General features: G+C 38.1%; 50 protein-coding genes and 3 tRNA genes (1 of these 53 running past the window's edge). 27 read left to right on the plus strand and 26 right to left on the minus strand.

Annotated features, from left to right (window positions below; translation table 11 throughout):
- Nucleotides 1-206: 206 nt before the first annotated feature.
- On the plus strand, nucleotides 207-626 hold the full coding sequence (locus tag HMPREF3182_RS02010; RefSeq protein WP_007392694.1) for a SoxR reducing system RseC family protein: 420 nt from the start codon (nucleotides 207-209) through the stop codon (nucleotides 624-626).
- Between the two features lie 36 nt (nucleotides 627-662).
- On the plus strand, nucleotides 663-1,511 hold the full coding sequence (locus HMPREF3182_RS02015; protein WP_007392695.1) for a DNA/RNA non-specific endonuclease: 849 nt from the start codon (nucleotides 663-665) through the stop codon (nucleotides 1,509-1,511).
- Nucleotides 1,512-1,571: 60 nt separating this feature from the next.
- Here the strand turns inward: HMPREF3182_RS02015 and HMPREF3182_RS02020 are convergent, their stop codons facing one another.
- Nucleotides 1,572-2,474, minus strand: coding sequence for a LysR family transcriptional regulator (locus tag HMPREF3182_RS02020; protein WP_062485243.1), 903 nt, complete (start codon nucleotides 2,472-2,474; stop codon nucleotides 1,572-1,574).
- 201 nt (nucleotides 2,475-2,675) lie between these two features.
- Here HMPREF3182_RS02020 and dinB point away from each other — a divergent pair, with 201 nt between their 5' ends.
- The 3 genes from dinB (at nucleotide 2,676) to HMPREF3182_RS02035 (ending at nucleotide 5,031) form a co-directional block, all read left to right on the plus strand.
- Nucleotides 2,676-3,863, plus strand: a complete 1,188-nt coding sequence (gene dinB, locus HMPREF3182_RS02025; protein WP_007392702.1) for a DNA polymerase IV — start codon at nucleotides 2,676-2,678, stop codon at nucleotides 3,861-3,863.
- Nucleotides 3,864-3,877: 14 nt separating this feature from the next.
- Entirely contained in the window at nucleotides 3,878-4,177 is a 300-nt protein-coding gene (locus HMPREF3182_RS02030) for a hypothetical protein (RefSeq protein ID WP_007392698.1), read from the plus strand.
- A gap of 248 nt (nucleotides 4,178-4,425) precedes the next feature.
- Nucleotides 4,426-5,031: an amidohydrolase family protein gene (locus HMPREF3182_RS02035; protein WP_007392687.1), complete on the plus strand. Its 606-nt coding sequence runs from the start codon at nucleotides 4,426-4,428 to the stop codon at nucleotides 5,029-5,031.
- Between the two features lie 309 nt (nucleotides 5,032-5,340).
- Here HMPREF3182_RS02035 and HMPREF3182_RS02040 read toward each other — a convergent pair whose 3' ends face one another.
- From HMPREF3182_RS02040 to HMPREF3182_RS02085, 10 genes are all read right to left on the minus strand, one after another.
- On the minus strand, nucleotides 5,341-6,183 hold the full coding sequence (locus HMPREF3182_RS02040; RefSeq protein WP_062485245.1) for an Mrp/NBP35 family ATP-binding protein: 843 nt from the start codon (nucleotides 6,181-6,183) through the stop codon (nucleotides 5,341-5,343).
- Nucleotides 6,184-6,201: 18 nt separating this feature from the next.
- On the minus strand, nucleotides 6,202-6,543 hold the full coding sequence (locus HMPREF3182_RS02045; RefSeq protein ID WP_062485246.1) for a DUF134 domain-containing protein: 342 nt from the start codon (nucleotides 6,541-6,543) through the stop codon (nucleotides 6,202-6,204).
- A 49-nt stretch (nucleotides 6,544-6,592) separates the two neighbouring features.
- Nucleotides 6,593-8,056, minus strand: coding sequence for a sigma-54 interaction domain-containing protein (locus HMPREF3182_RS02050; RefSeq protein WP_062485248.1), 1,464 nt, complete (start codon nucleotides 8,054-8,056; stop codon nucleotides 6,593-6,595).
- 84 nt (nucleotides 8,057-8,140) lie between these two features.
- Nucleotides 8,141-9,544: an AMP-binding protein gene (locus tag HMPREF3182_RS02055; RefSeq protein WP_062485250.1), complete on the minus strand. Its 1,404-nt coding sequence runs from the start codon at nucleotides 9,542-9,544 to the stop codon at nucleotides 8,141-8,143.
- A gap of 12 nt (nucleotides 9,545-9,556) precedes the next feature.
- Nucleotides 9,557-10,738: an acyl-CoA reductase gene (locus HMPREF3182_RS02060; protein WP_062485252.1), complete on the minus strand. Its 1,182-nt coding sequence runs from the start codon at nucleotides 10,736-10,738 to the stop codon at nucleotides 9,557-9,559.
- Nucleotides 10,725-11,792, minus strand: coding sequence for a LuxE/PaaK family acyltransferase (locus tag HMPREF3182_RS02065; RefSeq protein ID WP_062485254.1), 1,068 nt, complete (start codon nucleotides 11,790-11,792; stop codon nucleotides 10,725-10,727). The genes HMPREF3182_RS02060 and HMPREF3182_RS02065 overlap by 14 nt, the downstream gene beginning before the upstream one ends.
- Nucleotides 11,776-12,447, minus strand: coding sequence for an MBL fold metallo-hydrolase (locus HMPREF3182_RS02070; protein WP_062485255.1), 672 nt, complete (start codon nucleotides 12,445-12,447; stop codon nucleotides 11,776-11,778). Before HMPREF3182_RS02070 ends, HMPREF3182_RS02065 begins: the two co-directional genes overlap by 17 nt.
- Nucleotides 12,448-12,684 (minus strand): hypothetical protein, encoded by a 237-nt coding sequence (locus HMPREF3182_RS02075; protein ID WP_007392692.1) that lies wholly within the window; start codon nucleotides 12,682-12,684, stop codon nucleotides 12,448-12,450.
- Complete coding sequence (locus HMPREF3182_RS02080; protein WP_062485256.1) at nucleotides 12,681-13,379, minus strand: hypothetical protein; 699 nt, start codon at nucleotides 13,377-13,379, stop codon at nucleotides 12,681-12,683. Before HMPREF3182_RS02080 ends, HMPREF3182_RS02075 begins: the two co-directional genes overlap by 4 nt.
- On the minus strand, nucleotides 13,376-13,675 hold the full coding sequence (locus tag HMPREF3182_RS02085; protein ID WP_062485258.1) for a NifU family protein: 300 nt from the start codon (nucleotides 13,673-13,675) through the stop codon (nucleotides 13,376-13,378). The genes HMPREF3182_RS02080 and HMPREF3182_RS02085 overlap by 4 nt, the downstream gene beginning before the upstream one ends.
- A gap of 391 nt (nucleotides 13,676-14,066) precedes the next feature.
- Here HMPREF3182_RS02085 and HMPREF3182_RS02090 point away from each other — a divergent pair, with 391 nt between their 5' ends.
- The 4 genes from HMPREF3182_RS02090 (at nucleotide 14,067) to HMPREF3182_RS02105 (ending at nucleotide 18,977) form a co-directional block, all read left to right on the plus strand.
- Complete coding sequence (locus tag HMPREF3182_RS02090; RefSeq protein ID WP_007392699.1) at nucleotides 14,067-15,518, plus strand: 4-hydroxyphenylacetate 3-hydroxylase family protein; 1,452 nt, start codon at nucleotides 14,067-14,069, stop codon at nucleotides 15,516-15,518.
- Between the two features lie 95 nt (nucleotides 15,519-15,613).
- Nucleotides 15,614-16,912, plus strand: a complete 1,299-nt coding sequence (locus HMPREF3182_RS02095; RefSeq protein WP_007392686.1) for an acetyl-CoA hydrolase/transferase family protein — start codon at nucleotides 15,614-15,616, stop codon at nucleotides 16,910-16,912.
- 13 nt (nucleotides 16,913-16,925) lie between these two features.
- Complete coding sequence (locus HMPREF3182_RS02100) at nucleotides 16,926-18,359, plus strand: hypothetical protein (protein ID WP_007392690.1); 1,434 nt, start codon at nucleotides 16,926-16,928, stop codon at nucleotides 18,357-18,359.
- Nucleotides 18,360-18,377: 18 nt separating this feature from the next.
- Complete coding sequence (locus HMPREF3182_RS02105) at nucleotides 18,378-18,977, plus strand: hypothetical protein (RefSeq protein WP_062485260.1); 600 nt, start codon at nucleotides 18,378-18,380, stop codon at nucleotides 18,975-18,977.
- 64 nt (nucleotides 18,978-19,041) lie between these two features.
- Here HMPREF3182_RS02105 and HMPREF3182_RS02110 read toward each other — a convergent pair whose 3' ends face one another.
- The 5 genes from HMPREF3182_RS02110 to HMPREF3182_RS02130 all read right to left on the minus strand — a co-directional run bounded on the left by HMPREF3182_RS02110 (nucleotide 19,042) and on the right by HMPREF3182_RS02130 (nucleotide 24,366).
- Nucleotides 19,042-19,638 carry a thiamine phosphate synthase gene (locus HMPREF3182_RS02110; RefSeq protein WP_007393251.1) on the minus strand — a complete coding sequence of 199 codons (597 nt, stop codon included), beginning with the start codon at nucleotides 19,636-19,638 and terminating at the stop codon, nucleotides 19,042-19,044.
- 221 nt (nucleotides 19,639-19,859) lie between these two features.
- Nucleotides 19,860-21,023, minus strand: a complete 1,164-nt coding sequence (gene thiH, locus HMPREF3182_RS02115) for a 2-iminoacetate synthase ThiH (RefSeq protein WP_062485262.1) — start codon at nucleotides 21,021-21,023, stop codon at nucleotides 19,860-19,862.
- A 13-nt stretch (nucleotides 21,024-21,036) separates the two neighbouring features.
- Nucleotides 21,037-21,807, minus strand: a complete 771-nt coding sequence (locus tag HMPREF3182_RS02120) for a thiazole synthase (protein ID WP_062485264.1) — start codon at nucleotides 21,805-21,807, stop codon at nucleotides 21,037-21,039.
- Between the two features lie 43 nt (nucleotides 21,808-21,850).
- Entirely contained in the window at nucleotides 21,851-22,045 is a 195-nt protein-coding gene (gene thiS, locus HMPREF3182_RS02125) for a sulfur carrier protein ThiS (protein ID WP_007393252.1), read from the minus strand.
- A gap of 242 nt (nucleotides 22,046-22,287) precedes the next feature.
- Nucleotides 22,288-24,366 carry an OPT family oligopeptide transporter gene (locus HMPREF3182_RS02130; protein ID WP_062485266.1) on the minus strand — a complete coding sequence of 693 codons (2,079 nt, stop codon included), beginning with the start codon at nucleotides 24,364-24,366 and terminating at the stop codon, nucleotides 22,288-22,290.
- Nucleotides 24,367-24,878: 512 nt separating this feature from the next.
- On the opposite strand from HMPREF3182_RS02130, the gene pepD reads away from it, so the two are divergent.
- Complete coding sequence (gene pepD / locus HMPREF3182_RS02135) at nucleotides 24,879-26,333, plus strand: beta-Ala-His dipeptidase (protein WP_007393254.1); 1,455 nt, start codon at nucleotides 24,879-24,881, stop codon at nucleotides 26,331-26,333.
- A gap of 42 nt (nucleotides 26,334-26,375) precedes the next feature.
- On the opposite strand, the gene HMPREF3182_RS02140 is transcribed toward pepD, so the two are convergent.
- The 3 genes from HMPREF3182_RS02140 to HMPREF3182_RS02150 all read right to left on the minus strand — a co-directional run bounded on the left by HMPREF3182_RS02140 (nucleotide 26,376) and on the right by HMPREF3182_RS02150 (nucleotide 29,027).
- Nucleotides 26,376-26,786: a YbaN family protein gene (locus tag HMPREF3182_RS02140; RefSeq protein WP_007393249.1), complete on the minus strand. Its 411-nt coding sequence runs from the start codon at nucleotides 26,784-26,786 to the stop codon at nucleotides 26,376-26,378.
- Between the two features lie 151 nt (nucleotides 26,787-26,937).
- On the minus strand, nucleotides 26,938-28,302 hold the full coding sequence (locus HMPREF3182_RS02145) for an alanine/glycine:cation symporter family protein (protein WP_007392459.1): 1,365 nt from the start codon (nucleotides 28,300-28,302) through the stop codon (nucleotides 26,938-26,940).
- Nucleotides 28,303-28,307: 5 nt separating this feature from the next.
- Nucleotides 28,308-29,027 (minus strand): glycerophosphodiester phosphodiesterase, encoded by a 720-nt coding sequence (locus tag HMPREF3182_RS02150; RefSeq protein WP_062485268.1) that lies wholly within the window; start codon nucleotides 29,025-29,027, stop codon nucleotides 28,308-28,310.
- Nucleotides 29,028-29,284: 257 nt separating this feature from the next.
- Here HMPREF3182_RS02150 and gyrA point away from each other — a divergent pair, with 257 nt between their 5' ends.
- The gene (gyrA, locus tag HMPREF3182_RS02155) at nucleotides 29,285-31,723 is read left to right on the plus strand and encodes a DNA gyrase subunit A (RefSeq protein ID WP_062485270.1); all 2,439 of its coding nucleotides are present in this window, start codon (nucleotides 29,285-29,287) and stop codon (nucleotides 31,721-31,723) included.
- A 274-nt stretch (nucleotides 31,724-31,997) separates the two neighbouring features.
- Nucleotides 31,998-33,152, plus strand: a complete 1,155-nt coding sequence (gene sfsA, locus HMPREF3182_RS02160; RefSeq protein WP_062485272.1) for a DNA/RNA nuclease SfsA — start codon at nucleotides 31,998-32,000, stop codon at nucleotides 33,150-33,152.
- Nucleotides 33,153-33,220: 68 nt separating this feature from the next.
- On the opposite strand, the gene HMPREF3182_RS02165 is transcribed toward sfsA, so the two are convergent.
- Nucleotides 33,221-33,649, minus strand: a complete 429-nt coding sequence (locus HMPREF3182_RS02165; RefSeq protein ID WP_007392443.1) for a MarR family winged helix-turn-helix transcriptional regulator — start codon at nucleotides 33,647-33,649, stop codon at nucleotides 33,221-33,223.
- A 214-nt stretch (nucleotides 33,650-33,863) separates the two neighbouring features.
- Here HMPREF3182_RS02165 and HMPREF3182_RS02170 point away from each other — a divergent pair, with 214 nt between their 5' ends.
- Entirely contained in the window at nucleotides 33,864-34,313 is a 450-nt protein-coding gene (locus HMPREF3182_RS02170; protein ID WP_007392432.1) for a GtrA family protein, read from the plus strand.
- A 63-nt stretch (nucleotides 34,314-34,376) separates the two neighbouring features.
- On the opposite strand, the gene HMPREF3182_RS02175 is transcribed toward HMPREF3182_RS02170, so the two are convergent.
- Nucleotides 34,377-35,216, minus strand: coding sequence for a pyridoxamine kinase (locus HMPREF3182_RS02175; protein WP_062485274.1), 840 nt, complete (start codon nucleotides 35,214-35,216; stop codon nucleotides 34,377-34,379).
- 257 nt (nucleotides 35,217-35,473) lie between these two features.
- On the opposite strand from HMPREF3182_RS02175, the gene HMPREF3182_RS02180 reads away from it, so the two are divergent.
- The 9 genes from HMPREF3182_RS02180 (at nucleotide 35,474) to HMPREF3182_RS02220 (ending at nucleotide 45,281) form a co-directional block, all read left to right on the plus strand.
- A complete protein-coding gene (locus HMPREF3182_RS02180; RefSeq protein ID WP_036257437.1) occupies nucleotides 35,474-36,817 on the plus strand; it encodes an acetyl-CoA hydrolase/transferase family protein in 1,344 nt (447 codons plus the stop codon).
- Nucleotides 36,818-36,895: 78 nt separating this feature from the next.
- Complete coding sequence (locus tag HMPREF3182_RS02185; RefSeq protein ID WP_062485276.1) at nucleotides 36,896-38,359, plus strand: aminotransferase class I/II-fold pyridoxal phosphate-dependent enzyme; 1,464 nt, start codon at nucleotides 36,896-36,898, stop codon at nucleotides 38,357-38,359.
- Nucleotides 38,356-39,039, plus strand: a complete 684-nt coding sequence (locus HMPREF3182_RS02190) for a dTMP kinase (protein ID WP_007392429.1) — start codon at nucleotides 38,356-38,358, stop codon at nucleotides 39,037-39,039. The genes HMPREF3182_RS02185 and HMPREF3182_RS02190 overlap by 4 nt, the downstream gene beginning before the upstream one ends.
- A gap of 95 nt (nucleotides 39,040-39,134) precedes the next feature.
- Nucleotides 39,135-40,130 (plus strand): DNA polymerase III subunit, encoded by a 996-nt coding sequence (locus tag HMPREF3182_RS02195; protein WP_007392436.1) that lies wholly within the window; start codon nucleotides 39,135-39,137, stop codon nucleotides 40,128-40,130.
- Nucleotides 40,127-40,969, plus strand: a complete 843-nt coding sequence (locus HMPREF3182_RS02200) for a PSP1 domain-containing protein (RefSeq protein ID WP_007392430.1) — start codon at nucleotides 40,127-40,129, stop codon at nucleotides 40,967-40,969. The genes HMPREF3182_RS02195 and HMPREF3182_RS02200 overlap by 4 nt, the downstream gene beginning before the upstream one ends.
- The gene (locus HMPREF3182_RS02205; RefSeq protein WP_007392438.1) at nucleotides 40,959-41,696 is read left to right on the plus strand and encodes a tRNA1(Val) (adenine(37)-N6)-methyltransferase; all 738 of its coding nucleotides are present in this window, start codon (nucleotides 40,959-40,961) and stop codon (nucleotides 41,694-41,696) included. The genes HMPREF3182_RS02200 and HMPREF3182_RS02205 overlap by 11 nt, the downstream gene beginning before the upstream one ends.
- Nucleotides 41,697-42,557, plus strand: coding sequence for a 16S rRNA (cytidine(1402)-2'-O)-methyltransferase (gene rsmI / locus HMPREF3182_RS02210; protein ID WP_007392448.1), 861 nt, complete (start codon nucleotides 41,697-41,699; stop codon nucleotides 42,555-42,557).
- A 17-nt stretch (nucleotides 42,558-42,574) separates the two neighbouring features.
- Nucleotides 42,575-44,512: a methionine--tRNA ligase gene (gene metG, locus HMPREF3182_RS02215; protein WP_062485278.1), complete on the plus strand. Its 1,938-nt coding sequence runs from the start codon at nucleotides 42,575-42,577 to the stop codon at nucleotides 44,510-44,512.
- 1 nt (nucleotide 44,513) lies between these two features.
- Nucleotides 44,514-45,281 (plus strand): TatD family hydrolase, encoded by a 768-nt coding sequence (locus tag HMPREF3182_RS02220; RefSeq protein WP_062485280.1) that lies wholly within the window; start codon nucleotides 44,514-44,516, stop codon nucleotides 45,279-45,281.
- A 55-nt stretch (nucleotides 45,282-45,336) separates the two neighbouring features.
- Here the strand turns inward: HMPREF3182_RS02220 and HMPREF3182_RS02225 are convergent, their stop codons facing one another.
- On the minus strand, nucleotides 45,337-46,290 hold the full coding sequence (locus HMPREF3182_RS02225) for a LysR family transcriptional regulator (protein WP_007392450.1): 954 nt from the start codon (nucleotides 46,288-46,290) through the stop codon (nucleotides 45,337-45,339).
- Nucleotides 46,291-46,856: 566 nt separating this feature from the next.
- Between HMPREF3182_RS02225 and HMPREF3182_RS02230 the strand changes: the two genes are divergently transcribed.
- On the plus strand, nucleotides 46,857-48,152 hold the full coding sequence (locus tag HMPREF3182_RS02230; protein WP_180977871.1) for an SLC5/6 family protein: 1,296 nt from the start codon (nucleotides 46,857-46,859) through the stop codon (nucleotides 48,150-48,152).
- A gap of 47 nt (nucleotides 48,153-48,199) precedes the next feature.
- On the opposite strand, the gene HMPREF3182_RS02235 is transcribed toward HMPREF3182_RS02230, so the two are convergent.
- The 4 genes from HMPREF3182_RS02235 to mgtA (HMPREF3182_RS02250) all read right to left on the minus strand — a co-directional run bounded on the left by HMPREF3182_RS02235 (nucleotide 48,200) and on the right by mgtA (HMPREF3182_RS02250) (nucleotide 56,237).
- A complete protein-coding gene (locus tag HMPREF3182_RS02235) occupies nucleotides 48,200-50,041 on the minus strand; it encodes a phosphoethanolamine transferase family protein (protein ID WP_007392439.1) in 1,842 nt (613 codons plus the stop codon).
- Nucleotides 50,042-50,226: 185 nt separating this feature from the next.
- Nucleotides 50,227-52,974 carry a magnesium-translocating P-type ATPase gene (mgtA, locus tag HMPREF3182_RS02240; protein WP_062485281.1) on the minus strand — a complete coding sequence of 916 codons (2,748 nt, stop codon included), beginning with the start codon at nucleotides 52,972-52,974 and terminating at the stop codon, nucleotides 50,227-50,229.
- Between the two features lie 95 nt (nucleotides 52,975-53,069).
- Entirely contained in the window at nucleotides 53,070-53,576 is a 507-nt protein-coding gene (locus HMPREF3182_RS02245; protein WP_007391008.1) for a winged helix-turn-helix domain-containing protein, read from the minus strand.
- Nucleotides 53,577-53,588: 12 nt separating this feature from the next.
- Nucleotides 53,589-56,237, minus strand: a complete 2,649-nt coding sequence (gene mgtA / locus HMPREF3182_RS02250) for a magnesium-translocating P-type ATPase (protein WP_062485283.1) — start codon at nucleotides 56,235-56,237, stop codon at nucleotides 53,589-53,591.
- Nucleotides 56,238-56,435: 198 nt separating this feature from the next.
- On the opposite strand from mgtA (HMPREF3182_RS02250), the gene HMPREF3182_RS02255 reads away from it, so the two are divergent.
- From HMPREF3182_RS02255 to HMPREF3182_RS02270, 4 genes are all read left to right on the plus strand, one after another.
- Nucleotides 56,436-56,512: transfer RNA gene (locus HMPREF3182_RS02255), tRNA-Asp, on the plus strand.
- 5 nt (nucleotides 56,513-56,517) lie between these two features.
- Nucleotides 56,518-56,593: transfer RNA gene (locus HMPREF3182_RS02260), tRNA-Phe, on the plus strand.
- Between the two features lie 11 nt (nucleotides 56,594-56,604).
- Nucleotides 56,605-56,691: transfer RNA gene (locus HMPREF3182_RS02265), tRNA-Leu, on the plus strand.
- A gap of 455 nt (nucleotides 56,692-57,146) precedes the next feature.
- Nucleotides 57,147-57,671: the 5' portion of a peptidoglycan recognition protein family protein gene (locus HMPREF3182_RS02270; RefSeq protein WP_062485285.1), read on the plus strand. 114 nt of this gene lie beyond the right edge of the window; the window shows 525 of its 639 coding nt (coding positions 1-525); the start codon lies at nucleotides 57,147-57,149; its stop codon lies beyond the right edge, outside the window.

Raw genomic sequence — 57,671 nt, forward strand, 5'->3', positions numbered from 1 at the left:
GATTAAATTAAAAAAGAGTACCGATATATCGGTATTCTTTTTTTTATTTGCTAGTATTTATTTGGAATATATAGGCAGTGTAGATAGTAAATTATCGTATTAAAATTTTATGTATCAGGACATTTTCTCTTGACGTTTTTTTTTATAATTATTACTATAATCTTATACTGTAAACATAGGATTAGATTATAATTTGGAGGATGCATATGAAATTAGGAGAAGGTATAGTTGAAGAGATTATTGACAATAAATATGCTAGTATAAAAGTAAGTAGAGAACAATTATTTAGTGCTTGTAGCTCTTGTATAGGCGTGGAACGAGTGGTTGTCAAAGCACGAAATTTAGTGCAAGCTAAAAAAGGACAAGCTGTACGATATTACATGCCAGAGGGACATTTAATTTTAGGAGCCTTTGTCTGTTTTATTTTACCCTTATGTTTGTTATTTCTAGGAGGATTAGTCGGCTATTATGTTTCGCTTTTGTGGGGAAGCCCCGTATTTGCTTCTATTGTAGTGGGAACGGGGATTAGTTTAGCACTCATATTTATTATTTGGCGAGTTTGCGATCGGCGTATTTCTTTTTTGCTTAATACGGAACCATGTATATGTGAAATTATTCAAGATTAGCGTGTATATGCGTGATGGGAGGGGGGAAAAAAGAAAATGAAAAAATTATTTTTACTATTGATGGCGGCATTTTTAGTAACTTGGGGAAGCTATGGGAGTAAGATAAGCCAGCAGACTGATTCAGCGACACAAGTACATGAATATGTGCAAGCTGTTACGAAAAATGTAGATGAACAAGTTGAACCTTCAGGCACATTAAAAGATGTATATTTGGCTGGAAAGAATGTTCCTGATTATAATGGACATGATTATTACCTTATTAATCGAAATGTTCCCTTTTTTTCAAAGAGTGATTTAAATAAAAAAGCAGGGACAATTAAATTGTCTGAAATGGATGCATACGGTAGATGTCGAAGTAACTTTATGATTGTAGGACCCGAAACATTACCGCATGTGCCGCGAGAAGGTATTGGCATGGTACGACCTTCTGGCTGGAGAACGATTAGATATGATTTTATTGAAAATAGATACTTGTATAATCGCTCGCATTTATTGGGATATCAATTATCTGGATTAAATGCAGAACGGCGCAATTTAATTACGGGTACAGAGTATTTTAATAAACGCTTGATGTTGCCGTATGAAAATCGAGTGGCGGAAACGGCGAAGCGAGGATTCCATATCGCTTATCGCGTAACACCGATTTATAAAGAGCGAGAATTAGTGGCACGAGGAGTTATTATGGAAGGGTACTCGATAGAAGATTCGGGACGTCTACATTTTAATGTTTTTGTGTATAATATAGAGCCGGGTGTAGTTATTAATTATGAAAATGGTGATAGTTATGCTCAAGATGATGCGGCTAGTATCGCAGAGAAAAAGGCTATTGAAAAGTCTATACGACGACATTATAAGCATAAGAAAAAAATAACTAATAGTACCTAATATTGGAAAAATAAAATCACTGCTTTTTATATAAAAAGCAGTGATTTATTTGCCTGAAAATTATTTGTTTGCATTTGTTTTACCATAATATTCTTTAAATGATTGCACCCATGTTTGTGCTGGATGGGATAAAAATCCTTTACTTTTCCAAATCATGGCTAAGGTCCAGGGAATAACGGGCTTTGATAGAGGAATGCAAAGTGCTGTTTCAGGTTTTATTCGTTTGCAAATGCTTTGAGGTAACAATGCAATACCTAATTGCGAATGAACCATTTCAGAAATAAAATCCCAATGGCTACTTTGGCAGACGATCTTTGGTTGAGCTATAATATCTTGGTAAAAAGAGCGTATATAGCCATATAAAGTGAAAGAATTAGGATAATAAATAAGTGGTTCATCTTTTATTTCTTCCAAGGTTAATTCACTTTTTTTAGCTAAAGGATGAGTTGGCCATAAAACAACTTGAAGATTTTCGCGATTAAAAATAAAAAAATTGTAGGGCATATCTGTTTGAATAGGTAATGCTACTATTCCTGCTTGGATTAAGCCGTCATCAATTGCCGAGATAACATCTTTAGAGCCGACTTCTGCTAATGCTAATTCGATACGGGGATAAAGTGACATAAAATGAGTGATAAAAGGAGATATAAATGAAGACCCAACCATAGGAGGTATACCAATGGCTAATTTTCCTGTATTTAATAAATGTGGAGAATCTATTTCTTCTTTTAAACTAGAAAAATTTTTAATAATTTCTTCTATTTTGGGGAGCAAATAAGCACCACGTTCAGTGAGTTCGATTGATTTTCCTTTGCGATTAAATAGTTGCACATCCCAATGTTCTTCTAGTGCTTTGATGCCTTTACTAATAGATGGTTGACTTATATGTAAAGCTTTGGATGCTTTTGTAAAACTTTTTTTGTGGGCCACTTCAACGAAGTAGGTCAATTGGAACAAATCCATGACATATTCACCTCTTTTGTATATTCTTATACTATCATATATTATAGTTTTTTTGAATAAACAAGTATTGAAAATATTAATAAATAAGTATGTAGGAAATTTGCTTGCATTATATGAGAAAGATGGTAGATTAAAATTATTTTATCTATATTGGGAGGTAAAATCGGTGTATAATAAAAATATCCTAATAAGGAGGACGATATGGGCTTACGTTGGGTTATGCATGTAGATATGGATGCTTTTTATGCATCGATTGAGCAACGAGATCATATTCAGTATAGAGGAAAACCAGTTATTGTAGGTGGTCTTTTTGACCGAGGTGTAGTGGCAACGGCATCATATGAAGCACGTGCATTTGGCGTGTATTCGGCAATGAGTATGAAATTAGCTAAACGATATTGTCCTGAGGGAATATTTATAGCACCTAGAATTGATTATTATAAGCTTATATCAGAACAGATATATCAAATTTTTCAGCAATATTCACCGCAAGTAGAGCGATTGTCTTTAGATGAGGCTTTTTTAGACATATCGGGTATGGAACGAAAGTATTCTCAATATACAGATATGGGAAGAGAAATTAAGCAAGATATTTTGAATCATATAGGATTAGTAGCATCGGTAGGTATTGGGCCGAATAAATTTATTGCTAAAATTGCTTCAGATATAGAAAAGCCGAATGGATTGGTTTTTGTTCCTTATGGACAGGAACAAAAATTTTTATATCCTTTATCAGTAAAACGGATTTGGGGCGTGGGAAAGATTACCGCTCAAAAATTAGAAAAATTAGGGCTTAGCCACATTGGCGATGTAGCAAATGCGTCTGTTGCAATATTGCGACAAGCGGTAGGAGAGCAGGCCAAGCATTTGAAAGCATTAGCACAAGGAGTGGATACACGACCTATTATTTCCCAACGAGAGCTTAAATCAATTAGTTATGAACATACTTATACAAAGGATTTAGTTACACGAGAAGAAGTATATCAAAAATTACGCATATTGGCGTATGAAGTGGCAGGTAGACTTCGTAAGCAAGGGGTAATGGGCAGAACGATAACATTAAAGATTAGAAACCATTTGTTTTATACGTTTACTCGTTCATTGACGAGTAAACAAGATGGCTTTTATGATGAAATAGAATTATATAATATAAGTTTGCAGTTATATAATAAGAGTAATATTCCGGGTTCCATACGATTATTAGGGTTAGGCATAAGCCATTTGTGTGTTTATCAACGACAAGCGGTGCTTTTTTCAGATAAGACAGAAAAATTAGAAAATCAAGAAAAATTAAATTATACATTGGATAGATTACACGAACGGTTTGGCAATAAAGTGATAATAAAAGGTTTTTTATTGGATAAGGATATTAATAATAAGAAAGATTAAATAGGGGGACCGACATGTCAATATATAAAGTTGCTGCACATACTGGTGCGAATGATAATGGATACATTGAATATAATACAGAAACAAAGGAAGTAAAAGCACATTTTTCAGCGGATAAAGTGTGTCAACGGGTAGTAGATTATTTGACGAAAGAACAGGAATTTCACTATTTTACAGGATTAACAACTTATAAAATGATTTGTGCTGTACCTACTAGCAATTTAGAAATTTTTAAATTGTCCTTATGTTATATTTGGACACGTGCAAACATATATATTGATTGGAGTAGACCAGTCGATATTGATGAGATATAGTTTATTCATCCACTACATATCCACAATTTGTGAACAATATGTGGATATGTTTTATAAAGGGCAAGGATACCTCATTTTGGTTTTGATAAAAAGTTTATAAAATGTGGATAACTTGGGAAGTTAGTTCTTTTAGGTAAAAAAAATAGCGTAATTAAGCTAAATATACACCATTTAAGTTATGCACATAAAGTGGATAACAGATGAAAATAAGACACCATTATTTGTCGGTTAAGAAAGGATTCGTGCATATGAAAGCAGTTATTGATGGCGTTATATTAACAAAGGGGAAGTTATTGTCGGGTTATGTTTTATTATATGAAGAAGCTATTTGGAAAATTATTCCTCGAAACGAAGTGCGTGTAAGAATGTGTACGGAAATAGTGGATGCAAATGGTGGTTTTGTAGTACCGGGCTGGGTTCATGTCAATGTAGACTGTAAAAAAGAAGGGTGTCGGCATTGGCAGCAAGTATTGCCATCTCAGGGAATTGTGGCATTTGTTCCTAGGTATGCAGAAGCGACTGCGTTTAGTAATAAAGGTGCAAGAGTTATGACTAATGGCTGTCTTGATGCTAGTTCTATGCTTGTGCTTAATAGAGATTCTTCTACGGCAGCATCGTTTATGACGGCTGTATGTGATTTTTTGAAAGAAGGGACATATTCGTTTACCGAGTGTATGCATATGTTATCAACGGTTCCTTTACAATGTTTAGGGTATAAGGATCGCGGTGAATTGCAAGAAGGATATGTAGCTGATTATTTGGTTTTAGATGGGGATACGTTGCAAGTAAAGCAAACAATTATATCTGGGGTAGTTGTATATGATAGTACGGATGGTAAGCGTATTATTCGTTAATCATTGTAGCTATTAAGACTTGAAATTCATGGTGTAAGATTACGTGAAAAATGAGCGGATAGGATAAAATAGAGGTACAGTTGCATAAGAAGTAGGGCTTTTCAGACGAAGCTTTTTTATAGACCGCAAGGGGCGATTAATGGATATATTAATCTTTTTTGAGGAAATATGGGTGATATAGTAAAAATCATACGGTTTATTTTTTTTTGCAATTGGAAGATGATCCGTGATTTAAACGATAAAAAAGCATCATCTCTTTATAGAGATGATGCTTTTTATTATTCCTTAGCCTATGTTTTAGGTATATTTTTAAATACCTACTTTGGCTAAAATATATTCCGCTGTTTCTTTTAGATAATTGGCTTTATATAATTCAATATCGCCTTGATCACAGAGCTGTGCTAGCGTTGGATCTATAGGCAATTTTGCTACATGAGCAATGCCATGTTGGTCGGCATATAATTGGGTTTGCCCTTTGCCAAATATTTCATGGCGTGAATGACAATCGGGACATTCAAAGTAGCTCATATTTTCGATTAATCCGAGAACCGGAATTTTTAGCATGGTAGACATTTTTAATGCTTTTTCTACAATGAGGGAAACTAATTCTTGTGGTGAGGTAATGACTAAAATGCCATCAATGGGTAAAGATTGGAAAACCGTTAAAGGGACATCTCCCGTTCCAGGGGGCATATCTACAAACATATAGTCTATATCACCCCAAGATACATCTGTCCAAAATTGTTTGACGGCACCAGAAATAACTGGACCACGCCAGACAACGGGGACGGCCGGATCTTCTAATAGCACGTTCATAGACATGATTTTTATGCCCGTTTTACTGAGAACGGGAAAAATGTTCTTGTCATCACCTTTTGCATGTTCGGTGATTCCAAATGCTTTAGGAATAGATGGACCGGTAATATCAGCATCTAAAATAGCTGTTTTTAGATGTTGTCGTTGCATTTGGATGGACATGAGCGAGGTAACTAGTGATTTACCTACGCCACCTTTCCCGCTTACAACGGCAATGATGTGCTTTACTTTACTGTTTGGATTGGGTGGAAGGGTAGTTGGTTTTTGTGGGGTACTATGACAACCTCCAACTGATGGACAAGCTGAACAAGCTTCTTTATTACAATTTTCACTCATAAGAGACATCTCCTTTAATTATCTTTTTTTTATTGCACAATATGGATACGTGCAGGTTTGTGCATTTGCACATAGCTTGATTGTTCCTCCTGCAATGCGTAGTTTTTGATTTTCTACGAGGGTACGTGCTAATTTGTATCTCGCTTTTTTATATATTGCGGTGACAGTAGTACGAGACACCTGAATTTGATGGGCACATTCTTCATGTGTTAGTCCTTCTAGATCAATGAGGCGAATTACTTCATATTCATCAATTCCGAGGGTAATGTATCCAGGGTTTTCTGTTGTACTTTTTAAAGGAAAAAATTCTTTTGCTTTGGGTAAGGAACAGATTCTTCTACCATGTTGGGGGCGTGACATCACACATTCCTCCTTGCCTGAGCTGGTTTTATTATAAAAAATATTATTGTCATATGTCAATAATATGGGAAGATAACATCTCTTGACATCGTTTTCGGCGGCGGACAAATTTTGAAGGGGTAATATGTAATAATTTAGCGGCATCTCGCACCGTTCGGCCTTGCTCGTAGGCTTGTTGTAAATACATATACTCAATAGAAGTTAATACTTCAGCAAGATTGAGTGGAAGTTTTTGTGGTGTTACTGCTTGTGTTGCGATATGTTTGCTTGATGGGACGAGTTTATCCGATAAGTCTTTAGTAGATGGAGGACGTAAAATATGTAAATCCTCTGGTTCGATTTTATTTTCAGGACTAATAATTATAGCTCGTTCTACTATATTTTTTAATTCGCGGATATTTCCAGGCCAATTATACTCTTGTAAGACTTGACAGGAATAAGAAGAAAATGATTTATGAAAAGAATATTTTTGATTTAATTTAGCTAAGAATGATTCAGCCAAGGGGATGATATCTTTTTGACGTAAACGAAGTGGGGGAAGGGCAATGGGAAATACACTTAAACGATAGTACAAGTCTTCACGGAACAACTTTTGTTGAACCATTTCTTTAAGATTGCGATTGGTGGCAGCGATGATGCGTGTATCGATTTTTATAGGTTTTGTGCCACCGATGCGCATAATTTCCTGTTCTTGCAATGCTCGTAATAATTTTACTTGCATGTCTTTTGGCAATTCGCCTACTTCATCAAGGAAAAGAGTGCCTTTATTAGCTAATTCAAATAAGCCCATTTTTCCATTGCGGTTAGCACCTGTAAAAGCGCCGCTTTCATAACCAAATAATTCACTTTCTATTAAGTTTTCTGGAATAGCCCCACAATTTACTTTAATAAAACTGTCATGACAGCGGTGACTATGCTGATAAATATAGTGAGCCAACACTTCTTTTCCTACACCCGTTTCACCTAATAATAAAACGGTTGTATCTAAAGGGGCAACACGATTAGCCAGTAATACAGATTGTAAGGCTGATTCATCTTTTATAATTAGCTCATCTTTAATAAGCGTTTCTTGTAAATGCGTTAATTCTAAACGAAGTCGCTCTACTGTTGCATTTTTTCGTTCTACCGCTTCTTTTAAGTTGTAAATTTCACTTAGATCGCGAACATTTGTTACGACCATAATAAGATTACCTTGGGTGTCAAAAATAGGGGAACTTGTCACTAAGGCTTCTTTGCCCGTTTTAAATTTCTGCTGTAAGGTAACGGGTTTTTTTTTGTGAATAACTAGAAGTGATGCCGACTCAGAGATTATTTTTTGTGTTACGAGATCTTTCATGTTTTTACCGATGACATCTTCTTTTTTTAAGCCGGTAATAGATTCATAGGCGGTATTTATTCGTAAGACATAGGCATCTTTGTCAGTAATAAATATACCATCAAAGGAGTGTTCAATAATGGCATTTAGATGGGTGTTAGCATCTTCGATAGTTGAGAAAAATTCTTGTTTAATCATACACTATATCCCCCTGTACACAGAGAACTAATGATAATTTTATTATAGCATAAATATATATTTTTTTTGAAAATTTTATATACTTTATTGTAATGATGTGGGTAATTGAGTATATTGCACTTTTCCTGAAGAGTTAAGAGGAATTTTGGTGATGACATTAATTTTGTACTGTTGAGCATGTAAGCCAAAAGTTTCACTCAGGGTAGTATGAAGTGTGGGAATAGAATCTATTGTTGTAACAAAAATTTGCAGATAATCATCTGTTCCAGTACATGCTATATGGGGAGAGTTTATTTTGGTTTTTAGAATTTGTTCGGCTTCATCTAAATTAAATCTTTTTCCCGCTAATTTTATAAAGCGTTTTTTTCTGCCAACAATATAAAAATATCCATCTTCATCTTTATAGGCGATATCTCCTGTAAATAACTTTCCTTTAAATTCATCTTCCTTTTTTAAATCATCACGAGTTTGGGCATAGCCGAGGGTTACATTTTTTCCTTCATAATATAATTCGCCTGAAATATGATCTTCCGTAATTTCCGTATGATTATTTTCCATGATTTTAAAGGTTCCACCAGGGATGGCTATGCCGATGCTGCCTAGTTTTTTTAAACATTGATCAGAGGGCAAGTAAGACATCCGTGCAGTTGCTTCAGTTTGACCATACATCACGATAAATTGTTTGCCTGACGATTGGGCAAAGGTGCCAAATTTTTCTTGTAGTGGTTTGCCAAGGCGACCACCAGCTTGAATTAATAAGGTTAAATGGGGGAGACTCATTTTTGTAAAGCCGATTTTATCTAGACAGGCGTACGTAAATGGGACCCCAGCTAAAGAGGTTATTTTTTCATGTTGACAAATGTGCCAAAATTCTTTTTCAAATAAGGTGTGCTGAGTTAAGCGAATTGCGGCACCGCAATATACATGACTATGGATAACGGATAAACCAAAGGTATAATGCATGGGTAGGGTTGATATCGGGTATTGGTTAGACGTTAAGTTTAAATAGGTGGCAATAGAAGTAGCATTTGCGTGTAAATTTGTATAACTTTGGCGAACTAATTTGGGACTTCCCGTGCTACCGGAGGTGGTTAATAATAAGGCTAGTTCTTTATATAGTTTACAGGCGGGAGCTGGATTTTTATAAACGCCGTAATCGGCAATAGTATATAAGGGGGGGATTGTGGTGGATTGGCGTGGTTGGAAAATGTATTCGGGTTGATACTGGCATAGTATATGTTGTTGCAATTCTGGTGCAAGTGTTGAATCTATCATAATAGGAACGATACGGTTTTGTAAGCAAGATAAATAAGATAATAAAGAACCAGCCGTATTATTACAGAAAATGGCAACTAAAGTGCGTGAGGGAATATATGTTGCAAGGCATGCCGCATGCGTATACCAATCATTATAGGAATATAAATGATTGGTATCATCTGTACAGAGTGGACGGGTAGAGAGAGGGGTAAATGTATCAAAAAAGTACATAATGAAAACCTCCTAATGAATGTAACGAGATAATGTGTCAATAATATGTATGCCATCCCAAATAATATCCATCGTTAAGGCTTGACCAAAGGGAACAATGCGATCTATACCAGCGAGTTGTTGTTCGATTACTTGTCGACGTAATGATATGATATCTTTGGCGAAAGTTGTAACGGTTTGTATTTTTTTGTTTACATGAGGCCAAAATTCATGGATATCCTCATATTCTATTTCAAAAAAAAGACCACTAATACCACGCAAGGTACTTATGTCTTGAGGTAACGTGGATAAGGTATAGACATATAAGAAATTAGTATAGGTGGAAATACTGCCGGGAATATTCAAGGATAGTGCATATTTCCATAATTGATTATATTTTAATGTTACTTTATCGCTGGTTAATTTATAAGAAGAACTTTTTTGAGCGAGCAAAGACCACCATATTTTTTTTGCTTGATGACAATCTTGGGGAGTACCAACCCAAATGATAATTTGAGGGGAGGCACAACCATTCTGATCAACGTGATAGGTATCCATATAGAAATGGTGTATTGCCGTTTCTTGAGATTCGTGTGATAGTTGTAGTAATGTTTGGGCATAGATAATGGCAATAGAAGAGCGATCCCTAAATACGAGTTCTATAGCATGGGGAGGTAAGGGAATTTGTCGTATATTGGTTAATGTTGTATCACTTCCCCAGAGGATGCGACAGTCACAAAGACGAGAAAAGTATGCCGTTAGAGTTGGGTCTTTATCGTATAAAATAAAGGCATTTTGTTGTTTTAAAGCGGCGTATTGTGGTTGTTGCAATACTGTTTGCAGGATGGCGATGACTTGTTGGGCATGGTTGTATATACGAGGAGAAATACGGATGATATTGCCATTACCACTTAATAAGGATAAGAGAAAGCTATAGGCGAAAACTGTGGGTATATTACTAGGTGGAATATGGAATGATAAGCCGCGTCCCAAGCGATAGTGAGGTTGTTGTAAGTTGGTCTGCCATTTTTTTATTTGTTGAGGGCGTAACCAAAAAGCTAGGCTTTTCCAATCAGGTGATAAAGAAGGATTTTTTAATAATTGGGTTCTGAAGTCAGCAATAAAGGATTGGACGATGGGAGAAAATGGTACAGCAGGAATCGTTTTTTGCGGGATGTGACCAGCTAATAGTTTATAGGCGTTATCGATAGACATCACTACACCCCCTTAGTTCGGTATGTGGAATGCGTCCTAGGACATTAAAATATTTACCTTTTCGGCCACAGGGACAATCATCTATGCCTAGAAGAATTCCTCTATCTTCGGTAAGGATACTATGCCCAGGGTAGGCCGTTGCTAAGGGGGTTAGTACTTGGATTATACCTGTTTCGTTTGTTTTGCAGGGCACAAAGGTTTGAGGATGGCGTATAATGATATCGGAGAATATTGAGGCATGAAGGTGACCATATTCGCACTCTATATAAATACAGCCTGTTTGTTCAGCCATGCCATAATAATTATAAATATGGCGTAGTTGGGTTTGATTTTGTAAATTTGTTTTAAATGTATTAGGAGAAACGGCAATGTGGGACATTTTTTTCCAACCTCCTCCATGGATCAGGATAGCATTAGATAAATCTAACGTATACTGACATTGGTGTAAAGCTTCATAAAAATAACGCCATATCATAAAAGTAAAACCAAAAATAAAGAATGGTTGCGTAGCATATTGTTTTATTTCATTTAATACATCCATATTTAAGGATAAATCTGGATGGAGGGCAAAATATTTTTTTTTGGCGAATAGAGAAAAACCTAAAATGGCAGCACTACGAGCATTAAAGCTTTTTCTGTTTGTTAGTACTTCTGGGGTATCTATAATAAGCGTGGGTAAGCGTTTGCTCCCTAGTATTTGTTGACCTAAAACGCATAGCGCTTGTTGTTGTGTTTGGGCATTTTTTTGATCCAAATAGATATGAGATACCGCTTGTCCTGATGTTCCAGACGAAGTAATTATTTTAAAAATATCTTTTTCAGGAATACTTTTTAGCGTCATATTTTTAAAAATAGATATAGGAATAAAGGGTATTTCTGATAAGGTTGTAGCTTTTTTATAATTAAATATTTGGAGTGCGTGGTTATAAGGGGGGCACTGGTGACGATGATAGTCTGTTAATTCATTTAAATAAGGAAGATAAAGGCTTTCTTTTTCTTGTTGGGAAATGCGATATGGGGAAAAAGAAAGCCAATTTTCATAGTCCGTAAGCATGTTTTTGTTCCTCCGTAAGAATAAAGTGGGAACCATGACCAGGATAGGTGAGTAAAGAGAGTGGTAAGGACTGCAAGCGAGGTTTGCCCTTTTTTTCATATGCCAGGGGATCGCCACCAGGTAGACGAGTAATTACTTGTTCGCCTGGAATCAAATAATCACCAGAAAATAAAATGGAATGATCAAAGATAAAACAAGTGCTACCTAAGGTATGTCCTGGTACTTGGAGGCAGGCACAGTGATAAGAATTCCATGTAAAGGCATGCGTATTGACAAAGGTAATATCCGCAGGGGCACAGGTGAATTCGGGATAAGGGGTGGTACATAATTGATGGGTACGAAAATATAAATACGTTTCCATAATGTGACTCATATTCCGTTTGCTATTTTGAATACCGTTACTACAATCAGTACTGGCTAATACAGGGCAATGATATATTTCGCGGAGACGATTTAAGCCAGAAATATGATCACAGTGTTCATGGGTTAGGAGAATTAACTCAGGATATAAATGATTTGCGGTAAGATGAGATATAATCGCATCGGGAAGATTAGGATCAATAATAAGGGCGTGTTGTTCCATAGAAATGATATAACAATTGCTAGTCGTTAGCGGATCGGTTATACAGGCGATGTGATTTGCTAAGATGTTCATTTATATGTCTACACCGTATTTGCGTAAAATGTCTAATCCTTTTTCAAAGGAACTAAAGGCTAATACATCGGGTGTGTCAATTGAAATATCAAATGCTTCTTCTATATCCTCCATTAATGTCATATGACCTAACGAATCCCATGTTTTGATGCTGCGGTATTTTAAACCAGGTAATTCATTTTCTGTTACTTTTAAAATAGTCATAAAAATTTTTTTATATGTTTCTAAATTTGTCATAATAAAACCTCGCTTTTATAAATAAATATGTTTTTAGGAAAGTGACAACGAATATGTCCACGTAATAGAGGCACATCCGTATTGGTATATCCCGTGCAAGATAACAATCCGCTGTATTGGCGTTCCTTTTCTAGTAGGGACTGTAATTGCAAGGTTATTTTGATGGTTTGCGGAACTTTCATAGATAAGTAAAAAGATAAAGTCTGTTTTACTGTTTGTAATTCTGGATGGGGATATAATGACTGCAATGTTTGTGTTATGAGCATGATAAAGATTGCTTTTGGTATCATGGGATTTTCTCTCATGATGGGGGTAGTTTTTCCAATAAGTGTATTGTTAAAAGCGTGATAATCTTGTAGTTGTTTCCATGTAAGTGGGTAAGATTGTGTATACGTTTGATGTAAGAAAATAGGAATGCTTGTGGGAGGAAGTTTTTTTTCTAGAGAGTCTATAGACAAATCAAGGGTATTTAATTGGTGTGGAGAAGTAATGAATTTAACTTGTTTTGTTAATAACGCAGTTACTTCTGGACATGCGGTAGGACAGCCGCAAATGACCAAACATATATCGCAATATTGCGTTTCCGGATCATAGATATAGGTATAGTGCGGATGATTTTTTATAAAGTTATTTACTGCTTGTGTGCGGTTGTAACGGCAATTACAGCCTCCACAATATTTTATTCCCACATTCATGAGTGTTTCGCACCTTTAGATTTTTGTAACATTTGTTTGGCTGTTTCGATTAACGAAGCACTTACGCCAAAGGCTAATTGTACACGTTTGATTTCTGGAAAATGCTCTTGCACGGTTTGTGTGATTAATTCCTCTGTAGTTATTAACGCGGAAGGACAGCCGCTGCATTGTCCTGTAAGACGAATATGTAGATGGTTGTTTTCATATGAAATAATTTCTACATTTCCTCCATGTGATTGGAGGGATGGTCTAATTTTTTCGTTAAATAAAGATTCCAATTGTGTTAATGTAGGCATCAGAAAACCTCCTTTTAGTATTTAATAAAATATATGCAAGATTTGTGCCAAATAACAGATGAGGTAAAAAACAGTAGTACAAAGAGAGATACATCAGCCTAATAGAAAATAAGTTTCATTACCGTTTCAATTGTGAAAAAAATATCTTGATTGTTTTAAAAATGCAACAAGATAAATCGAATTTTGTTTTAAAAATAGAATTATATACATGAAAAAGTCATATATATATATATATAGGAATTATATATATGACTTTTTAACATGAATAACGTGAAAAAAATGCATGAAAAAGAAAAGAAATAAGCGAGTTGGCACAATTTTTGCATATACATTAGTGACGCACTAATAGAGTGCTATATAAGCCGTTATATTTATAGAGAGGATGATTAATATGGCATTAATGACAGGTGAACAGTATGTAGAAAGTATGAGAAAATTGAACATGCAGGTGTATATGTTTGGAAAGAAAATCGAATGTCCCGTAGATGATCCGATTTTACGTCCATCATTAAATTCTGTGAAAATGACTTATGATTTGGCCCAGTTACCAGAATATCAAGATTTGATGACCGCTGTTTCTCCTTATACGGGAAAACGTGTGAATCGATTCACGCATATTCATCAAAGCACACAGGATTTGATGAATAAAGTGAAAATGCAACGGTTATTGGGACAAAAAACCGCAGCATGTTTTCAACGTTGTGTAGGGATGGATGCATTTAATGCTGTATTTTCCACTACGTATGACATTGATAAGAAATATGGTACTACCTATCATGAAAATTTTAAAAAGTTTTTATTAAATGTACAAGAGCTTGATTATACTGTAGATGGTGCTATGACAGATCCGAAAGGTGATCGTGGGTTGGCACCGCATGCACAAGCGGATCCAGATTTATTTTTACATGTTGTCGAAAGACGTCCCGATGGCATTGTGGTTCGTGGAGCAAAAGCACATCAAACTGGTTTTATTAATTCGCACGAAGTTATTGTTATGCCGACAATGGCTATGGGTGAAGATGATAAAGATTATGCAGTTGCTTTTTCATGTCCAACTGATGCTGAAGGTATCTTCATGATTGTTGGTCGGCAATCTTGCGATACTCGTAAATTAGAAGGGGCTGAAATGGATACAGGCAACCCTACTTTTGGTGGTATGGAAGCATTGGTTATTTTTGATGATGTATTTATTCCGAATGATCGAATTTATTTAAATGGTGAATTTGAATTTGCTGGTGTCTTGGTAGAACGCTTTGCTGGATATCATCGTCAATCTTATGGTGGTTGTAAAGTTGGTGTAGGTGATGTCTTGATTGGTGCTGCGGCAGTAGCAGCTGATTATAACGGATGCCCGAAAGTATCGCACATAAAGGATAAAATTATTGAAATGCAGCATTTAAATGAAACCTTATTTGCTTGTGGCATTGCGTGCTCTGCTTTAGGTACAAAGACGGAATCAGGAAATTATTTGATTGATTTATTGTTAGCGAATGTATGCAAACAGAATGTTACTCGGTTCCCCTATGAAATAGTTCGGTTAGCGGAAGATATTGCAGGTGGATTAATGGTAACAGCACCATCTGAAAAAGATTTGCGTGATCCCAAGATTGGACCGTATGTTGATAAATATTTACGTGGGGTTGCTTCTGTATCTACGGAAAACCGGTTGAAAATTTTACGTTTAATTGAAAACTTGAGCTTGGGAACAGCGGCGGTTGGTTATCGTACAGAATCGATGCATGGAGCTGGTTCACCACAAGCACAACGGATTATGATTTCGCGACAAGGCAATTTACGTATGAAAAAGGCGTTAGCTAAAGAAATTGCACATATTAAAGAATGAGCCTAGACATTTGTTATCAGCATAGTTGACGTAGTCTCAAGCATACTGATGACACAGTATGCTTGAGACTTATTTTTAAAAAGGATGTGAGTAATGTGCAGGATTGGAAAGAAAAATATGCAGGAAAAATAGTATCTCCTGCAGAAGCGGTAAGTCATGTTAAATCTGGAGATAAAATTGTTTTTTCTCACGCTTGTGGAGAATCTCAGGTGTTAACGGAGGCATTGGTTAAACAAGCTGACCGATTGAAAGACGTAGAAATTATTCATATGGTAGCGATGGGTGCGGCGAAATATTGCTTGCCTGAAATGGAAGGCCATTTTCGGCATAATGCGTTATTTGTAGGGGCGACTACACGGGAAGCGGTAGAATCGGGGCGAGCTGATTATACGCCTTGCTTTTTTCATGAAGCACCGCGGTTATTTACAGATGGTACGATTCCCGTTGATGTAGTTATGTTACAAGTAAGTGAACCGGATGAAAATGGCATTTGTTCTTTGGGGATTTCTGTTGATTATACGCAAGCTGCTGCAAGTGTAGCTACATTAAAAATCGCTCAAATTAATAAGAATATGCCTTATACCTATGGCAATGGTATTCATTTAGATGACTTAGATTATTTGGTTATTAAAGATGAGCCGATTATTGAATTACCGCCACCTAAAATAGGGGAAATTGAACAGCGTATTGGTGAACATGTAGCTTCGCTTATTCAAGATGGAGATACACTTCAACTAGGGATTGGTGCGATTCCCGATGCGGTATTATCCTTCTTAGGCGATAAAAAAGATTTAGGTATTCATTCGGAAATGTTTTCGGATGGGGTTGTTGATCTAGCGGAAAAAGGAGTTATTACGAATCGCAAAAAAAGTTTAGATCCAGGAAAATTCCTTTCTTGTTTTTTAATGGGTACGAAAAAGTTATATAACTTTATTGATCATAATCCTGATGTTATTATCAGACCCGTAGATTATACGAATGATCCCTTTGTAATCTCTCAAATTGACAACATTATTTCGATTAATTCAGCGATGCAAGTAGACCTGATGGGGCAAGTAAATGCTGAAATGATTGGATTGCGTCAATTTAGTGGCGTAGGCGGACAAGTTGACTTTGTTCGGGGTGCAGCAAGAGCTAAAGGGGGCAAAGCGATTATTGCAATGCCATCGACAACGGGTAAAACTAAAAAAATATCAAAAATAGTGCCCTTACTTGATCGTGGGGCTGCGGTTACTACTTCACGTAATGATGTGGACTATATTGTGACGGAATTTGGGATTGCTGCATTACATGGAAAAACGTTACGGCAAAGAGCAAAGGCATTAATTGCGATAGCTCATCCTGATTTTAGAGCATCGTTAGAAGAGGAATTTAACGCACGGTTTGGGTTGTAAAGGAGGAATAATTATGTTTGGACCTATGTTTGCACGAAAAGCAGGGGAGATTCAACCAGGTATTAAGTTACCTATATTTAATTTAGTATTTCGGTTACCATTTATACATTATCGGTTTGAATGGCCTGATTATGTTCAAGGACTATTGTTATGTGCGGTTTGTTTAGGGATTATTCCTGTATTACAAGAATATTTAGGGATGCCCTTTGAAATAGCTATTACGATTGTTATTATGAATGGTTTTTTGTATACATGGCACGCCCATTTGGGTGATCCTGTTGTACCTGGTTGGATCACACCGGCTATACCATTGTTACTATTGTGGCTGTCAGGTTTTTCACATGAAACGGCCGATCGGATGCATGCACTTATCGCCTTTGAATTTGAATTAGGGATTTTGACTTTTTTCTTAGGTGCTACAGGTTTAGCAAAACGTGTGGTTGATTTAGTTCCAGATGCTTTAAAATCAGGCATTTTAATTGGAGCGGGTATTGCAGCGGTTCGCTTAGTATTCAATACGGGAGGAAGTTTTGATAAATATCCCTTGACTATTGCCGTAGCGGTAGGTTTTGCTTTTTACTGTTCCTTTAGCAATCATTTTAAAGGAATTATGAATAAAAATCGCATATTTCGTTTGATTTCTGATTTAGGGTTATTGCCAGCGATGGTATTAGCCGTTATTATTGCTCCTTTAGTGGGAGAATTGCCGTGGCCATCGATAGAATGGGGATTTACACATCCGCATTTTATAGAGGTATTCACGCAATGGAGCCCTTTTGCCGAACGCATTGGTTTTCCATCTTTAGATTATTTTATTTCGGCCGCACCGTTGGTTATTGCTACTTATGTGGTGTTGTTTGGTGAACTCATTCAAGCGGATGCTTTAATTGATGAAGCAAGAGAGTTTAGACATGGGGATGAAAATATTCATTTTGATGCCAATCGTAATAATGTTATTGTGGGTGCTAGAAATATGGTTATGGCTTTAGCTGGCCCAGATTTATCCATGTGTGGTCCTTTATGGGCAGCGATGCAAGTGGTTATTTGTGAACGGTATAAGCATGGACGTGAAGCTATGGATAGTTTAATTGGTGGTGTTGCTTCTTTTAGATTAGGCACATTTACCGGTTATTGGCTATCGCCAATTGTTAGCTTTGTTAAACCTGTGTTGCCTATTGCCTTAGCATTGACGATGCTTATTCAAGGATATGTAGCGGTACGAGTTGGCGTGTTGCGTGCAAAAACGTTTAATGATCTAGGGGTAGCAGGTATTATTGGCGGTGTTTTAGTATCGCGAGGTGCAGCTATGGCCTTAGGCGTAGGTATTGTATTGTGTTTGATTATATATGGACGGCATTTTTTTGAACGAAAAATTCATTTGTATAACACGAAAGGAGACCCGCTATTTAATATTGCAGCTCAACATGAGCAAGAGAAAGGCGTTTAGTCGTAAATAGGTGAGCGTATGCAATATTATGGTGATTTATTAAGACGATTACAAAGGGAAAATCATACAGAAATTTGTCGATTTTTTGTTAAGACTTGTTTACAGCAAGTGAAACAGTATAGTCAGTCGGATAATGAAAAGCGGTTTTTTATGATGTGTGCTGTCTCGGCTAATGATAGCATTCATAAATTTTTAGCACAGCAAAAATGGAAAGCGACAGGATTTTGGCAGCATCGTTTGTATTTTTCTTCCGTAAAAAAAGAAATTCCTTATGTAGTAAAAGCCTATTTATCTTGTCTTTTACTAGTGTTAGGAAAACAGAAATCGTTAATTCTACAAAAGACGGGATTGACAGAAACCTTATTTATTCAGAAATGGGAGTTGTTATTCCAATATGATGTGGATGATAAGCACCTATTTAATGAATTTTGTATGATTGTACAAGAATTGAATGGACGAGATATATTATTTAGTCGTTTAAGCAATTTATTGTATGAAAAGCTGAAAGGAAAGCAGATGTTGGCACCTTTGTCTAGTCAACAGAATAATACGTATATACAAGAATTTATAGGGGAAGATGCGTATATTATTACGTGTAGATTACAGGAAATGATATAAATGAAAGGTCTTTTTTGTGGATCTACCTATAAAAAATACCAGGTACATATGTACCTGGTATTTTTTATAGGTTTGATTTTAAAGCTTCTACATACGTAGATGGATTTTTACATGTCAGTAGACTAGACATGAGAGCCACACCAGTAATGGGAACATCACGTAATTGCGTGATTGTTTCTAAATTAATACCTCCTAAGGCATATACTGGAATAGACACGGCTTGACAGATTTCTCGCACAGTATCAACGCCAATAGGTGGCATATCTTTTTTACAACTGGTAGGAAAAACATGACTAGCCATAATATATGTTGCTCCTAATTCTTCAGCACGCTTAGCTTCTGCAACTGTATGAACAGAAACACCTAAGTTAGTCATGTAATATAATAATGATGAATGACTCTCTAAATAAGAGAGGGAACATTGAAAACGAGGAATATGCAAGCGAACGGCTACTTTGCCAAAGTTATGTAAAATACATGTTTTATCATGAATATTACAAATTTTCAATAGTCGTTGAGCATATTCGGCATAGTCATCTTCTGACAAGGTCTTTTCACGCAAAATTATAGAGTCAATTGGAGAAGCAACAATCTTTTCCAGTCGATCCCAATAATTAGTAGAAACTAGGGCATGATTGGTTATTGCTAGTATTTTTAACACAATATATCACCTTGAATCATAAAAGTATAAATGTTCTAGTTATTACTATACATTATTAACATATATACGTCAATAATTATGCGTAAAATAAATTTATGAAATGTAATAAAAAAAATTCATTTATTACATTTTCGTACAAGAATATAGCGAGCAGTGGAGATGATAAAAAAACCCCTATCATAATGAATGACTATGATGGGGGTTTTGGTATACTTATGGAATTATACATAAATGTATTCACTAGTTACCGGTTGTAGACCTAATTTTTTTATGGTCGTATATATTTCTTCAAAAGAACGATTGTCTGAAATTTCAAACTGTTCATCGCCTACTTCTTTATGGTTTTTTTCTAAGTGTCCACCAATACCGACACAAACACCAGCAGATAGTTTCGTTGCCATTATTTTGACGATATTATTGCGATAATGTGCATTTTCACGACTTGATACTACGATGGAGGCAAAGGGGAGAAACAATCGATATGCACACAATATTTGTGTTAATTTTCGTTCATCTACGTCCTTGGGGTTTATTTTGTCATTGTTAATAATAGGACGGAGACGAGGACAGGATAAAGAAATTTCTGCATAAGGATATTTTTTTTGCATTAGCCAAGCATGTATGCCTGTGGCTAATGCGTCTTTTTGGTAGTCATCTAACCCTAATAGAGCGGCAAAGCCAACACCACGCATACCACCTAATATAGCTCTTTCTTGAGCGTAGAAGCGATAAGGAAAAATACGTTTATTGCCAGCTAAGTGCAATGTTTCATATTTATCAGAATTATATGTTTCTTGAAAGACTGTTACATAGTCAACGCCACATTCGTGCAAATACTTATAGTCATTTGTGTTTACTGGATAGATTTCTAATCCTACTTGGCGAAAGTATTGGCGTGCAATTTTTACGGCATTACCGATATATTTTACATCGGATAGATGGGGACTTTCTCCAGTTAGCATTAGTACTTCTTCAAAGCCTTCGTTGGCAATATTTTGGCATTCTCTATGTAATTCTTCATCACTTAAGCGGGCCCGTTTAATTTTATTATGGGAGTTGAATCCGCAATAGATACAAAGATTTTCACAATAATTGGCAAAATAAATAGGGGTAAAGATAGAAATGCTATTGCCAAAATGACGACGGGTTACAGCATGTGCTTTTTGAGCCATTTCTTCTAAAAAGGGGAGAGCCGCCGTGGAAAGCAGTGCCATAAAGTCTCTTGGTTGTAAATGTGTTTTTTGTAGTGCCGCTCGGACATCTTTTTCGGTAAAGTCGGCATCATTAAACGCAGAATGATAGGATAATACATCATCCAACATAGTAGATTCTAAAACTTCCATTTGGGGTAAATATTTCATATGATCAGTTCGTTTGATTGGCATGACTATGACCTCCTTAGTCGCCTAAAAAGCCTGTCAACGGATCGGATGCAGAAGCCGTTTCACGGACTTGTCCTAAGCCAGATAGATAGGCATTTCTACCAGCTTGAATAGCAAGTTTAAATGCTCGTGCCATTTGGTTTAAATTTCCAGCTGTAGCTAGTGCGGTATTTGCCATAACTGCAGCAGCCCCCATTTCCATTGCTTCACATGCTTGGGATGGACGCCCAATTCCGGCATCGACAATGATGGGAAGATCGATCTCATCAATAAGAATTTGTATAAAATCTTTGCTGCATAAGCCTTTATTTGTACCGATAGGAGCAGCTAAAGGCATAACTGCAGCAGCACCTGCATTTACTAAATCACGGGCAATATATAAATCAGGGGTTACATAAGGTAATACCACAAAATTTTCTTTAGCTAGTTGTTCTGTTGCTTTTACGGTTTCTACATTGTCCGGTAAAAGGTATTTGGAATCTTTCATAATTTCAATTTTAATAAAATCACCACAGCCAAGTTCGCGGGAAAGATGAGCAATTCTAACGGCTTCTTCGGCATTTCTTGCACCAGAGGTATTGGGTAAAAGGGTGGTTTCTTTGGGAATAAAATCGAGAATGTTATCTTTTGCTCCTGCTTCAGCTCGACGTAATGCCATGGTTACAATTTGGGCACCTGCTTCTTGGACTGCTGCTTCAATTAAATTCACAGAATATTTTCCTGAACCTAAAATGAAGCGAGAGGTAAATTCATGCCCACCTAATGATAAAGTATCGTTTGTATTCATGATACGGCTCCTTTTTTATAAAATAAATAAATGATTAGGAGGATCAGCCACCTCCGACAAAATGGACGATTTCAATGGAATCACCATCGACGAATGTTACATTTTCATACGTTTTACGTGGAACAATGAATCCGTTGCGTTCAATGGCGATACGTTCTGGACGTAAGTTGTGTTCTTTTAAATAGGTTAGTAAAGAAATTTCTTTTTCAGGGATTGTTGTTCCATTTATTGTAATCATATAAAACCTCCTTTATATAAAATAGACCGCACGAAAGTTATTACACCCAAGGTGGTGTACCCCTTCGTACGGCTTCACGTTCTTTGTATATTTTTATTATATCAGTCATATAATTGTTGTCAAGATTAGAATACAGAAGATAAGGATAATTACTGATTTTGATAATATATAATGGGGTAGTTTGATATAATTAAAAAGCCAAGAGGATTATAAATTCCTCTTGGCTTTTTGTGTTTCTTGTTTTATTTATCATTTGGTGTAAAAGGGGTTGAGAAGATATGGCGAACAAAGATAATAATTGAAATAATAAAGGCAATAAGCCCTAATATTTCAGCTGTATTTCCAAAGCCTTTTCCCACTAATGCTAAGGGGTTTTCACTACCACCAGATGATACAGAAATAACGATGATGAAAGCGATAATAACGCCAATAATACTTTCACCTACAATTAGACCGGAAGCAAATAATACGCCACGATGGGTGCATGATTCTACATCTTCTTCTTCGTGCCCAGGACTACGTTTTGCAGCTCTTGCCTTTAAGGAACGATGTACGATATAACCAATGATAGAACCGATTACTAGCGGAATTTCTAAGGTGGGAGGCAAGTAAATTCCCATACCTACGGCTAGTGGTGGTAACATTAGTGATTTTGTATTGTGTTTTAATAATTGATCGACAATAATTGCGATGATACCTACAATAATACCAAAGATGATATAGTTCCATTCCAAGGTTGAACTAAATATACCTTGGGCAATTGTAGTCATTAATGTTGCTTGAGGAGCAGCTAATGCTTGTGACGGATCCATACTGGCACGAGGTAATGCACCCGTAAAGCCATAGGCTTGGTATAAGAGGTTTAATACAGGTGCGATGGCAAAAGCACCAACAATAGAGCCTAAAATTAAGGCAACCTGTTGTTTCCAGGGGGTTGCACCTACGACGTAGCCTGTCTTTAAGTCTTGTAAATTATCGTTTGAAATAGCAGCAATACTTACAATGACACTTGTAATAAAAATAGCTAATGCCGTTGCAAATTGCGATCCGCCAGGCAGATCAAATACATGAAAAGATGTACTTAAACCGAATACAACGAGCGAAGATACGATAATTCCTAAAATACCGATACCTGAAATAGGACTTGCGGAAGTACCAATTAATCCTGCCATGTAACCACATGCTGCCGCAACGAAAAAGCCCATCAATACAGCAACTAAGATGCCAACTACAATATAGATAAATGTTACGCTTGGAGGTAATTGGAATGCATTTACAAAAGAGAAAAATGCAATGGCGAGTCCAATAATAATTGCTAAGAAAACGAGACCAATGGATTTAGGAGACATATCTAAATCAGTATGATGTAAGGCTTTCTTTTCATCGGTATCATTGGTGCGTAATGCTTGTAATGATGCACGCACGCCTTCGACAACTGGTTTAGCGAGGCAAATTAGTGTCCAAATGGCAGCGATACCAATACATCCAGCCCCGATAAAGCGGACTTTATGGGCCCAAATAGTGCTAGCAAATTCAGCGGCTGCCATACCTTGATCGGGCGTGAAAATACTTGTTAAATAAGGAACAAAAATTGCCCAAGCTAAAATCATACCGACTAAAATAGCTGCCCCACTAGCAATTCCTATTAAATATCCAGCACCGAGTAAGGCCATGGAGAAACCTAAAGGTAATTGCGTTGTGGCTGTTTTTCCTAAAGAAATCCAATAACTGAATTCGGAAGAAAGTACATGAAAACCATTGGAACATAGGCTAAACAGACCAGATAAGGCGGCACCGCCTACGATATCTTTCATCCCAGTAGATTTATTTTTTGTGTTTGCGGGTTCATCGTCATGTTTTTCACTGCCAACTTTTAAAATTTCTGCAGCGGCTAAACCTTCAGGATAAGGTAAATCACTATTTACTACCATTGCACGACGCAGCGGAATGGTGAAGAGTACGCCTAAGGATCCACCACAAGCACAGAGTAATAATGTTTCCCAGAATGGGAACCCTTGCCAATATCCAATCATTAATAAACCAGGAAGAATAAAAATAATAGCTGATAATGTACCTGCAGCGGATGCTTGGGTTTGAACCATGTTATTTTCAAGTACATTTGAGTTTTTGAACATTCTCAAAATTGCCATTGAAATAACAGCGGCAGGTATAGAGGATGAAAAGGTTAGACCTACTTTTAAACCTAGGTATACATTTGATGCTGTAAAGATGATTGTAATTAAAACACCTAACAGCATACCACGGACTGTTAATTCCGGCAAAGACGGATAATTGACAGTCACTTTTCCGGGTGATGCCATACAGTAAAACCTCCTTAATAATAGTAAAATTATGCATTTTTAATTTTATGCATCTCACCATAAAATACATTTGCACACACTTAGTATACACCACTTTAATAATAAAGTCATGTAAAAATTTTATAAATTATTATAAATTATTAAATAGAAAAAAATAGAAAATCTTGGTTGCAAAAAAAAAGAGGGGATGTATTTAAAAAAGTAATGTAGAAATATCGTATACTTGTGTGTGAGAAAAAAGAAAGTTAGCGTATACTATGGCGTTTAGGAGAGATAAAATATTTCTAATGCGTAAAATGCAGGAAGATATTCCGTTTTAGAAGAGTGTTTGTCGGTGATTTAGTAATTAGGGATGAGGAAAAGTGAATTTATAAAAAATAATGTTATCTTTTGTGATTTTTAACATACATATATATCCTACTTTATGGTATACTAATATAATAGTATATCAAAATGGTATTAAAATAAACCGTTGATGTTTATTTCATGTTAGATGTAAGGAGGAAAGATAGATGTTAAAAAATGATGAAATTATTACGGGTTTTTTAAAAGAGTTTGCAGGGTTAGCTAAACATCCGCGCCCATCTCATCATGAAAAGGAAATTAGTGATTATATTGTTAGTAGATTACATGAATTAGGGGTTCAGGATGTTGTTCAAGATGAAGTGTATAATGTCATCGCTAATGTTCCAGCCACGGTAGGTTGTGAAAATTGGCCGTTGACATTATTGCAAGGGCATATGGATATGGTTTGTGTGGCTAAGCCAGGTGTTGATTATAATCCGAAGACAAGTGAAATTAAATTAATTGTAGAAGGAAATGTATTACGGGCAGATGGCACGAGTTTAGGTGCAGACGATGGCGTGGCTGAAGCGATGATTTTTTATGTATTACAGCAAGATATTTCGCATGGGCCTTTGCGGTTAATTTTTACGGTGGATGAAGAAGTGGGAATGACTGGTGCTACGCATTTGGATCCTAAGTATGTAGCGGATGTCAAATATGTCATTAATTGTGATTCTGAAGACATTAATATTATTTGCGTTAGCTCCGCTGGGAGTGTGCACACTGATTTTCGTCGTACCCTCCAGTGGCAAGCACCGCATAGTAGCAAAGCGGTAGAAATTACGGTTAAAGGACTAAGAGGCGGTCATTCAGGAGAAACGATTAACGAAGGCAAGGCAAATGCGATTAGTGCCTTAGCTCGTATATTATTGCACTTGCAACAGGCTGGGATTGGGTATGGCTTGGCAAGTATTGAAGGTGGTGTAGCTGCTAATGCTATTCCCGCAGATGCTAGTGCGGTTATTAACATTATGACCGCTGATGTAGCACGCGTACAGGATGTGGTAATGCGAGCAAAGTCTGAATTTGACTTGATTTATGGTGACGTAGAACGGGGGGCTGCATTTGTGGTATCGGAAGTGCCTGTGCCATCTCGCGTTTTTTCTGATAACGATGCGAAAGCGGTTGTTCAATTGTTGAATATATTGCATTTTGGCGTCTTTGCTATGAATCAAATCTTGCCGAAATTACCGGATTTATCCGCGAATATAGGGACGATACATGTAAAGGAAAATGTGTTGGGTATTCATTATTTTGCAAGAGGCTCAGCAGATGCTAGGGTGCGTGATTTAACGATGACTTTACCGGTATTTGCAGAATTAACAGGATTTGACGTAGATATTGCAACACCCGCTCCTGCGTGGACCCGAAAAGAAGGTAGTACGTTATTGCCATTAATTGCGGAAGAGTATCGGAATGAAAATAAAAAAGAACCGCAAATTGAAGCGATTCATGGAGGCTTAGAAACGGGATATTTTTACGCGATGAATGATAAGTTGGATATTGTGTCTATTGGACCAGCTACACATGATATTCATAGTCCGAATGAATGGGTGGAATTAGATTCGATTGCTTCGTTGACACGGATTTTGATGAATACTTTGGAAAAATTAAAAGCGTAATAGAAAAGAAAAAAGCTCTAAAGAGAGGATCTTTAGAGCTTTTTATAATGTATGGTTCGTTGGTTCTGTTTTTAATATAAAGAAAAAATAAACAACATGGGCAATCCAGACAAGGCCTAATAAAATCATTGCCAATATCATATTTCGCATAAAAAATGCACCTATACACATGAGTATGGTAACGCTACCTACAATTGTGCATTTTGTTTTCCATGTGCTCGTTCGTTTTTGGATAAATGTTTCTAAATAATTGTGATATAGTTTGGTTTGATAAAACCAGTTTAGTAGTTTGGGCGAACTACGAGCAAAGCAGAATCCGGTCAACATATAAAATGGAACTGTGGGTAAGACGGGCAATACAATTCCGATTGTGCCCAAAATAAGGCAAAGGCAACCTAAGGTTATCCAAATGATTTTCATGGGGATACAACGAGTAGGTCTTTCTGTTAACATATTTTTTCTCCTTTATTTTTTATTATAAGTATACACAAAAATAGAAATAATTGTCAAAACACTTTTTTACATAAGAGAAAAGAGGTGCTAATAAAAAGGCGGTATGAGTATGGGAACTCATACCGCCTTTTTATTAGCTGATTAATATATGCTATTGTTCTGTTCGGTTATAATATTTGGGATTACTAAAATATTCTTTTGTTTTTTTCCGCACAACAGGGAATAAAATGAAGAGCGCTATCATGTTAGGAATAATTACTAATCCCATTGCTAAATCTTGGATGCTCCAAACTAAATTGATTTTGGCAGTTGCACCAATGATGCATAAAAAGGGGAAAATATATTTTATTTTATCCGTTACAGCGGGACCAAATGCATAAGTGAAACTTTTTGCGGCATTCCACCATTGTCCCATGAGAGTAGTGAAACAAAAGATAAGTAAGGCTAAGGTTCCTGCGTGTTTTAACGGGCCCCAAATGGTGCCAAAAGAATTTAAGGCCATTACGGTTGCGGAATTGTCAGTTAAATTCATACCTGTAACACCGATAACTAAAGCGGTAATAGTACAAATAATAATTGTATCTACAAATACTTCTGTAACGCCTGTGATTCCTTCATCGACAGGATGAGGAACAATTGAACTACCATGAGCAAAAGGTGCGGTGCCTTCACCAGCTTCATTTGAGTACATCCCGCGAGTAATCCCATATTGCATGGCCGTGAATATGACATATCCGCCTGTCCCACCAGCCGCGGCTTTAAAGGACCAAGCTTGTTCAAAAATTTCAGCAAAAATATGAGGAACGGCTTGGAAGTTGATGATGATAACAAGTAAGCCGATTACGACATAAAACACGGACATGATAGGAACTAAATTCATGGCAATATTGGCTAAGCGTTTTAGTCCACCTAGTGTAATGGAGAGTAAGCAAATAATTAAAACGACACCAGTACCGAAAGTAGAAATACCATAATTTGATTGTAAAATACCAGAGATGGTATTGGATTGTACTAAATTTGCACCCATCATTTTTATACACATTAAAATAGCGATAACCACACCTAACCAGGGAAGTTTTAAGCCGTCACGAATATAATACATGGGACCACTTAAAATATTTCCTTCCGAGTCTTTTCCGCGATGAATTTGAGAAAGGACAATTTCACCATATTTTAAAGCCATTCCGAAAAATGCGGCGAACCACATCCAAAATACAGCACCCATACCGCCTGATACAATTGCTGTAGCAACACCAACTACATTTCCTCCACCTACATTTCCTGCAAGTGTTACCATCATTGCTTTAAAGGTGGAAATAGAACCATTGCCTTTGTCTTCGTGCCGAGATTTAAACGAATGAATCAATGTCTTTTTTATGATAAATGGAAAATAACGAATTTGAATAAATCCGTTTGCGATGGTATACAGGATACCTAAGCAGAGCAGAACATAGACTAGCCATTTGCCCCATAAATAAGAATTGATTAAGACAATCGTTTGTTCTAAAGCATCCATAAACATTAGCCTCCTTGAATGATCCGACGCACTAGGTCGGGATAATTAGTGATGACACAATCTACACCTTTTTTTAATAACGTGCGGATTGCCGTTTCGTCATTCACTGTAAATGTATTTATGCGAATGCCATGACTTTTTAATTCGATAATAGTATCGTCAGTCAGGCTTTCGTAAAACGGATGATAGCAGGAGATGCCTAAATCCTTGGTATATTTACCAGGGGCAATTAACCATGATTCTGTTAATAACCCATATACTAAGGTTGGAGCAATTTTTTTCATACGTAGTATGCTATGGTGATTAAAGCTAGAAATAATTACTTTGTCTTGGATTTGAAATGTTTGTATTAATGCATTTACTTTTTCTTCTATATGAGGATAATCGAATACACCATTTTTTAATTCGATGTTGGTAATTAAATGTGTTTGCTGTACCCATTCTAAGTATTCTTGTAACGTAGGAATAGCTACTGGGGGCATATTGGGATACGAGGCGGCAGCATTTAGCTGTTGTAATTCCGTTAAAGTAAAATCACGAACAAAACCAGTTTTGTTCGTGGTACGATCAATTCGTTCATCGTGTATAATTACCGGAAAACCGTCTTTTGTTAATTGGACATCTAATTCGATTCCATCGGCACCAGCAGATAACGCTTTTTTGAATGCAAGCATGGTGTTTTCAGGATAAGAACCACTAAACCCTCGATGGGCAAAATTTAACATGGTGAAGACTCCTTTGGTTAAGTAATTGTGACCAAACTTATTATATCATGATACATTATTTTGAAGAAGTAATAAAAAACAATATATAGGTAATTTTAAATAATACATGATATGCTAATTTGTAATTCATCGCGACAGGTAAGGGGATGTGATAAATAACTATCAAAAAAAGATAAAATTTGGTATAATATACTATTATATAAAGTATATCTATTATAGAAATGATAAGATAATTATAGGATTTACGAGGTGAAATTGTGGACGAACAATATACGGAAAAAGTGTTGCCAGTTTGTTTGGAAGACGAGATGCAAACATCATATATTGATTATGCAATGAGCGTTATTATTACACGTGCTTTGCCGGATGTGCGTGATGGATTAAAACCTGTGCATCGGCGTATTTTATATGCTATGCATGAAGCGGGAATGACTCCGAATAAGCCATATAAGAAATCGGCACGTATTGTTGGGGAAGTACTGGGAAAGTATCATCCTCATGGAGATAGTTCTGTATATGATGCAACCGTACGGTTAGCTCAGAATTTTTCTACTAGATATCCCTTAGTTGATGGACATGGTAATTTTGGCTCTGTGGATGGCGATTCTGCAGCAGCTATGCGGTATACGGAAGTACGTATGGCTAAGATTACCGGTGAAATGTTGGAAGATATTGATAAAGAAACCGTTGATTTTATGCCCAATTATGATGGCTCATTACAAGAACCGGCTGTGTTGCCTTCAAAGATTCCTAATTTATTGGTTAATGGATCAGCAGGAATTGCTGTGGGCATGGCGACTAATATTCCACCTCATAATTTGGGAGAAGTCGTTGATGGTTGTGTTACCTTAATTGATAATCCTGAAGCTACCTTAGAAGACATTATGAAGTGTATCCAAGGTCCAGATTTTCCGACAGGGGCGAAGATCTTAGGTCGAGAAGGGATTTTAAAAGCGTATACAACGGGGCGTGGCAGTATTAAAATGCGTTCCTGTGCGACGATTGAGTCGATGAATAAGGGAAAAAATAGGATTGTTGTTACAGAAATCCCTTATCAAGTTAATAAAGCACGGGTGATAGAGTCCATTGCTGATTTGACGCGGAATAAACTGATTGATGGTATTACGGCGTTGCGCGATGAATCAGATCGCAAAGGGATGCGTATTGTCATTGAATTGAGAGCAGACGTTAATCCTGATATTGTATTAAATAAATTATACAAGCATACGCAATTACAAGAGACATTTGGCGTGATTATGTTGGCTTTAGTGGACGGGCATCCGCGTGTGTTGACACTAAAGCAAGTGTTAAACTATTATTTAGATCATCAAAAACAGGTTATTACGAGAAGAAGTCAATTTGAATTAAACAAAGCCTTAGCACGAGCACATATATTGGAAGGGTTATTAATTGCGTTAGATCATATTGATGAAGTTATTCGTATGATTAGGGAATCTGCTAATGATGATGTAGCTAAATCTTCGCTTATGCAGTCTTTTGGGTTAAGTGAAAAACAGGCTATCGCTATTTTAGATATGCGGTTGCGGCGTTTAACTGGGTTAGAACGAGAAAAAATAGAAGAAGAGTATAAAGAATTAGAAGAACGCATTGCTTATTTACGAGCTGTATTAGCAGATGAGCATAAGGTGATGGAAATTGTAAAACAAGAATTATTAGAAGCTAAAAAACGGTTTAGTGACATTCGGCGTACTCAACTCGTAGCAGATTCATCGGAATTAGGAGTAGAAGATATGATTCCAGATGAACGGATGGTGTTAACCTTAACGCGGCGTGGATATGTAAAACGCATGAATGCGAATGTTTATCATACGCAAAATAAGGGCGGTCGCGGTGTGCGAGGTATGGGTACGAAAGAGGAAGATACGGTAAATCATTTATTGTATACGTCATCTTTGCATACGGTGTTGTTTTTCACTAATTTAGGGAGAGTATACAGATTAAAAGCATATGAAATTCCTGAAGCGAATAATCGAAATTCTAAGGGAATTGCAGCTATTAATATTTTACCTCTTGATGAAGGAGAAAAAGTTAATGCCTTAATTGACTTAGATCAGGCGGATCTTTCCATGCATTTGTTCATGGCAACAGAACAGGGATTAGTAAAGAAAACGCCGCTGATTGAGTTCAAGAATGTTCGTCGTAATGGTTTAATTGCGATTTCTCTAGTAGAAGGAGATCATTTGGCAAAAGTTCGCTTAACTAAAGGAGATCAGCGGATTATTTTGGCAACAAAACAGGGGATGGCGATTTGCTTCAATGAAAATGATGTACGACCGACTGGGCGTAATACGCGAGGCGTTCGTGGTATTTCTCTAGCTCCAGATGATTTGGTTATCGGAGCGGATGTACTGGCACTAGAATGCCAAGTACTTACTGTCAGCGAGGAAGGGTTTGGCAAGCGAAATAATATGGATGCATATAATATTCAACGGCGAGGTGGCAAAGGCGTTAAAAACTTTAAAATCACGCAAAAAACTGGAGCGATTGTCGGTGTAGAAGTGGTTAGAGAAGAACAAGAATTAATGCTTATTACGACAAATGGTATCGTTATTCGGACAGATATTGAAAGTATAGGTGTAAAAAAAGGTAGAAACACATCCGGTGTAAAGATTCAAAAACTAGAAGAAAATGATAAAGTTGCTGCATTAGATACGATTACTGTCGAAGGAGAATAACTAGATAGTTGTAGATAAAAATAGAAATGACAAGCGTAATGTTGGCATTTCTATTTTTATCTAACAGAAAAGAAAAAATATGATAAGGAATTTATCACTTATATTTGACAAAAATAATAAGATATAGTATGATTTATTTGAATAGAAGAAGAAATACTATGTTGATATAGCATAATAAGTCTTTTCCTATTTTGTCTATCTTTTCAGTTTTATTTCCCTATTTCTGCCGTACATTCCTCCGAAGTACGGTAGATTTTTTTTTAGGAGTAAATATATGGAATGGAATACTTCGTTATTAAAAAAAGGTACCTTTATACGTCGCATGAATCGTTTTGTGTGTGAAGTGGAAATTGATGGCATTTCCACGATATGTCATTTGCCGAATCCAGGACGAATGTGGGAGTTATTGTTTTCACAAGTTCCTGTTTACGTTCGGCAATGTATGAATGCAACGCGCAAGACCCCTTATGATCTAGTTGGCGTAGAGCGGGAAGGGATTCCGGTTTTATTAGATACTCAATATACGAATGACGTAGCGGCTTATTTTATTCAGCATAAGCAAATACCTGAATGGCGGTCATGGAAGCTGATTCGAAGAGAAGTGACCGTAGGGCATAGTCGGTTTGATTTGCTGTTGGGGCGAGGAGATGAGCGTTTTTATGTAGAGGTTAAGTCTTGCACCTTATTTAGCAAAAATGGGGCTATGTTTCCTGATGCTGTGACGGAACGAGGAAAAAAACATTTGCTGGCATTAGCGGCGATGCATGATAAGGGAATCCGGACAGGCCTTTTATTTTTAGTTCATTGGGATAGGGCGAAGTGGTTTTTACCTGATTATCATACAGATCCTGAATTTGCTACTGTTTTTTCAAAAGTTGAGCATAAATTGGATTGGCAAGCTGTTTCAGTGCAGTGGGATGAATCGTTTCAAATGCCTAGGCCCAGGGAAAGATTGCTATATCCTTCGGCAATATTACAACAGGAAAACAAGGATGCGGGAGCATATATGCTAGTGTTAGAAGTGGAGCAAGAACGGGATATAGAGGTCGGGAAAAAGGGGATCGTACACGTTTGTCCTGGGTATTATGTATATGTCGGTTCAGCTAAGAAAAATTTGGCTGCTCGCATTGCACGACATAAGAGAAATCTAAAAAGGTTACATTGGCATATTGATTATCTTAGGCAGGTGGCAACGGTACGGGCGGTTATTCCTATTCGGACTAGTGCCGATGTGGAACATATTTTAGCGTCTCAGGTAGTGCGGATTTGTGACTGGCATATACGCGGCTTTGGCTGTACTGATTGTGCTTGTAAAACACATTTGTTTGCGTTTAAAGAAAATCCTATTCATTTGCAGACATTTATGAAGATAGTTGAAGATGTTCGGATGAATCGTTTGGATGCATGCATTTTAGCTAACTTAAGATAAAAATAACCGTCTATGTCACGTTTGGAGTGATGTAGGCGGTTTATATTATATGTATTTAGTTTTTGTGATTAAGAAGACAAGGAAACACCTTGAATACGTCCTAATAGTCTAAATAGTTCTTGCCGCTCTGCTGGCGTTAAATTACTTAAGAGGCGTTGGTTTAGACTATCTATTTCGTGTAATAATGGATCTTTTAGTTGCCATCCCTTTTCAGTTGCTTCTACGCGGATGCTTCGACGATTATTAGGATTTAGAATGCGTGTAACTAACCCTTGTTTTTGCATACGATCAAGGACACCAGAGATGGTGGAGTTTTCTACATGCAAGGTTTGGGCAATTTCTTTTGGAGTGATACTGGTTTCTTTATCCCAAAGACAGGTTAAAACCCCATATTGTCCTGGTGTAATGCCGAAACGGCTTAATGCATTTGAAAAGACAAGAAACACTTCGTGTTGAGCAATGGTGAGTGCAAAATTAATACAGTTTTTATGAGGCATAGTAGGGATCTCCTTTCTCTTAAACATTGTGAAAATAATTCGTATTGCAAAGTAAGTATAGTGTAGCATACTTTTGAAATGATGACCATATTTAGATATTAATTTGTGAAAAATATATCAGAATTGACATACTTATTCTTAATTAGAGAAGGATGACAGGTATTATTTCGTGAGATATAATGGATGAAGAGATAGATAAGAAAGGTTGGGAGTCATGAAAGAAAAAAAGCTGTTTGGCTTTATATATACGGATAAAGAATGGATGAAAGTTATATTGTATTTATGTATTGGCGGAACAGCAGCTATCGTTGAATGGATTTTGTTTTATGTGTTGTTTTATTCATTTACTGTAGGTAATATTTTTTTACTTCAGACGCCGCGTGTATTGGTAGCTACGGCAGTAGCGTTTGGGTTAGCAACATTATATCATTATTGGTTAGGAAATATATTTGTTTTTGAACAGGGGAGTCGTCACGCAAGAACAACGGAAATTTCTTTGATTTTTTTAGTTAGTACCATTGGGTTAGGTTGGAATTTATTACTCATGTGGTTTTTTACTTCTCCTATATGGCTAGGGATAACCCCTTTTTATGCGAAAGTATTAGCGAGTGCCATTGTTACCGTTTGGAATTATATGTCTAGAAAAGTTTGGATTTTTAAATGATAAAGGGTGACTGTTTCTATTAAGAGGATAAAAACAGTCACCCTTTAGTGTATTTTTATAGGATTATTTCATATTCCATAATTTATGCAAATGGGGTTCTAATTGAATGCCTTCACGATAATCCGTTTTTGCTTCGTATGTATATGTGATAACTTCACTTAAGAAATCAGCAGCTGTTTTTATAGCTGTAAAGAGGTTCATTCCGCTTAATAAAGAACCCGTAATTATGCTGGTAAATATATCGCCTGTTCCACAGGTGGAAAAAGGAATTCTTTTGACCGTGTATTCATCATAAAGCATCGTATCATGGTCATAGCAGACAATTTTTATATGTTTTTCCGTATCGGGGATACTAGTGATGATTACTTTTTTTGGACCGAGAGAAGATAATTTTTGGCAAATCTCTTTTATTTTTTTTGAAGTAGGGATTTCTGTTTGCTTATAAGGTATATCTGATAATAAGGTGGCTTCTGTATAGTTTGGTGTAATGAGGGTTGCTTTTTGAATGAGTTTACGCATCGCTGGAACAATTTCTGGCGTAAAGATGGGGTATAATTTACCATTATCACCCATGGCAGGATCGACAATAATCCATTCCGTATTAGCACCTAAGCGGTCAATTGCATGTTCGACTAAGTTGATTTGTGAGATATCGCCGAGAAAGCCACTATAAATAGCACTATAAGTGTAGTTTAACTCTTCCCATTTATTAATGAATTGCGGCATGGTTTTTGTGCAATCTGTAGAAATAAAAGATGGGTAGGTTAAATTATTACTAAATAAGGCTGTGGGTAAAGGGCAAACTTGAAAACCCATAGCAGAAATAATGGGGATAGCGGCAGTTAATGAACAGCGACCAAAAGAACAAAGATCATGAATAGCAAGAACACGTTTGGTAGACATAGTAAAACCTCCTAGTAATAGATTATCTTTTATTGTACGTATAATGGGACTATTCGTAAACAGGACAGATGGAATATAATCTGTCTTGTTTTTTTATTAAAATGTTAAATAAAAATAAATAAAAAAAGATAAAAAGAAAAGCTATGCAAAAATAGCAAATGAAAAACAACTATATGTTCTTGAAAAGTGAGGGAAGTAAAACTTATAATGATATTGTGCAATAATGAACGTACTATATAGGAAAGGAATGAATGCAAATGTCTACATGGAGCGATATGTATAGACAAAAATGTAAGTCTGCTACAGAAGCAGTAAAATTGGTGTGTTCAGGTGATTGGGTTGATTATGGGATGGCGACGTCGCAACCTGTTTTATTGGATGAGGCGTTAGCAGCACGAAAAGAAGAGTTACACGATGTCAAGGTTCGCATGGCACTGTCTTTAGCACCGCGAAAAGTGGTGGAATGTGATCCAACAAGAGAAACGTTTACTGCTATGAATTGGCATATGGGGAGTTATGATCGGAAACAATGTGCCCGTGGAAGTATGTTTTTTTTACCCATGAGCTATCGCAATGAGCCATCTATGTATAGAGATATTCTAGATGTAGATGTTGCAATGATTATGGTTGGTCCTATGGATGAACATGGGTATTTTAATTTTGGATTAACTGTTTCAGCAACAGAAGCAATAACGAAGAAAGCCAAACGAGTGATTGTGGAAGTGAATGAAGCGGTGCCTAAAGTACGCGGCGGTCGGGGTGAAGTCATTCATATTTCCGATGTCGATGTGGTTGTTGAAGGGCCGAGACGAGAAATGCCGACGTTGCCTTTTGTGCTAGGTGATGATATCGATTTAAAGATTGCTAAAATGGTAGTGGAAAAAGTTCCAGACTATGCAACGTTGCAATTAGGAATAGGTAGCTTACCTAATACGATTGGTGTGATGATCGCTGAATCAGATTTAAAGGATTTGAGTGTGCATACGGAAATGTTAGTTGATTCTTTTTATAAGATGCATCAAACAGGGAGATTAACGAATAAGTATAAGGAAATTAATACCGATAAGACAGCTTGGTCTTTTGCTTGCGGATCTTCCGAATTGTATGAATGGATAGATGATAATCCTTCTCTATCGGCTTTTCCTGTTGATTTTATTAATGACCCCTTTGTTGTAGGTCAGATATCGCGGTTTATCTCTATTAATAGTTGTATTGACATTGATCTTTTTGGTCAAGTATCGTCAGAATCAACGGGTTTTCAACATATTAGTGGGAGTGGAGGACAGCTTGATTTTACGGATGGTGCTTATCGTTCACCCGGCGGCATGAGTATTATTACATTACGCTCCACTTTTTATGACAAAAAGACGAACCAAGTTCATTCGCGGATTTTGCCTACGTTTCGTGATGGTACGATTGTTACCGATCCTCGTTCACAAGTGCATTGGATAGCAACGGAATATGGTATGACGAACCTTATGGGGGCTTCAACATGGGAACGTGCAGAACGCTTGATTAGCTTGGCTCATCCTGATTTTAGAGAATCTTTAATAGCGGCAGCAGAAAGTATGAAAATTTGGCGTAAAAGTAATAAGAAATAATAAAAATAATCCCTCGGAGATATGCGAGGGATTATTTTTTTGTAGTATGGTACAATAGTATATTAGGAGGTGCATGATATGGATGTGGTAAATCAACAACGGGCTCCTTTTGTTGAGGCCTTAGAAGCATATTGTCAACTGCATATGGTCCCCTTTCATACACCAGGACATAAACTTGGGCATCAGTCATCAGCATATCAGAAGATGTTGTTTGGGGAGGCTTTAATACGAGATTTAGGTGTTATGTATGCTTTAGATGATTTGTTTCAACCAAAGGGAGCGTTACGGGAAGCGATGGATTTAGCCGCTGATTTATATGGTGCGGGACATACTTTTTTTTCTGTCAATGGGACAACGGCCTGTGTAGAAGCTATGTTGTTAGCAGTATGTCAAGCTGGTGATGAAATTATTCTTTCGCGAGAAGCACATAAAAGTGTATTTCATGGAATTCTTCTTAGTCGAACTATTCCTGTATATGTTTCTAGTCAATTTGCAGAAAAAGAACAGGTTTCGTTAGGACCGACGCTTGAGGATATTAAAGCTACCGTGGATAGTCATCCACATGCCAAAGCATTGATGTTGACGTATCCAACTTATGATGGAATTGCGATTGATTTACCTTCAATCATACAATATGCACATGAAAATGGATTATATGTGTTGGTTGATGAAGCACATGGTGCACATTTGCCGTTTCATCCTGATTTACCACCCGAAGCACTTGCTTGTGGTGCAGATTGCGTAGCCCAAAGTACTCATAAATTAGCAGGATCACTCACGCAAACATCGATGCTACATTGTCGGCAGGGTTTTCCTTACGTAGAACGTATGGCGAGAGCAATGGAAATAGTACAATCGACAAGTCCGCATTATTGGTTTCTTGCCTCTTTAGATAGTGCAAGGCAACAATTAGCTGTTGAGGGAAAAGTACTGTTAGCAAAGACGATGGAGCTTGCGAGATATGCAAGAGAAGAACTGAATAAATTGCCAGGGATTTATGTCTGGGGGCGCGAGGTTGAACGATACACTGGTGTTATTGGGGTAGATGAAACAAAAATAGTGATTGATTTTGCGGACTTGGGGCTAATGGGCGTTCAGGCGGAAAAAGAATTGCGCAAACAAGGTATTGAAGTGGAACTAGTAGCAGGCACACATGTTCTTGTGTTGATTACTATCGGTGATGATATGGAATCTATTCAAGCACTTATTAAAGCTTGTCAGATTATTTCCTCTAATCACAAAGTACACAAAGTGCAAGCGGTTAAAGAACTACCTTTGCCTCAGCCAGAGGTAGTGATTACACCAGGAGAAGCATGGAATAAGACATTAGAGCAGATTCCTTTTGCACAAGCAAATCAGCGTATTGCTGGCGAAACTATTCTGTTTTATCCTCCGGGGATTCCTGTGGTGGCTATCGGAGAAAGAATAACATCTTTGTGTATTGCTTATATACAGAAGAAGATGAATGAAGGATATGTACCTCATGGAGCTTCAGATCATACACTTAAAACGATTTTGGTAGTAAAGGATGGAAAAGAATGAAAGGAAAACTCATTATTATTGAAGGTGGCGATGGTAGCGGTAAGGCGACGCAAACGCAATTATTAAAAAGGCGGTTACAGCAAGAAGGATATGCTGTACAGGCAGTTAGCTTTCCTGATTATGATAGTCCTTCTAGTACATTAGTTAAGATGTACTTACATGGCGATTTCGGGAAAAAACCAGAAGAAATAAATCCTTATGCGGCATCCACTTTTTATGCTATTGATCGCTTTGCTTCTTATCAAATGAAGTGGCGTGATTTTTTGGCACAAGGAATGACGATTTTGGCAGATCGGTATACGACAAGTAATATGTTATATCAAATGATTAAAATAGATTCGATAGAAGAACGTAAGGTTTATTTAAAGTGGCTATGGGATTTTGAATTTAATAAATTAGACTTACCAATACCAGATGAAGTCATCTTATTAGATGTGCCACTGGACATTACGGAAAAGCTAATGTTGGAAAGAATTGGAAAAACAGGGGGAGAAACAGGCGATATTCATGAAAAAAATAAATTGTTTTTAAAACAATGTCATGATGCTTATGATATGTTGGCAAAATTATATGGGTGGCAGCGGATACAGTGTGCTGTCGACGGGGTATTGCGAAATCGTTTAGATATTCATGAAGAAATATTTCACAAAGTTGTTTCTATGATAAATGAGAATGTATAAAGAAACTATAGTGAATAAGTCACTAGAACTAGACTTTATAGTTATTTTTTTTTATAATTAAATATTAAGAACGCTAGCAAAGGAAGAATCTATAGATGGATTTTCAGTATTGGGATTATGTAATTGGGCATGCAGCGATAAAAAATAAAATAAAAAAGTGGTTAGCGTCTGATCGTATGCCGCATGCATTGATCTTTTCTGGACCGGAGGGTGTAGGGAAAACGACCTTTGCATGTGCTTTAGCAGAGGTTTTAGTACAACGGAAAGTGTTTCAAAAAGGGATGCCGAAGATGGGAGATCACCCTTATTTGGCTTGGGGGGAAGACGTATATTTTATATCCCCTATTACAGCTCAATTAAAGGTGGAACAATTTCGTCAGGTACGAGAAAAATTGATATTGCGTAATGCTGAAAAGGCTATGAAGGTGTGTATTATTGATCATGCCGAAACAATGAATGCTGCTTTTGCTAATGGCATGTTAAAAATAATAGAAGAGCCGCCTATGGGCGTTATTTTTATTATTATTACGAATCAACCAGAAATATTATTGCCGACGATTGTTTCACGTTGTGTAAGCTGCCATTTTGATTATGTCGATAAAGAGAGCTTACAAATGGGATTAGCTACTGTTGGAGGTCGTTCATTAGAACAAATTCAACAAGTTGTTCAACAGGCAAATGGAAATGTAGTAAGAGCATTTGCTTTATTAGAAGGAACTACGGAGGATTGGCGTCCTAAGGCCATGGAATTTTTAAGAATTTTAGGAACGCATCCGAGTCCTTATGCAAAAAGTCTAACGCTTGCTGCGTTATGGGGAAAAGAAGATTTGGCACTTTTTTTACAAAGTCTTGTACAAGTGATACACGATGTGATGATAGTACATTATGAAGCCGGAGATATAGTGAATATATCGGCAAGTCACAGAGAACAATTACAATACATTAAAAGGAATTGGACTCTTTCTTCATTGGCACGACTTATGAAAGTTGTAGAAGAATGTAGAAAAGCGTTAAGATTAAATTTAAATGTAAAAACCATTTTTGATTATCTTTGTATTCAGAGTATTACGAATAAGGAGGACTTGCGTTGATAGTAGTAGGTGTACGCTTTAAACCTGCGGGAAAAGTATATTATTTTGATCCCCAGGAAGTGACCTTAGATATAGAAGATGGCGTTATTGTCGAAACAGCACGAGGAATGGAATTTGGAAAAGTAGTTATTCCGCCTCGCGAAGTTTCCGAGAAAGAGGTTGTTCAACCATTAAAACCGATTATTCGCCGAGCACTTCCCAAAGATATAAAACAAGTAGAAAAAAACAAAGAACGGGAAAAAAAGGCCTTTACGGTATGTTTAGAAAAAATTGCTAAACATAAATTGCCGATGAAACTTATTGAGGTGGATTATACTTTTGATATGGGGAAAATAATCTTTTTCTTTTCGGCAGAGGGGCGAATTGATTTTCGCGAACTCGTGCGTGATTTGGCAGCTGTTTTTCGCACGCGCATTGAATTACGTCAGATTGGATTACGAGATGAAGCAAAGCTGATTGGTGGTATTGGGTGTTGTGGTAGACCTTTATGTTGTGCTACTTTTTTAGGAGAATTTAAACCAGTGTCTATTCGGATGGCGAAAACACAAGGAATGTTTTTGAACCCAACTAAAATTTCCGGTAGTTGCGGTAGATTGATGTGTTGTTTGCGATATGAAAATCAATCATATACATCTGGTGAATTAACTTGTCAAAATTGTTCTAAAATTTGTATGCACCAAGCACCACCAGCTATTGGAAAAAAAGTTATGACCGATGAAGGGGTGGGGACTGTTTTACGCATACAGGGAAAAGAACATACCGTGCGGGTACAATTAGAATCAGGGCAAACGATTAAGGTAAACTGGACGGATGTGGCTGAAATTGAACATGAAAGTTAAACAAGGAGAAAGAATAGACTCTTTGTTGTTGGAAGGCATGAAAATTATTCAGCGGTCTGATCAATTTTGTTTTTCGTTGGATACGATTTTATTAGCTCATTTTGGTAGTAGACCGCGGGGACCTATTTTAGATTTAGGGACAGGGACCGCAGTTATTCCACTTATTTTAGCAGCTCGAGGAGCGACATCTATTGAAGCGATAGAATATAATCCTATTATGGCAGATATTGCACAACGAAATGTTTTACTTAATCAGAAAGAGTCAGATATTCATATTCAAAAAGGGGATTATAGAAAGTTACAAGCATGGTATGCTAGCGGATCTTTTGCTATGGTTTACGCTAATCCGCCTTATCGTGAAAAAAGTCGGGGGGCGTATAGCCAGCAAGCTGGGATTCGGCGTGCTTGTCATGAAGAAACAGTTACGTTAGAAGAAGTTATTAAAGCCGCATCATTTGCTTTGAAGTATGGAGGATATTTTCGTATGGTTCATATTACGGAGCGATTAACGGATATTTTAGCCCTTTTACGTAGATATGGTATAGAACCGAAACGATTGCAATTTGTTCATTCACGGTTAGATAAAGCAAGTAAAATTTTTTTAATGGAAGGTAGTCGGGGTGGTAATCCTGGATTAGAAATACTACCACCTTTAGTGGTACATCGTGATGATGGATCGTATTGCGATGAAATTTTATCCTATTATCAAGGACAGGGAGAAATGTAGATGGCAGAAGTTTTTCAAAAAGGGACATTATATCTTTGCCCAACGCCGATAGGCAATTTGGAAGATATTACTTATCGGACTGTACGCTGCTTGCAGTCAGCTGATGTAATTGCCGCTGAAGATACGCGACATACGAAACAATTATTGGAAGCATACCAAATAGAAACACCACTTACTAGTTATTATGAGCATAATAAGTTGACAAAGGGACCAAAGTTAATCGAACGGTTGCAGGCGGGGGAGATGATTGCTTTGGTTAGTGATGCGGGTATGCCAGCGATTTGTGATCCAGGGAGTGACTTGGTTCGGCTTGCCTTACAACATAGCATAAGAGTGGTTCCATTGCCTGGGGCCAATGCGGGATTAACTGGATTAATTGCTTCAGGTATGGATACAACGAGATTTACTTTTATTGGTTTTTTACCTAAGACAAAAAAACATCGCATACCAGTATTAAGATCTTTGCAGGAAATAAAGGGTACGTTAATTTTTTATGAAGCACCGCATCGCTTACGGACGGTTTTACAAGAGATGCAAAAAATTCTTGGAAGTCGAGCAGTGGTTATTTGTCGAGAATTAACTAAACGGTATGAAGAATATTTACGGGGCACCTTAGACAATGTGTTGGAGTTATTTTCGGAAGATACTTATAAAGGTGAATTTGTCATATTGATAGAAGGCATGCAGGAAACATGCGATGTACATTGGACAAAAGAGGACTATATAGAAAAAGTACAGAAATTAACAGAACAGGGAATAAAAAAGAAAGCGGCGATACGTATGGTTGCAATACAACTGGGCGTACCAAAGCGGGATGTATATCAAGCTACAATACAAATGGCTGATTATCATAAAAGTTAATTTAGGAGGCTTCTACAATGAGTGATAAAAAAAAGTATTATATTACCACCCCAATTTATTATCCTAGTGCAAAATTACATATAGGACATACTTACTGTACAACAATAGCGGATGCATTAGCACGATTCCATCGGTTATGTGGGGAAGATGTATTTTTTTTAACGGGTTCGGATGAACATGGTCAGAAAATTCAACGGGCGGCAGAAGAAAAAGGAATCGCTCCTATTGAGTATGTAGATCAGATTGTTTTGTTGTTTCAAGAATTATGGAAAAAGTTAAATGTTTCGTATGATGATTTTATTAGAACTAGTGAAGCACGACATGAAAAAGTGGTTCAAAAATTAATGGAAATTTCTTATAAAAAAGGAGATATTTATAAGGGGGAATATGCTGGTTGGTACTGTACACCATGTGAAACGTTCTGGCCTGAAAATAAACTTCCTGAGAGAAAGTATATTTGCCCTGATTGTGGACGAGATTTAGAATTGGTTAAAGAAGAAGCCTATTTTTTGAAAATGAACAAATATGCTGATGCATGGCTGCGTTTTATTGAAGAAAATCCTGACTTTATACAACCAGAAGCTCGGCGTAATGAAATGATTGCGTTTGTCAAAAGTGGCTTAGAAGATTTGTGTGTATCTCGGACTTCTTTTGATTGGGGGATTCCCGTGCCCTGGGATCCTAAACATGTAGTATATGTTTGGTTTGATGCATTGGCTAATTATTTGACAGCGATTGGCTATGACTCAGATCAAGCGCTTTTTGAAAAATTTTGGCCGGCCGATTTACATTTAGTAGGAAAAGAAATTGTTCGTTTCCATACGATTATTTGGCCGATTATTTTGATGAGTTGTGATATCCCTATACCTAAAAAGGTATTTGGACATGGTTGGCTTATTGTTGATGGAACAAAAATGAGTAAGTCTTTAGGTAATGTAGTAGATCCGATTCCGTTGATTGAGCACTATGGGGCGGATGCGTTGCGATATTATTTATTACGAGAAATTAGTTTAGGGAATGATGGGAATTTTTCCTTAGCGTCGTTTATTAAGCGGATTAATTCTGATTTGGCGAATGATTTAGGTAATTTATTGCAACGTACATTAGCTATGGTGGAAAAGTATAATGCCGGCATTGTAAGGGAGGCAAAAGAAAAATTGCCTGTAGATGAGAATTTGAAATTGTATGCTGTGCAGGCCGTAAAGGCATTTGAACAAGAAATGAATACGATGAAACTTAATGATGCAATTCAATCTGTATGGACATTTATTCGTCGTACGAATAAATATATTGACGAAACCATGCCTTGGGTATTAGCTAAAGATGAGAGTCAACGAAATCGTTTAGATACAGTATTATATGATTTGAGCGAAGCGCTTAGAATTATTGCTATTTTAATCAGTCCGATTATGCCAAAAGCGGCACAACGTATGTGGGAACAGCTAGGACTAAAACATTTTGAAAAGACCTTATTAGCGGATGCGGTATGGGGTGGATATCCAGCTAATACAATGATTTGTAAGGGTGATGCATTATTCCCACGGTATGATTTACAAGAAGAGATTGTCGACATGGCACCTATAGCATCTGCAACGAAAGACATTTGTACGGCTGCTAAAGAGGCTATTAAGCCAGAAATTGGAATTGATGATTTTGGTGTTGTTGATTTGCGCGTGGGAAAAATTTTGGCATGTGAAAAAGTAAAAAAAGCTAAGAAATTATTGAAATTACAAGTTGATTTAGGTACAGAAGAACGGCAGATTGTTAGTGGTATTGCTTTGTATTATACCCCGGAAGAGTTAATCGGGCGGCAGGTTGTTGTCGTTACTAATTTGAAACCAGTTACCCTATGCGGAGAAGAATCAAAAGGAATGCTTTTAGCAGCTTCTGATGGAGATGAAAAATTACAAGTCGTATTTGTAGATGGTATGATGCCAGGAAGTCGGGTGCGATAAGATGTTGTTTGATACACATTGTCATGTACATGACGAGGCTTATAATGAAGATCGAGATGCCGTTATTCAACGTGCTTTTCAATCAGGTGTACAATATATGATGTTTCCTGGTACCGATATTCCTACGTCGGCAGCAGCAGTTGAATTAGCACGTCGGTATGAAGGCGTTTATGCAGCGGTAGGAATTCATCCAGAAGAAGCGGCGGAAATTACGGATGAAGCATTTGCACAGATTCGATATTGGATAACTCATGAGCCCAAAGTAGTGGCGTTAGGGGAAGTCGGGCTAGATTATCACTGGCCTGAACCTTCACGGGAAATTCAAAAGAAGGTATTTATTGAACAGGTTAAGATGGCGGTGGAATTAGATATTCCTATAGATATTCATGATCGTGAAGCACATGGGGATATGATGGATATTTTGCATACTTATGGTAAGGGCATTCGTGGTGTATTTCATTGTTATTCGGGCAGTTTGGAAATGGCTCAGGAATTGATGAAAATGGGATTTTATTTTGGCTTTACAGGAACGACTGTTTTCCCTAATTCTAAAAAAGTAAAGCGGTTGGCGGCGGAATTACCGTTAGAACGAATATTGATTGAAACAGATAGTCCCTATTTAACACCACCACCATATAGAGGCAAACGGAATGAACCCCGATATGTACAATATGTAGCTGCCGAGATTGCACGGTTGAGAAATATGGAGACTAGCGAGGTAGCACGAATTACGTTAGAAAATGGAAAACGAATTTTTCAAATTAATTAAGTGATATGGTAGGATAAAACAAACGGGTAAAAGTAGATACTTTCACCCGTTTGTTTTATTTTTCTGAAGAGGAATCTCGGCTATCATAGGCGTATTTTATGGTAATTCTTTTTTTCAACGTATGAAAAAGTGTAGAAATTTCAAGTGTTGCTGGATATGAGGCATGAGTGACAGCAAATAAGGTAAAATGAAAATTTGGATCAGTCAATTTTATAGATTGGAGGGAATTTTCGGCGATGTTAGAATATAATGTACCAGGTCCAATGGTAAAAGCGGTGGTATTTTTGATAATTCGCCAGAGCATAGCGGCATCCGTGACAGATATATTTTTTTTGCTATCACTAAAAAGATATGTTTTTAAGGCATTGGTAAGAGTATCATCAGGTGAAGTAGCAAAGGAAACTTGTGAAAAAGTACGCAATTGACCAATGGTTAAGCAGGGATAAATAGATAAAGGGTGGTAAGGCTTTAGATATACATAAGGGGATAATTCACCTAATATAAAAATATGTAAGCCTTGTTTAATCCAATGTTCACGACGCTTTTGTAAAATTGGCGAGGGTAAATACAGTAAACCAACTTGTAATTTTTCTAAAGTAACAGCACGGATAATTTCCGAAGGTGGTTTTTGCAGTATATTAAGGGTATACAACGGGTGGCTATTAGCGGTAAGTAAAACATCTGTAATAGCGGTTAAAAATAAAGGGTGATACTGATAAGCAAGGGATACTTCGTAAGGTAAGGGATAATCAACAGGGCCATGAAAATGATGCTGTAAGTTTGTTGCTTGACGTAATATGGTTTGTGCAAAATATAAAAATTCTCTTCCTTCTGTTGTAAAAGAAATTCCATTGTGTGTGCGGGTTATTAATTTTATTTGAAATTCTTTTTCTAAATCTTTAATAGCAGCACTAAGACTGGGTTGAGAAATAGATAAAGCTTGTGCTGCTGAGGAAATTGAAGGATGATATAATAACTCAGATAGATATTTTAATTGTTGTAAGGTCATAATACAGACTCCTTATATAGTTAGACTATGGACTAGGGAAAGGTAAGAATGACTGTTTAGCATGAATAATGAAAAAAAATAGAAACGATAGAAACGAGGATGATAAAAAAAGATAAAAATAGTAGATAAAAAAATTATTCTTTTTATTAAAAAATATAAGCTGAGAAAAAAATAAAAAATAATATGCGGATAGGGACAAAAAGAAGTGTTTTTTTATGTATAAAAAAAATATATAAAAAATGACTAAAAGAAAAGTAATAGTCAAAATTACTTAAAAATATAATTAAAAAAATAAAGCGTAAAAGTATTTTTATATAGTTTAAAACTATATAAAACGGAGAGAAAATATAAATTTTTACATCTTTTTTTGTGCGTGGTATACTACAAGTAAGCCGTTATGTTATTAAATATTGTTGATTTTACTTTATTATAGATGTATGACGAAGTGTTTGCAACTATGCATATGGAAAATGAAGTTATTTATTTTATGTATATATATAGAAAAAAAATATACATAATAAAAAAGATACTTAAATTTATAATGAATTAGTTAGGAGGAAGAAATTATGAATTCAGTGGCAGCATTAGCTCAACGAGCGGGAATGACCGAAAGTGAGTGGAAAGATGCAGTCCGTTTTGATAGTACGGACTGGGGTTGGATTATCATGAGTATTGGTATGGCAATTGGTGCGGGAATTGTCTTTTTACCAGTACAAGTGGGATTAGTGGGTGTTTGGGTATATTTGTTTTCTGCAATTATTGCTTATCCTGCGATTTATTTACTTCAACGTTTATTTATTAATACGTTAGCTTCATCGCCTAAGTGTGAAGATTATCCCAGTGTTATTAGTGGATATTTAGGTAAAAACTGGGGATTTTTCTTAGGTATTTTATATTTCCTTAGTATTTTGATTTGTGTCTTTATGTACTCAACGGCGTTAACTAATGATAGTGCTTCGTTTTTATATTCCTTTGGGGTCACGAAGACAGTGCTTTCGGCAAATCCATTGTATGGATTGGCAATTATATGCGTGATGGTATTTTTGGCAGCTCAAGGAGAAAAATTGTTGTTTAAAATGGCAAGTTTTATGGTATTAACTAAATTGCTTGTTGTTGTATGTTTAGGCCTGATTATGGTAAAACACTGGAATCTTATGAATATTGGGACATTTCCGGAAACGGGCTATTTAGTAAAGAATATGATTGCGATGTTACCGATTACATTGACATCAATTTTATTTGTTCCTAGCTTAAGTCCGATGGTTATTTCTTATCGTTCACATAATCAATCTATTCATGTCGCACAGTATAAAGCGATGCGAGCTATGAAGATTTCTTTTGGCGTCTTGTTTGTTACGGTTTTCTCTTATGCTATTTCCTTTAATTTAGCGATGGGACACGATCAAGCTGTTTTGGCATATTCTCAAAATATTTCAGCTTTGGCTATTGTTGCCCGCGGATTTGATGGTAGTGCCGTTAAAATTTTTAGCCTTATCTTAAATATTTTTGCAGTAGTGACAGCCTTTTTCAGCGTTTTTATGGGCTTTAGAGAAGCATGTCAAGGAATTGCTTTGAATATATTGCGCCGAATTATGCCAGAAGAAAAAATTAATAAGGTTATTGTAAAAAAAGGCATACTATTATTTGCTATTATAATAGCCTGGGGAGCGATAGTTTTAGATGTTCCCATTTTAAAATTGTTGACGTTACTCGGTCCTATTTTTGGTTTTATTGCATGTTTGATACCCGCGTACTTAGTGTATAAAGTAAAACATTTAGAGCGGTTCCGCGGTGTATCGTTAATATTGATTGTTATTGCTGGTGTTTTATTGATTATCTCCCCATTTTTAGCATTCTTTTAAGGGTAATAAAAAAGACCAAACAATTATGTTTGGTCTTTTTTATTACGTTAGTATTCTTTATCTTCTAATAAGCTACTTTTTCCGAAGCGTGTTACTAAATCTTTTCTTTCCATTTTCCATAAAGGTGAAGCAAGACTCATAGAGGGATCATAATGAGGTGATTTCATATTTAAAATGCCGCAAACCAATTCATAGGCTAAGTCGTTTGTAAAATACTTGTTTTGATGATTCTTTAAGGTTTGTGCTATTTCGGTATTTCGTTGTAAGTAATTATCGGATAAATAGCAGAACATTGGTATCCGGAGTACTGTAAAAGGTGCAATATCTGGTTGACGTAACCGCGTAGGATCACTACCGTGATCGGAAAAATAAAGCATAGCATCTAAGTTTAAATGATCCTTGCCATACTTATATACTTCGTGTAAAAACCAGTCGTTATATAAAATTGTATTATGAAAGTCGGCAACGCGATTGATTTGGCCATCATTAAATTTTTGGAATTTAGCAGGATAGCGATTGCGATATTCAACATGGCTTCCCATTAAATGTAAAACGACAAAGTTACGATCTTTGGGATTTACCTTTTTCAAAAACTTTAGTAAGGATTCATCTAAGGTGGAATATTTAGCATCACGATCAACCCATTCATGAACATCTGCTGTATGGGCTACTAAGGAAATCGGGGTGTCAGATACGCCGACAGAGCCTTGATTACTGAACCAGTAGGTTTTATAGCCTGCTTTTCGTGCCATATCAATAATTGATATGGACTGATTAAATTCTTTGTGATTATAAAAATTGGCTTCGGTTAAGGCGTGTTCTAAAACTGGAACTGTATACCATACGCATGCATACGCATTGGTAAAGAAGGTAAAATGAGGATCTTGTTTCATTGCTGATAGCCAGGGTGTATTAGGTGGCTGAGAAGGGTTGTAAACATGCATATACGTACGTGTTTCAGATTCGCCAATAACTAAAATAATCGTATTAGGATCTTTACGGGGATGCAATTGTATAGCATTTAATTTTGCATAGCGATTGTCATGCGTAGTAGCGTATAATTTGGCATGTTGTAGATATTCTTTAGAATCTATAAATGTTTTGATAGGAAATGCTGTTGGTAAAATTTCGCCGGCTAAAGCACCAATTGATGGAAAAATAATAAATAATGAAATTAATGGAATAAATGGAGTGTATAGAGGTGTAATGGCTGCTTTTTTTTGACGATAATTTAGTATATAAGAACCGATGATGAGAATTAATAATACAAGAATAATGCCGGATATTCTGTACATACCTAAAGAACCAAAATATTCTTTTGTTTCACGAGGCCCTGTTTGGTTAATTAAAAGAGCACCTGTAATGGTAATACAAGAATTGTATAATAAATAATATACCCATTGAATGATAATGATAAAAAATGAGGCTAATTGTAATATGGTTACAATTAGTGCACTGAGAAAGCGCGGAATATATCGAATGAGAGCCATATTAATACAAAAAAGAATAGCAAATAAGTAAAGGCCCACATAGATATCATAAATGTTATTAATATAAATAACGTTATGGGTTAATAGGGTGGTGTAATTTAAATAAGGTCCTGTGATTATCCAACCTAGGGCAACTATAGCGGGAGGCAAAATGGAAGTGATTGATATATTGTGCCAATATAGTCCTAGCGGGAGTACTACCGCCAATACGGCCGGTATTAATCCTAGTATTACATTTTGGATATTATCTGCACCTAATCCTAGCGATACACTATATTGCCAACGATAGAGTATAGCATATAGTATGATATAAAGTAGAATAAGGGTAGCGAGGGTGCGTTTTTTGCTGCCCGCAGGAAAAAGTCGAGATAAAAAAGTAGAACGATTTTGAATAGACATGGCATTAATCCTTTCTTTGTGTGTACGTTTTCTTTTATATGACGAACCTATTATACCGCAAACCGACGGAATAACCTAGAAGAGAATCATATTTATTTATGTTTTTTCCGCCGGCGGGACGGCGGCACTCCGAAACTTTTTGCGCCTGCCGTTTCGGACGGCAGGCGCAACAGGTTCTACAGCGGTTATAATAACTGCCCGTAACGATGCAGATATATTTTTTTGATGCTCGTCGTGAGGCCCATATAGAGTGCGACACACGGAAGTAAGTAGGCGAAGAAGCCTGCCGGCAACGGTAAAAAGCCGATAGCTTGCCCCATATGCGTATAGGGAATGAGGGTCAGCCCGAGGATGCCGCAGGCCGTTAAAAAGGACAGGCGGAACGAGGCATGACTGTGGATAAAGGGCAGTTTGGCAGTGCGCAGCATATGGATGACCAAGGTTTGGGTCCACATGGATTCTATAAACCAACCGGCTTGAAACATGCCGGCATAGGCGGCTTGATGCGCCGCTAAAGCGGCTCCGGAAAAATGCTGCGGCAATTCGTTATAGAGAATGCCGTGGGAGGTGCAGAGCGGGCAAATAATGAAGTACATTACTAAATACGTGGTAATGTCGAAAATCGAGCTCGTAGGTCCCAGCCAAAGCATGAACCGACTGACGGAAGAGGCGTCCCACGGACGCGGCCGGCGCAGGTATTCCGCATCCACATTGTCCCAGGGCAGGGCGGTACAAGATAAGTCGTAAATGAGGTTTAATAAGAGCAAATGCAGACTCATCATGGGCAGAAAGGGCAGTAAGGCGGCGGAGACTAAGACGGAAAACATGTTGCCGAAATTGGAAGAGGCCGTGATTTTTATGTATTTTATCATGTTGGCATAGGTTTTTCGGCCGGCAATAATGCCTTTTACCAAGACGGTCAGGTCTTTTTCCAATAAAATAATATGTGCCGATTCTTTGGCAATATCCACCGCCGTATCGACGGAAATGCCCACATCGGCGGCTTTCATGGCGCCCGCATCATTAATGCCGTCGCCGAGAAAGCCGACTGTATGGCCGGCCGTCCGCAGGGCCGTCAGAACGCGCACTTTTTGATCCGGCGTCAGGCGGGCGAAGACTTGCGTGCGGGCGGCGGCCGCGGCCAGGTCGTCGTCCGTCATGGCGGCGATTTCGTCGCCGCATAAGAGGCTTGTGCAATCCAAGCCGACTTGCCGGCAAACCGTACGGGAAACATATTCGTTGTCGCCGGTTAAAATTTTGGTTTCAATTCCGTAGTCTTGTAACGCGGCGACGGCCCGGGCGGCCGATTCTTTGGGCGGATCCAAAAAGGCCAAATAGCCGAGGAGGGTCATTTCCCGTTCATCTTCGGCCGTACAAATACCGGCTTGCGGGGGATCGGATTTTTTCGCCAGGGCCAATACACGAAAGCCTTTTTTATTTAGGTCGGCCGTTACGGCGGTAATGGCGGCAATTTCTTTGTCGGATAAGGGACGGATTCCCTGCGGCGTTTCCACGGTCGTACAAATGGCGGTCATTTCATCGACGGCGCCTTTGGTGATCATTTGTCGCCGCCCGTGACGGTCCCGCACGACTACCGACAGGCGTCGTCTTTTAAAATCGAAGGGAATTTCATCCACTTTTTCATAGTGCGTCGTACGTTCCTGCAGGGTCGACGCGTCGATTTCTTCGGCGGCTTTTTCTATAATGGCAATATCCATAAGATTTTTATAGCCGGTTTGAAAATAACTGTTTAAATAGGCATAGTGCAGGACGCGCGGATCTTCCCGACCGGAGACATTGAGATGATATTCCAGAGCCACTTTATTTTGGGTTAAGGTGCCGGTTTTATCGGTGCAGAGAATATCAATGGCGCCTAGATTTTGAATGGCGTTCAAATTTTTGACAATCGTTTTTTCTTTACTCATGGACAGCGCCCCTTTCGCCAGGGCGGCCGTGACGATCATGGGGAGCATTTCCGGGGTCAGACCGACGGCAATGGAAATGCCGAATAATAAGGACTGCAACCAATCCCCTTTGGTAAGCCCGTTCAGGACAAAGACGACGGGCGTCATGAGCAGCATAAAACGAATTAATACGCGGGTAACGCCGTTGACGCCTTTCGTAAAGTTCGTTTCTACCGGGGCCTGCGTAAGATTGGCGGCCAAGGCGCCGAACAAGGTGCGGGAACCGGTGCCGATGACCAGGGCCGTAGCCTGGCCGGATACGACATTGCTGCCCATAAAGGCTATATTGGTGTACGCCGTCATGCGTTCTTGAAAGGGATTGACGGCGGCAACTTTTTCGACCGTATCGCTTTCGCCGGTCAGGGCGGCCTCACTGACGAAAAAATCTTTGCCGGTTACAATGCGACAATCGGCGGGTACCATATCGCCGGTGGATAAATGCAGGATGTCCCCTACTACGACCGTATCCATGGGAATTTCCCGGCGCGGTTGCTGCGGCCGCAGGACGGTACAGGTGGCGCTGATCATGTCCAGAAGTTTGCCGACCGCATTGTCGCTGCGGGATTCCTGTACATAGCGCAAGATGCCGGAAATCACTACCATAATGACAATAATCAGTACCGTAACGGGATTGGTATCGGCCGGCGTATTGCCGAACAAGGAAAACATAGGAAAAATAATGTCCGTAACTGCGGAAATTAACGCTAAACAGATTAAAATAACGGTAAACGGATTAATAAAGGCATTTCGCAATAATTCCCACTGTGTTTTACTTTTTCCGTGTTCGATTTTGTTGGATCCGTATTTGAGCCGATGGGCGGCAACGAAGGTTTCCGGTAAGCCTTCGGGGGTTGTTTCATAGCGTTGCAGCGTGTCCGATACGGGATGTATGGCGGCAAAATCAAGGGCGGATTTAGCCGCATATACCGCCTTCGGGGCGGTCGTACGGGTAGAAAAAATTTTTTTCATGATCCTCATCTCCTTTTTATTTTCTCCGGTTAGTAGTATAAAAAAAAACGCAACGACTTAACATGGTTAAATCCTTGCGTTTTTCTTGTTATCGGTCAGAAACGGTCATTAAATTTGTAGCCGATTCCCCAGACCGTCAGAATGTATTGGGGACTGTCCGGCTGGACTTCTATTTTTTTTCGTAATTTGCGAATAAAAGCCATAATATTGCTGTCATCATATACATACGCATGACCCCAAACGGCAGTATAAATTTCTTCTTTCGTAAATACTTGACCGCGATTGCGGGCTAAAAAATATAAAATATCAAATTCTTTGGGCGTTAAATTGACGGGGCGATCCTGCAGGGTGACCGTATGGGACGTGGCGGAGATGGTTAAGGCGCCCAGCCGTAAGGCGGGCGGGGGCGGACCGGAAGCGTCGGCAGCGCCGGCGGGCGTGCCGTCCAGGACTACGGATTGTAAGGTGCCCCGCAGTAATTCCTGCAGATCCGCGGCCAGCGTACGGGCTGCGGGGGAGTCGGGATGGGCGTGTTGTAAGTGGGCAATAAGCCCGGTTTCCAATTCCGGATCCAAGCGAATAATACTGATATGTTTTTTCACCGAACCGCCTCCTTACAGTAATTTTTTGTATTTTCGAATATAAATATATTTGCCCGCACCGACACAGAGAATATACGCCGCACAAATTCCCGGTAAAAAGACAAAGTAGGGAGCCGGCATGGTGACCAAACCCACTACGGGGATGCCGACAGTAAAGAGCAGGCCCGTAAAGACGAAGAGCCCCGCCAGGGTGACACTCATGACCTGCCAAGAAGGACGACTTTCAATAAAGGGCATTTTGGAGGTCCGTAAAAAATATAAAATGACAATTTGCGTCCATAAGGATTCCAGGAACCAGCCGGTTTGAAACAAGCGGATATATTGTTCCTGCAGGACCGGCGGCAGGGCGGCGGAAAAAACGGGACAATGCAGGACGAGCGGAATGAACATGTAGTACAGAAAGGCGAAGGTAATGCCGTCGAAGACGGCGCTGATAGAACCGAATAGCAGCATGAATTTGCCCAAATGTTTTCCCGACCAGTCTTTCGGATAGGCAATATCTTCTTCATCGACCGTATCCCACGGCAGGACAATACAAAGGGCGTCATAAAATAAATTTAACAGCAGCAATTGCAGGGACGTCATGGGCAGGAAGGGCAGGCAAAGTCCGGCCATGACGACGGAAATAATATTTCCCAAATTGGAGCCGGCCGTAATTTTTAAATATTTTAACATATTAGTAAAGGTTTTTCGCCCTTCCCTAATGGCGGTTGCCAAAATTTGTAAATCTTTATCCAGTAATACGAGATCGGCGGAATCTTTTGTGGCCGGTACGGCCGTATCGACGGAAATGCCCACATGGGCGGCCAGTAATGCCGGCATGTCGTTAATGCCGTCGCCCATAAAGCCGGTCATGGCCGGTTGACGGTTGATACTTTGGACGATTTGCACTTTTTGTTCCGGACTGAGTTCGGCAAACACCGTGTTTTTTCGTACCGTTGCGTCGAAGGCCGCGGCATCCAGGTCCTGTAAGTCCGTCCCGCTGACAATATGCTGCGCCGGAATGCCGACGCGACGGCAGACGGATTTGGCAATTTCTTCGGCATCGCCGGTCAGCAGTTTGGGGGTAATGTGCAGGGCTTTTAATTCTTCCAGGGAAATGCGGGCCGACGGTTTGGGCGCATCGAAAAAGGCAATATACCCGAGGAGGGTTAAGTCTTTTTCATCCTGCGGACGGATGACGGTCGTGCCTTTCGGAAACGTTTTGACGGCAACGGCAATGACTTTCATGCCGTCTTCCAACATATCCTGTACGATCGTATAGACATCGGCAAAAGAACCGTTGCGAATCGGCAAGGTTTTGTTTTCATAGGCGACGGCGGTGCAGCGTTTATAAATATCTTTTAAATTTCCTTTGGCAATCAATACGGGGTGTTTTTTGGGGGCGCCCACCAGTACTGTCGCAATTTTACGGGTGTAATCGAAAGGAATTTCCGCCAATTTATGATAATATTCGGTTAAGGTGCGGTAATAGTCGGTGCGGTGAGGCATGGCGGCGCAGGACAAAATGGCCGTGTCTATGGGATTGCGAATGCCTGTATGGTAAAAACTGTTGATATAGGCCAAATCCAGGACTTTATGACTTTCTTTGCCTAAAATATCCATAAAATATTCGAGAACTATATTTTCCCGAGTTAAGGTGCCCGTTTTATCCAGACAAAGCACTTGCAAACTGCCGAGCCCCTGGAGCGTATTTAAGTTTTTGACGATCGTTTTTTTGTGCGATAAGGAAATACTTCCCTTGGCCAAGCAGGCCGTTAAGACCATGGGCAGCATTTCCGGAATCAAGCCTACGGCTACGGCCAGGGAAAAGGCCAAGGCGCTGCTCCAATGGTGATCGGGAAGACCCCGTAAAATAAAAATGAGGGGAATAAAAATAAAAATAAAGCGCAACATGACATAGGAAATGGAGCGGGTGCCTTTTTGGAAACTGTCCTTAAACGGGCGGGACACCCGGGCGGCTTTTCCGTATCGGGTCCGGTTACCGACGGCAATGACCGCACCCAGTCCTGTGCCGGAGAGAACCGTCGTGGACATGTAGGCCATATCGGGCGCCGTACGACCGGCGGCCGGTGCGGCGGGAGCGGCCGTTTTTTCTATAATGCGGCTTTCGCCGGTCAGGGCGGCTTCCGAAACAAATAAATCGGCAGTTTGTAATAAGCGAATATCCGCCGGAATGGTTTGCCCGGCCGTGAGCAGGACAATATCGCCGACGACCAGTTCCGTATGGGCAATATGGCAGCACTTGCCTTGCCGCCGTACGGTGACGGTCGTATGGAGTAAGGCGCGTAATTGGTCGCCTGCATGTTTGGCTTTTATTTCTTGTGAAAATCGCAGCAGACCGCCGATGACAATCATGATGACAATAATGCCCGCCTCTACTTTCCCGCCGGCGGAAAAGCCGTTCGTATAGGAATCGGTGACATACGAAATAAAGGCGACAATGGCCAAAATAATACAAAAAGGATTAATAAATGCACAGCGTATACGATAGCATAAGGTATCGGCAGGTGCCTGCGAAAACGTATTTTCACCGTCTTGCGTACGGCGGCGGCGGACTTCTTCCGGGCGTAAGCCGTCAAGGGTTACCTGCAGGTGTTGCAATACGGCGTCGCCCGACATGGCGGCAAAATCGGGGGCGTCATGAGAATCCTGTGCCATATGGCGTTCATCCTTTCTTTTTATCAATGATTATCCTTATTGTAACACGGATTGTCCAAAATAATATAAGAAAAATCTTGCTTTTTTCTTGCTTCCCTTGTTCCGGGCAAGAAGGCGGAAAAAAGACTTGCCAAATATTAGGTTGCATGGTAAAATGATTCTTGTTCGAAGCTGTGGCTTCGGAGGAAAGTATGAGATGGCCCCGTGGTGTAGCGGTTTAACATGTCGCCCTGTCACGGCGAAGATCGTCGGTTCAAATCCGATCGGGGTCGCCATATTTGCTCAGGTAGCTCAGTCGGTAGAGCAGGGGACTGAAAATCCCCGTGTCGGCGGTTCGATTCCGTCCCTGAGCACCAAATAAGTACAGGCGGTCGTGGCGGAATGGCAGACGCGCTACTTTGAGGGGGTAGTGAACATATTGTTCGTATGGGTTCAAGTCCCATCGACCGCACCAATAGTAAATAAGCGTTTCTCGAGAAATTCGAGAAACGCTCTTTTTGTTTGATTATATGTTGATGACAGTTTAACTGAAATAGTTGTCATATGGAGAGAGGTTAATTAGCATAAAATTTAAAAATATTTTGCATTTTAAAAATAACAGCGGTTTTCATCATAGGTGTAATCTGAATTACTGCCAAGTATTAAAATGGGGGGAGCTATTTATAATCACGGCTCATGGCTTAGCGATATTTTACGCAAGTAGACATTTTCCTTACTTACGATACTAATGCTTGATGCTTCTGACATGGTGGTGGGCAATAATAACATCTTCAGCTATGTACTTGAATAGTGATACAACCTGTTTTTATTCATTCAATTATAAATAATAACAATTCTTAGACAGTAGTTATTGCTAGTGGTATAATATAGGAGTAATTAGAATTTTTAGTATGGGTAGAGGCTTTTATTATGAGAGATGTAAGTCGTAAGGATTTTTTATGTAAGTCATTTTTATCAATTGTGAGTGTAACGGTTGGATCAGCGTTACTTTCTGGGATCGCAAGTGCAAGTGGTTTAGATATACAAAAGATCATTGATGAAACAAAACCGATGTCCGAAGAGGTGAAATTGCACATTCATCGTCCCAAATTAGTTTTTGCTGAAGCATTACAGCCTCGGCTTGAAACAAAAAGAATTATTATGCATCACGTAGGAGGAACGAATCGGGAAGCAAAGGCAGAGGAAATACATCAGTGGCATTTACAAAATGGATGGGCTGGTATTGGTTATCATTTTATTATTCATAAAGATGGGAGTATTGAACAGGGGCGACCTATTGAGATGATTGGAGCACACTGTTATCGTTATAATTCTGATTCGGTAGGTATCTGTTCAATTGGAAATTTTCAAGAGTATTATCCAACCGATAGGCAGTTAGAAACGGCGGGAAAATTAATTGCGTATGTTTGTAGTTTATATGATATTGTACCAGGA

Source organism: Megasphaera hutchinsoni, assembly GCF_001553405.1.
GTDB classification, from domain to species: Bacteria; Bacillota; Negativicutes; order Veillonellales; family Megasphaeraceae; genus Megasphaera; species Megasphaera hutchinsoni.

Excerpts from the sequence above, each read along its gene's own strand:
- HMPREF3182_RS02010 (WP_007392694.1), top strand. The coding sequence starts at position 207 with ATGAAATTAGGAGAAGGTATAGTTGAAGAGATTATTGACAATAAATAT.
- HMPREF3182_RS02015 (WP_007392695.1), top strand. The coding sequence starts at position 663 with ATGAAAAAATTATTTTTACTATTGATGGCGGCATTTTTAGTAACTTGG.
- HMPREF3182_RS02020 (WP_062485243.1), bottom strand. The coding sequence starts at position 2,474 with ATGGATTTGTTCCAATTGACCTACTTCGTTGAAGTGGCCCACAAAAAA.
- dinB (WP_007392702.1), top strand. The coding sequence starts at position 2,676 with ATGGGCTTACGTTGGGTTATGCATGTAGATATGGATGCTTTTTATGCA.
- HMPREF3182_RS02030 (WP_007392698.1), top strand. The coding sequence starts at position 3,878 with ATGTCAATATATAAAGTTGCTGCACATACTGGTGCGAATGATAATGGA.
- HMPREF3182_RS02035 (WP_007392687.1), top strand. The coding sequence starts at position 4,426 with ATGAAAGCAGTTATTGATGGCGTTATATTAACAAAGGGGAAGTTATTG.
- HMPREF3182_RS02040 (WP_062485245.1), bottom strand. The coding sequence starts at position 6,183 with ATGAGTGAAAATTGTAATAAAGAAGCTTGTTCAGCTTGTCCATCAGTT.
- HMPREF3182_RS02045 (WP_062485246.1), bottom strand. The coding sequence starts at position 6,543 with ATGTCACGCCCCCAACATGGTAGAAGAATCTGTTCCTTACCCAAAGCA.
- HMPREF3182_RS02050 (WP_062485248.1), bottom strand. The coding sequence starts at position 8,056 with ATGATTAAACAAGAATTTTTCTCAACTATCGAAGATGCTAACACCCAT.
- HMPREF3182_RS02055 (WP_062485250.1), bottom strand. The coding sequence starts at position 9,544 with ATGTACTTTTTTGATACATTTACCCCTCTCTCTACCCGTCCACTCTGT.
- HMPREF3182_RS02060 (WP_062485252.1), bottom strand. The coding sequence starts at position 10,738 with ATGTCTATCGATAACGCCTATAAACTATTAGCTGGTCACATCCCGCAA.
- HMPREF3182_RS02065 (WP_062485254.1), bottom strand. The coding sequence starts at position 11,792 with ATGCTTACGGACTATGAAAATTGGCTTTCTTTTTCCCCATATCGCATT.
- HMPREF3182_RS02070 (WP_062485255.1), bottom strand. The coding sequence starts at position 12,447 with ATGAACATCTTAGCAAATCACATCGCCTGTATAACCGATCCGCTAACG.
- HMPREF3182_RS02075 (WP_007392692.1), bottom strand. The coding sequence starts at position 12,684 with ATGACAAATTTAGAAACATATAAAAAAATTTTTATGACTATTTTAAAA.
- HMPREF3182_RS02080 (WP_062485256.1), bottom strand. The coding sequence starts at position 13,379 with ATGAATGTGGGAATAAAATATTGTGGAGGCTGTAATTGCCGTTACAAC.
- HMPREF3182_RS02085 (WP_062485258.1), bottom strand. The coding sequence starts at position 13,675 with ATGCCTACATTAACACAATTGGAATCTTTATTTAACGAAAAAATTAGA.
- HMPREF3182_RS02090 (WP_007392699.1), top strand. The coding sequence starts at position 14,067 with ATGGCATTAATGACAGGTGAACAGTATGTAGAAAGTATGAGAAAATTG.
- HMPREF3182_RS02100 (WP_007392690.1), top strand. The coding sequence starts at position 16,926 with ATGTTTGGACCTATGTTTGCACGAAAAGCAGGGGAGATTCAACCAGGT.
- HMPREF3182_RS02105 (WP_062485260.1), top strand. The coding sequence starts at position 18,378 with ATGCAATATTATGGTGATTTATTAAGACGATTACAAAGGGAAAATCAT.
- thiH (WP_062485262.1), bottom strand. The coding sequence starts at position 21,023 with ATGCCAATCAAACGAACTGATCATATGAAATATTTACCCCAAATGGAA.
- HMPREF3182_RS02120 (WP_062485264.1), bottom strand. The coding sequence starts at position 21,807 with ATGAATACAAACGATACTTTATCATTAGGTGGGCATGAATTTACCTCT.
- thiS (WP_007393252.1), bottom strand. The coding sequence starts at position 22,045 with ATGATTACAATAAATGGAACAACAATCCCTGAAAAAGAAATTTCTTTA.
- HMPREF3182_RS02130 (WP_062485266.1), bottom strand. The coding sequence starts at position 24,366 with ATGGCATCACCCGGAAAAGTGACTGTCAATTATCCGTCTTTGCCGGAA.
- pepD (WP_007393254.1), top strand. The coding sequence starts at position 24,879 with ATGTTAAAAAATGATGAAATTATTACGGGTTTTTTAAAAGAGTTTGCA.
- HMPREF3182_RS02140 (WP_007393249.1), bottom strand. The coding sequence starts at position 26,786 with ATGTTAACAGAAAGACCTACTCGTTGTATCCCCATGAAAATCATTTGG.
- HMPREF3182_RS02145 (WP_007392459.1), bottom strand. The coding sequence starts at position 28,302 with ATGGATGCTTTAGAACAAACGATTGTCTTAATCAATTCTTATTTATGG.
- HMPREF3182_RS02150 (WP_062485268.1), bottom strand. The coding sequence starts at position 29,027 with ATGTTAAATTTTGCCCATCGAGGGTTTAGTGGTTCTTATCCTGAAAAC.
- sfsA (WP_062485272.1), top strand. The coding sequence starts at position 31,998 with ATGGAATGGAATACTTCGTTATTAAAAAAAGGTACCTTTATACGTCGC.
- HMPREF3182_RS02165 (WP_007392443.1), bottom strand. The coding sequence starts at position 33,649 with ATGCCTCATAAAAACTGTATTAATTTTGCACTCACCATTGCTCAACAC.
- HMPREF3182_RS02170 (WP_007392432.1), top strand. The coding sequence starts at position 33,864 with ATGAAAGAAAAAAAGCTGTTTGGCTTTATATATACGGATAAAGAATGG.
- HMPREF3182_RS02175 (WP_062485274.1), bottom strand. The coding sequence starts at position 35,216 with ATGTCTACCAAACGTGTTCTTGCTATTCATGATCTTTGTTCTTTTGGT.
- HMPREF3182_RS02180 (WP_036257437.1), top strand. The coding sequence starts at position 35,474 with ATGTCTACATGGAGCGATATGTATAGACAAAAATGTAAGTCTGCTACA.
- HMPREF3182_RS02185 (WP_062485276.1), top strand. The coding sequence starts at position 36,896 with ATGGATGTGGTAAATCAACAACGGGCTCCTTTTGTTGAGGCCTTAGAA.
- HMPREF3182_RS02190 (WP_007392429.1), top strand. The coding sequence starts at position 38,356 with ATGAAAGGAAAACTCATTATTATTGAAGGTGGCGATGGTAGCGGTAAG.
- HMPREF3182_RS02195 (WP_007392436.1), top strand. The coding sequence starts at position 39,135 with ATGGATTTTCAGTATTGGGATTATGTAATTGGGCATGCAGCGATAAAA.
- HMPREF3182_RS02205 (WP_007392438.1), top strand. The coding sequence starts at position 40,959 with ATGAAAGTTAAACAAGGAGAAAGAATAGACTCTTTGTTGTTGGAAGGC.
- rsmI (WP_007392448.1), top strand. The coding sequence starts at position 41,697 with ATGGCAGAAGTTTTTCAAAAAGGGACATTATATCTTTGCCCAACGCCG.
- metG (WP_062485278.1), top strand. The coding sequence starts at position 42,575 with ATGAGTGATAAAAAAAAGTATTATATTACCACCCCAATTTATTATCCT.
- HMPREF3182_RS02220 (WP_062485280.1), top strand. The coding sequence starts at position 44,514 with ATGTTGTTTGATACACATTGTCATGTACATGACGAGGCTTATAATGAA.
- HMPREF3182_RS02225 (WP_007392450.1), bottom strand. The coding sequence starts at position 46,290 with ATGACCTTACAACAATTAAAATATCTATCTGAGTTATTATATCATCCT.
- HMPREF3182_RS02230 (WP_180977871.1), top strand. The coding sequence starts at position 46,857 with ATGAATTCAGTGGCAGCATTAGCTCAACGAGCGGGAATGACCGAAAGT.
- HMPREF3182_RS02235 (WP_007392439.1), bottom strand. The coding sequence starts at position 50,041 with ATGTCTATTCAAAATCGTTCTACTTTTTTATCTCGACTTTTTCCTGCG.
- mgtA (WP_062485281.1), bottom strand. The coding sequence starts at position 52,974 with ATGAAAAAAATTTTTTCTACCCGTACGACCGCCCCGAAGGCGGTATAT.
- mgtA (WP_062485283.1), bottom strand. The coding sequence starts at position 56,237 with ATGGCACAGGATTCTCATGACGCCCCCGATTTTGCCGCCATGTCGGGC.